The sequence below is a fragment of the Synechococcus sp. UW179B genome (genome assembly GCF_900474245.1).
GTDB lineage: Bacteria > Cyanobacteriota > Cyanobacteriia > PCC-6307 > Cyanobiaceae > Synechococcus_C.
Genome location: NZ_UCNZ01000024.1, coordinates 1 through 57,671, shown reverse-complemented (window position 1 = coordinate 57,671; position 57,671 = coordinate 1). Strand labels below are relative to the sequence as shown.

Annotated in this window: 48 protein-coding genes and 1 pseudogene (1 of these 49 running past the window's edge); 16 read left to right on the top strand and 33 right to left on the bottom strand. The window is 53.9% G+C overall.

Annotated features, from left to right (window positions below; translation table 11 throughout):
• A protein-coding gene (locus DXY38_RS10925) for an NAD(P)(+) transhydrogenase (Re/Si-specific) subunit beta (RefSeq protein WP_006852212.1) crosses the window boundary here: on the top strand, positions 1 to 1,225 show its 3' portion. The gene continues 200 nt to the left of window position 1, outside the view; 1,225 of the gene's 1,425 nt are visible here — the last part of the coding sequence; its start codon lies beyond the left edge, outside the window; its stop codon occupies positions 1,223 to 1,225.
• A gap of 7 nt (positions 1,226 to 1,232) precedes the next feature.
• Positions 1,233 to 2,321 carry a YheT family hydrolase gene (locus DXY38_RS10920; RefSeq protein WP_115071667.1) on the top strand — a complete coding sequence of 363 codons (1,089 nt, stop codon included), beginning with the start codon at positions 1,233 to 1,235 and terminating at the stop codon, positions 2,319 to 2,321.
• On the opposite strand, the gene DXY38_RS10915 is transcribed toward DXY38_RS10920, so the two are convergent.
• Together DXY38_RS10915 and DXY38_RS10910 are read right to left on the bottom strand one after the other, a co-directional pair.
• Positions 2,314 to 2,649, bottom strand: coding sequence for a ferredoxin (locus tag DXY38_RS10915; RefSeq protein WP_115071666.1), 336 nt, complete (start codon positions 2,647 to 2,649; stop codon positions 2,314 to 2,316). The two genes, DXY38_RS10920 and DXY38_RS10915, sit on opposite strands and share 8 nt — an antisense overlap.
• A complete protein-coding gene (locus tag DXY38_RS10910) occupies positions 2,646 to 3,899 on the bottom strand; it encodes a 1-deoxy-D-xylulose-5-phosphate reductoisomerase (protein WP_115071665.1) in 1,254 nt (417 codons plus the stop codon). The genes DXY38_RS10915 and DXY38_RS10910 overlap by 4 nt, the downstream gene beginning before the upstream one ends.
• Positions 3,900 to 3,983: 84 nt before the next feature.
• On the opposite strand from DXY38_RS10910, the gene DXY38_RS10905 reads away from it, so the two are divergent.
• Positions 3,984 to 5,321, top strand: a complete 1,338-nt coding sequence (locus tag DXY38_RS10905; protein WP_115071714.1) for a sodium-dependent transporter — start codon at positions 3,984 to 3,986, stop codon at positions 5,319 to 5,321.
• Between the two features lie 60 nt (positions 5,322 to 5,381).
• On the opposite strand, the gene DXY38_RS10900 is transcribed toward DXY38_RS10905, so the two are convergent.
• Positions 5,382 to 5,801, bottom strand: a complete 420-nt coding sequence (locus DXY38_RS10900; RefSeq protein WP_006852217.1) for a DUF2721 domain-containing protein — start codon at positions 5,799 to 5,801, stop codon at positions 5,382 to 5,384.
• A gap of 66 nt (positions 5,802 to 5,867) precedes the next feature.
• On the opposite strand from DXY38_RS10900, the gene DXY38_RS10895 reads away from it, so the two are divergent.
• Positions 5,868 to 6,107 carry a hypothetical protein gene (locus DXY38_RS10895; RefSeq protein ID WP_115071713.1) on the top strand — a complete coding sequence of 80 codons (240 nt, stop codon included), beginning with the start codon at positions 5,868 to 5,870 and terminating at the stop codon, positions 6,105 to 6,107.
• On the opposite strand, the gene cysS is transcribed toward DXY38_RS10895, so the two are convergent.
• Positions 6,104 to 7,600: a cysteine--tRNA ligase gene (gene cysS, locus DXY38_RS10890; RefSeq protein ID WP_115071664.1), complete on the bottom strand. Its 1,497-nt coding sequence runs from the start codon at positions 7,598 to 7,600 to the stop codon at positions 6,104 to 6,106. The genes DXY38_RS10895 and cysS overlap by 4 nt on opposite strands.
• A 620-nt stretch (positions 7,601 to 8,220) precedes the next feature.
• Here cysS and DXY38_RS10880 point away from each other — a divergent pair.
• Entirely contained in the window at positions 8,221 to 9,465 is a 1,245-nt protein-coding gene (locus DXY38_RS10880; RefSeq protein ID WP_115071662.1) for an MFS transporter, read from the top strand.
• A 24-nt stretch (positions 9,466 to 9,489) separates the two neighbouring features.
• On the opposite strand, the gene polA is transcribed toward DXY38_RS10880, so the two are convergent.
• A complete protein-coding gene (gene polA, locus DXY38_RS10875) occupies positions 9,490 to 12,462 on the bottom strand; it encodes a DNA polymerase I (RefSeq protein ID WP_115071661.1) in 2,973 nt (990 codons plus the stop codon).
• Between the two features lie 24 nt (positions 12,463 to 12,486).
• Positions 12,487 to 13,662, bottom strand: a complete 1,176-nt coding sequence (locus DXY38_RS10870) for an efflux RND transporter periplasmic adaptor subunit (RefSeq protein WP_115071660.1) — start codon at positions 13,660 to 13,662, stop codon at positions 12,487 to 12,489.
• Between the two features lie 168 nt (positions 13,663 to 13,830).
• Here DXY38_RS10870 and ychF point away from each other — a divergent pair, with 168 nt between their 5' ends.
• A complete protein-coding gene (ychF, locus tag DXY38_RS10865) occupies positions 13,831 to 14,922 on the top strand; it encodes a redox-regulated ATPase YchF (RefSeq protein ID WP_115071659.1) in 1,092 nt (363 codons plus the stop codon).
• A gap of 354 nt (positions 14,923 to 15,276) precedes the next feature.
• On the opposite strand, the gene DXY38_RS10860 is transcribed toward ychF, so the two are convergent.
• From DXY38_RS10860 to DXY38_RS10850, 3 genes are read right to left on the bottom strand one after another with little or no spacing between them, the layout of a single operon-like run.
• A complete protein-coding gene (locus tag DXY38_RS10860) occupies positions 15,277 to 15,642 on the bottom strand; it encodes a hypothetical protein (RefSeq protein ID WP_115071712.1) in 366 nt (121 codons plus the stop codon).
• 7 nt (positions 15,643 to 15,649) lie between these two features.
• Positions 15,650 to 16,330, bottom strand: a complete 681-nt coding sequence (locus DXY38_RS10855) for a Coq4 family protein (protein ID WP_170952929.1) — start codon at positions 16,328 to 16,330, stop codon at positions 15,650 to 15,652.
• A complete protein-coding gene (locus DXY38_RS10850) occupies positions 16,296 to 17,567 on the bottom strand; it encodes an MFS transporter (protein WP_115071711.1) in 1,272 nt (423 codons plus the stop codon). Before DXY38_RS10850 ends, DXY38_RS10855 begins: the two co-directional genes overlap by 35 nt.
• A gap of 11 nt (positions 17,568 to 17,578) precedes the next feature.
• Between DXY38_RS10850 and DXY38_RS10845 the strand changes: the two genes are divergently transcribed.
• Complete coding sequence (locus tag DXY38_RS10845; protein WP_115071658.1) at positions 17,579 to 19,225, top strand: alpha/beta hydrolase; 1,647 nt, start codon at positions 17,579 to 17,581, stop codon at positions 19,223 to 19,225.
• On the opposite strand, the gene DXY38_RS10840 is transcribed toward DXY38_RS10845, so the two are convergent.
• The 7 genes from DXY38_RS10840 to DXY38_RS10810 all read right to left on the bottom strand — a co-directional run bounded on the left by DXY38_RS10840 (position 19,219) and on the right by DXY38_RS10810 (position 25,152).
• Complete coding sequence (locus DXY38_RS10840; RefSeq protein WP_006852233.1) at positions 19,219 to 20,238, bottom strand: ABC transporter permease; 1,020 nt, start codon at positions 20,236 to 20,238, stop codon at positions 19,219 to 19,221. The genes DXY38_RS10845 and DXY38_RS10840 overlap by 7 nt on opposite strands.
• Positions 20,238 to 21,821, bottom strand: coding sequence for an ABC transporter substrate-binding protein (locus DXY38_RS10835; RefSeq protein ID WP_115071709.1), 1,584 nt, complete (start codon positions 21,819 to 21,821; stop codon positions 20,238 to 20,240). The genes DXY38_RS10840 and DXY38_RS10835 overlap by 1 nt, the downstream gene beginning before the upstream one ends.
• A gap of 54 nt (positions 21,822 to 21,875) precedes the next feature.
• Entirely contained in the window at positions 21,876 to 22,121 is a 246-nt protein-coding gene (locus DXY38_RS10830; RefSeq protein ID WP_115071657.1) for a hypothetical protein, read from the bottom strand.
• 113 nt (positions 22,122 to 22,234) lie between these two features.
• The gene (locus DXY38_RS10825) at positions 22,235 to 23,551 is read right to left on the bottom strand and encodes a homoserine dehydrogenase (protein ID WP_115071656.1); all 1,317 of its coding nucleotides are present in this window, start codon (positions 23,549 to 23,551) and stop codon (positions 22,235 to 22,237) included.
• 36 nt (positions 23,552 to 23,587) lie between these two features.
• Positions 23,588 to 24,049 carry a SufE family protein gene (locus tag DXY38_RS10820; RefSeq protein ID WP_115071655.1) on the bottom strand — a complete coding sequence of 154 codons (462 nt, stop codon included), beginning with the start codon at positions 24,047 to 24,049 and terminating at the stop codon, positions 23,588 to 23,590.
• An 8-nt stretch (positions 24,050 to 24,057) separates the two neighbouring features.
• Complete coding sequence (locus DXY38_RS10815; RefSeq protein WP_170952928.1) at positions 24,058 to 24,534, bottom strand: hypothetical protein; 477 nt, start codon at positions 24,532 to 24,534, stop codon at positions 24,058 to 24,060.
• Positions 24,535 to 24,555: 21 nt separating this feature from the next.
• On the bottom strand, positions 24,556 to 25,152 hold the full coding sequence (locus tag DXY38_RS10810) for a 5-formyltetrahydrofolate cyclo-ligase (protein ID WP_115071707.1): 597 nt from the start codon (positions 25,150 to 25,152) through the stop codon (positions 24,556 to 24,558).
• Between the two features lie 378 nt (positions 25,153 to 25,530).
• Between DXY38_RS10810 and DXY38_RS10805 the strand changes: the two genes are divergently transcribed.
• Positions 25,531 to 25,719: a hypothetical protein gene (locus DXY38_RS10805; RefSeq protein WP_244279103.1), complete on the top strand. Its 189-nt coding sequence runs from the start codon at positions 25,531 to 25,533 to the stop codon at positions 25,717 to 25,719.
• A gap of 296 nt (positions 25,720 to 26,015) precedes the next feature.
• Here DXY38_RS10805 and DXY38_RS10800 read toward each other — a convergent pair whose 3' ends face one another.
• The 3 genes from DXY38_RS10800 to DXY38_RS10785 form a co-directional block, all read right to left on the bottom strand.
• Positions 26,016 to 26,756: a carbonic anhydrase gene (locus DXY38_RS10800; protein ID WP_115071653.1), complete on the bottom strand. Its 741-nt coding sequence runs from the start codon at positions 26,754 to 26,756 to the stop codon at positions 26,016 to 26,018.
• A gap of 381 nt (positions 26,757 to 27,137) precedes the next feature.
• On the bottom strand, positions 27,138 to 27,362 hold the full coding sequence (locus DXY38_RS10790) for a hypothetical protein (RefSeq protein ID WP_115071651.1): 225 nt from the start codon (positions 27,360 to 27,362) through the stop codon (positions 27,138 to 27,140).
• 106 nt (positions 27,363 to 27,468) lie between these two features.
• Positions 27,469 to 27,837 carry an AbrB family transcriptional regulator gene (locus DXY38_RS10785; RefSeq protein WP_115071706.1) on the bottom strand — a complete coding sequence of 123 codons (369 nt, stop codon included), beginning with the start codon at positions 27,835 to 27,837 and terminating at the stop codon, positions 27,469 to 27,471.
• 919 nt (positions 27,838 to 28,756) lie between these two features.
• Between DXY38_RS10785 and DXY38_RS10775 the strand changes: the two genes are divergently transcribed.
• Together DXY38_RS10775 and DXY38_RS10770 are read left to right on the top strand one after the other, a co-directional pair.
• Complete coding sequence (locus DXY38_RS10775; RefSeq protein WP_115071649.1) at positions 28,757 to 28,975, top strand: hypothetical protein; 219 nt, start codon at positions 28,757 to 28,759, stop codon at positions 28,973 to 28,975.
• Between the two features lie 109 nt (positions 28,976 to 29,084).
• Positions 29,085 to 29,351, top strand: a complete 267-nt coding sequence (locus DXY38_RS10770; RefSeq protein ID WP_170952927.1) for a hypothetical protein — start codon at positions 29,085 to 29,087, stop codon at positions 29,349 to 29,351.
• A gap of 81 nt (positions 29,352 to 29,432) precedes the next feature.
• Here DXY38_RS10770 and DXY38_RS14020 read toward each other — a convergent pair whose 3' ends face one another.
• A complete protein-coding gene (locus DXY38_RS14020) occupies positions 29,433 to 29,744 on the bottom strand; it encodes a hypothetical protein (RefSeq protein WP_244279102.1) in 312 nt (103 codons plus the stop codon).
• 119 nt (positions 29,745 to 29,863) lie between these two features.
• Positions 29,864 to 31,567: a YdiU family protein gene (locus DXY38_RS10760; protein ID WP_115071648.1), complete on the bottom strand. Its 1,704-nt coding sequence runs from the start codon at positions 31,565 to 31,567 to the stop codon at positions 29,864 to 29,866.
• Between the two features lie 286 nt (positions 31,568 to 31,853).
• Here DXY38_RS10760 and DXY38_RS10755 point away from each other — a divergent pair, with 286 nt between their 5' ends.
• The gene (locus tag DXY38_RS10755; protein WP_244279101.1) at positions 31,854 to 32,258 is read left to right on the top strand and encodes a hypothetical protein; all 405 of its coding nucleotides are present in this window, start codon (positions 31,854 to 31,856) and stop codon (positions 32,256 to 32,258) included.
• Positions 32,259 to 32,276: 18 nt separating this feature from the next.
• Here the strand turns inward: DXY38_RS10755 and DXY38_RS10750 are convergent, their stop codons facing one another.
• The 7 genes from DXY38_RS10750 to DXY38_RS10720 all read right to left on the bottom strand — a co-directional run bounded on the left by DXY38_RS10750 (position 32,277) and on the right by DXY38_RS10720 (position 38,771).
• Positions 32,277 to 32,627, bottom strand: coding sequence for a hypothetical protein (locus DXY38_RS10750; protein WP_006852248.1), 351 nt, complete (start codon positions 32,625 to 32,627; stop codon positions 32,277 to 32,279).
• A gap of 881 nt (positions 32,628 to 33,508) precedes the next feature.
• Complete coding sequence (gene ruvC, locus DXY38_RS10745; protein WP_115071647.1) at positions 33,509 to 33,991, bottom strand: crossover junction endodeoxyribonuclease RuvC; 483 nt, start codon at positions 33,989 to 33,991, stop codon at positions 33,509 to 33,511.
• 6 nt (positions 33,992 to 33,997) lie between these two features.
• Entirely contained in the window at positions 33,998 to 35,086 is a 1,089-nt protein-coding gene (bchI, locus tag DXY38_RS10740) for a magnesium chelatase ATPase subunit I (RefSeq protein ID WP_006852251.1), read from the bottom strand.
• On the bottom strand, positions 35,083 to 36,471 hold the full coding sequence (locus DXY38_RS10735; protein ID WP_115071646.1) for a DUF3370 domain-containing protein: 1,389 nt from the start codon (positions 36,469 to 36,471) through the stop codon (positions 35,083 to 35,085). Before DXY38_RS10735 ends, bchI begins: the two co-directional genes overlap by 4 nt.
• Before the next feature lie 14 nt (positions 36,472 to 36,485).
• Complete coding sequence (locus DXY38_RS10730) at positions 36,486 to 37,607, bottom strand: serine hydrolase (RefSeq protein WP_115071645.1); 1,122 nt, start codon at positions 37,605 to 37,607, stop codon at positions 36,486 to 36,488.
• A gap of 25 nt (positions 37,608 to 37,632) precedes the next feature.
• Positions 37,633 to 38,361, bottom strand: a complete 729-nt coding sequence (locus DXY38_RS10725) for an RNA methyltransferase (protein WP_115071644.1) — start codon at positions 38,359 to 38,361, stop codon at positions 37,633 to 37,635.
• Entirely contained in the window at positions 38,358 to 38,771 is a 414-nt protein-coding gene (locus tag DXY38_RS10720) for a c-type cytochrome (RefSeq protein ID WP_371411008.1), read from the bottom strand. The genes DXY38_RS10725 and DXY38_RS10720 overlap by 4 nt, the downstream gene beginning before the upstream one ends.
• A 32-nt stretch (positions 38,772 to 38,803) precedes the next feature.
• Between DXY38_RS10720 and petG the strand changes: the two genes are divergently transcribed.
• The gene (petG, locus tag DXY38_RS14015; protein ID WP_071778027.1) at positions 38,804 to 38,917 is read left to right on the top strand and encodes a cytochrome b6-f complex subunit V; all 114 of its coding nucleotides are present in this window, start codon (positions 38,804 to 38,806) and stop codon (positions 38,915 to 38,917) included.
• Between the two features lie 10 nt (positions 38,918 to 38,927).
• Here the strand turns inward: petG and rsmD are convergent.
• The 5 genes and pseudogenes from rsmD to DXY38_RS10690 form a co-directional block, all read right to left on the bottom strand.
• Positions 38,928 to 39,497: pseudogene (rsmD, locus tag DXY38_RS10710) on the bottom strand (16S rRNA (guanine(966)-N(2))-methyltransferase RsmD); the annotation flags it as partial.
• A complete protein-coding gene (hisH, locus tag DXY38_RS10705) occupies positions 39,464 to 40,114 on the bottom strand; it encodes an imidazole glycerol phosphate synthase subunit HisH (RefSeq protein ID WP_115071700.1) in 651 nt (216 codons plus the stop codon). The gene hisH and the pseudogene rsmD, both read right to left, overlap by 34 nt.
• Before the next feature lie 48 nt (positions 40,115 to 40,162).
• Entirely contained in the window at positions 40,163 to 40,486 is a 324-nt protein-coding gene (trxA, locus tag DXY38_RS10700) for a thioredoxin (protein WP_011618905.1), read from the bottom strand.
• A 196-nt stretch (positions 40,487 to 40,682) separates the two neighbouring features.
• Entirely contained in the window at positions 40,683 to 41,846 is a 1,164-nt protein-coding gene (locus tag DXY38_RS10695; protein WP_006852260.1) for a GuaB3 family IMP dehydrogenase-related protein, read from the bottom strand.
• 60 nt (positions 41,847 to 41,906) lie between these two features.
• Positions 41,907 to 42,560 carry a CAAD domain-containing protein gene (locus tag DXY38_RS10690; RefSeq protein WP_115071643.1) on the bottom strand — a complete coding sequence of 218 codons (654 nt, stop codon included), beginning with the start codon at positions 42,558 to 42,560 and terminating at the stop codon, positions 41,907 to 41,909.
• 131 nt (positions 42,561 to 42,691) lie between these two features.
• Between DXY38_RS10690 and gyrA the strand changes: the two genes are divergently transcribed.
• The 4 genes from gyrA to DXY38_RS10670 form a co-directional block, all read left to right on the top strand.
• Positions 42,692 to 45,301: a DNA gyrase subunit A gene (gyrA, locus tag DXY38_RS10685; protein WP_115071642.1), complete on the top strand. Its 2,610-nt coding sequence runs from the start codon at positions 42,692 to 42,694 to the stop codon at positions 45,299 to 45,301.
• Positions 45,302 to 45,303: 2 nt separating this feature from the next.
• Positions 45,304 to 46,527, top strand: a complete 1,224-nt coding sequence (gene crtL, locus DXY38_RS10680; protein WP_115071641.1) for a lycopene beta cyclase — start codon at positions 45,304 to 45,306, stop codon at positions 46,525 to 46,527.
• Between the two features lie 238 nt (positions 46,528 to 46,765).
• On the top strand, positions 46,766 to 50,260 hold the full coding sequence (locus tag DXY38_RS10675; RefSeq protein ID WP_170952926.1) for an autotransporter outer membrane beta-barrel domain-containing protein: 3,495 nt from the start codon (positions 46,766 to 46,768) through the stop codon (positions 50,258 to 50,260).
• 417 nt (positions 50,261 to 50,677) lie between these two features.
• The coding region (locus DXY38_RS10670; RefSeq protein WP_170952925.1) for an autotransporter-associated beta strand repeat-containing protein at positions 50,678 to 57,671 on the top strand (6,994 nt) is incomplete at its 3' end.

Here is a 57,671-nt window from a genome sequence, read left to right as displayed (position 1 = left end):
CATCGGAGGCACCATCGTTGGTGGCCTTTTGGGCGCGATTACCGCTCAAAGGGTGCCGATGACATCGATGCCCGAGATCGTTGCCTTGTTCAACGGTTGTGGGGGAATGTCGTCCCTGCTGGTGGCCCTTGGTGTTGCCCTGTTCCCTGTGATGGGGGCGGAAGGGGAATCTCGAATCGTTGAAGAGATTTCGATCGTGATCTCGGTGTTTGTGGGTTCGATCACCTTCACCGGTTCGATCGTGGCGATGGCCAAGCTCCAGGGCTGGTTGTCCACACCTCCATGGATGCAGAGCAAGGCGCGCCACGTGGTGAACATTGCTTTGGCGGTGGTGTCCTTGATCGCTGCGATCGAGATGATCCGCAACGGTGGAAGCGGACTGTGGCTGCTGGTTGTGGCCTCGGCGTTGCTCGGCATCGGCGTCACCCTGCCGATCGGCGGAGCCGATATGCCCGTAGTGATCTCCCTTCTGAACAGCTATTCGGGCGTGGCTGCTGCCGCTGCTGGTTTTGTGGTGGGCAGTCAGCTGCTGATTGTGGCGGGCGCGATGGTGGGCGCCGCCGGTTTGATCCTTACCCAGGTGATGTGCAACGGCATGAATCGCTCCCTGGTGTCGGTGCTGTTTGGTGGAGCTCTCGGCGCTTCCTCCACAGCCTCTGGTGGTGGTGGCGAATACACCAACATCACCAGTTGCAGCGCTGAAGAGTGTGCCCTCACCCTGGAAGCGGCAGAACGGGTGATCATCGTTCCCGGCTATGGCCTGGCTGTGGCTCAAGCCCAGCACACCTTGCGAGAGGTGACGCGCTCCCTTGAGGCCGCTGGGATTGAGGTGGCCTACGCCATTCACCCTGTGGCGGGACGGATGCCCGGTCACATGAATGTGCTTCTGGCGGAAGCCGATGTGCCCTACGAGCAGCTCAAGGAGATGGATGTGATCAACCCTGAGTTCCCAGCGACTGACGTCGTGCTTGTTCTGGGTGCCAACGATGTGGTGAATCCCCAGGCCAAGACCGATCCCAATTCACCGCTCTATGGCATGCCAGTGCTGGATGTTCAGCAGGCCCGCACCGTGTTTGTGGTGAAGCGCGGCATGAGCGCTGGTTATTCCGGCATCAAAAATGACCTGTTTGAACTCGGCAACACCTCCATGGTGTTTGGCGATGCCAAAAAGGTGCTTGGAGATCTGCTGGGAGAACTCAAGGAATTAGGCGTCGGTAAGAAATGATTCGCCTGTGAGCTGGCCTGATCCAACCCCAGACCCCCAGCTGCTGAAGCAACTGGGGGTGGCTCCATTTCAGCAGCGGCTTCCCTGGTGGGGTGGCGATCTACAGACGTTGAGGGATACGCTCCGCCCCGTGGATTTGCCGACCGATCAGGGGCAACCCCTCGAGATCCAAGTGCCTGCCCTGAAAAGTGGTGCCGCTGGCTCGGGAGCCTTGCTGGCCTTCTTGGATTGTCCAGCCGCTCCGAAAGCCTTGGTGGTTGTCCTGCATGGACTGGGGGGGTCCAGTCGTCGCGAGGGTTTGCGCAGGCTTGGGGTTGCCCTGTTTGAGGCGGGCTATGCGGTGCTGCGCCTCAATATGCGTGGCGCCGATCCTGGGCGCCATCTGGCCGGTGGCACCTATGCGGCTCAGTGCAACAGCGACCTTCTGCCTGTGTTGCATAGGGCGCGACAGCTCTGCAGCACGCTCTCCAAAGAAGGAACCTCGCTGCCCTTGTTTGGCGCCGGGCTTTCCCTGGGGGGAACCATGCTTCTAAATGCATGCCTCTCAACGCAAGCCGAACGAGTGACTGCCGGACTCGATCCAACGCGCCAGCCCCTGGATGGATTGTTCTGTGCCAGCAGTCCTTTGGATCTGGCTGCCTGCAGCGCCTCGATTGAACGTCCCCGCAATCGGGTGTACCAACGCTGGTTGCTGCAGCGCTTGGTGCGTCAGACGCTGGCCGATCCCTTTGGCGTGAGCGATTTGGATCTTGAGCGCATGAGTGGTGCTGAGCAACCGCGCACCATTCGTGCTTTTGATCGCACCGTCACCGCTCCGCGTTGGGGATTTGCGGACGTGGATGCCTATTACCGGGAGGCGTCTCCGCTCCAGCATTTGATCCAATCACCCCAGCAGTTGCCCCCCACCCTGTTGCTTCAGGCTCTTGATGACCCATGGGTTCCCGCTCACTCGGCCCTCGAGCTAAGGGATGCTGTCTCCGCTAACCAGCCAATTCAGTTGATTTTCACGCGCGAAGGCGGCCACAACGGTTTTCACGGGCGCACGGGCTGTTGGGCGGATGCCCTGGCTGCATCGTGGTTGAAAACTCTCAACTGAAGGGCGTGGTCTTCAGGATCCACTCCTCGATCGGTTGTCCTTGGATGATGTGTTGCTGAAGAATTCTGCTGATGCGTTCTGGCGTGACACCGCCATACCAGGTGCCATCGGGCCAGACCAACAAGATGGGGCCCTGATCGCAGATTCGTAAGCAATCCGCTTTGCTGCGCAGCACGATTCCTTGGACTCGACTGGGATTTTCGAGGTCCAATTCACGCACCTGTTGCTTGAGAGCGTCCCAGCTTGCGGCACCGATCTCTGGATCACAGCACTTGGCTTTTGTAGGTGTGGCGCAGAGCAACAAGTGATGGCTAATCCGCTGGTTCATGCGGCCAGCGATGCGCTGGTCATGCGCGTGGTGCCTCGGTTCACCTGCTCGCGCACGGCCTGGCGCGCCCATTGATCCACCGCCAAGACATCATCCAGAGAAGGGCTGGAGGCGAGATCCGCTTTGTGTTGTTCGCAGGCTCCCTCAATCATTTTGGGGATGTCGAGAAAGTGAATCTTCTCTTCGAGGAACTGGGCCACGGCCTCTTCATTGGCTGCGTTGAGCACAGCAGGCATGGTGCCGCCAGCACGCCCTGCGGCGTAGGCCAGGTCCATGCAGGGATATTTGGCTGGATCCGGTGCGCGGAAACTCAATTGCCCCACTTCGGTGAGATCGAGCCGTCGCCATGGGGTTTCCAGTCTGGAAGGCCAACTCATGCAATAAAGGATCGGCAGCTTCATGTCGGGCCAGCCGAGCTGGGCCAACACCGAGGAATCGGCAAGCTCCACCATGGAATGGATGATGCTTTGAGGATGAATCACGATCTCGATGTGGTCGTAATCCAGCCCAAACAAATAGTGAGCCTCAATCACCTCCAACCCCTTGTTCATCAAGGAGGCTGAATCCACGGTGATTTTTTTGCCCATGCTCCAGTTGGGATGGGAGGTGGCATCGGCCACCGTTGCTTTTTCAAGCTCAGAGGCTGACCAATCGCGAAAGGCTCCACCCGAGGCGGTGAGTTGAATGCGGCGTAGGCCAGGCGTTGGAACCCCGGTGGAGAGACGGGCGGTGTCGCTCCAAGGTGTTCCCTGCAGGCACTGGAAGATGGCGGAGTGTTCCGAGTCGGCAGGAAGCAGCCGGCTGCCGCTTTTCTTCAACTCAGGTAAGACCACCGGCCCAGCGGCAATCAGCGTTTCCTTGTTGGCAACGGCCAGATCTTTGCCCGCTCGGATGGCCGCCAGGGTGGGCAGCAAGCCGGCACAGCCGACGATGCCGGTGACGACGAGATCAGCCGAATCCCAGGACGCTGCTATATCCAGTCCTTCGGGGCCACCCACCAAGTGCGGCAAGGGCTCCGGGCGTGTCTCTGCAGGCAGGGCCATCAGCCTGTCCTTGAGCTCAGCAAGCAGCGCTGGATCCGCTAGGGCCACCACATCAGGGCGATGCCTCTGGATTTGGGACACGAGCAGGCTGAGGTTGCGTCCAGCGCTGAGCGCCACCACCCGGAATTGCTCGGGGAAATCTTCGACGATCTCCAGCGTCTGGGTGCCGATTGAGCCAGTGGAGCCCAGAACGCTGATGGCTTTCACAGGGATCCAGGCAATTAATCACAGTTTCCCACCTCAGTGCCTGCGCCTGGCAAACTTCGCACCATTACGGATGGACTCGGGCTAATGGCGCTGAAGGAGCACTGGCGGTCCGGATTGGGATTTGTGTTCGCCGCGGCGGGGAGCGCTGTGGGTTTAGGCAACCTTTGGGGCTTTGCTTATCGCGCCTCCCAGGGAGGTGGGGGCGCCTTCCTGCTGCTGTACGTGCTGATTGTGTTGTTGGTGTGCCTGCCCGTGCTGATCGCGGAGATGGTGCTGGGGAGAAGTACGGCCCAAAGTCCCTTGCTCGCTCCTGTGGCGGCGGCGGGAGACGCTTGGCGGCCAATGGGGTGGCTGTTCTTGATCGCCTCTTGCGGGATTTTGGCGTTTTACGCGGTGCTGATGGGGTGGACGGGCCACACCCTCGTCCATGCCCTATGGGTGGGGTTGCCAGCCGATATGGAGACAGCGAAATCGCTGTTTGCTTCGGTGAGCAAGGGGAATAGCGCCCTGCTTGGCCAAGGGGGCAGTCTTGCTTTAACTGCTGCGGTGGTGGCTGCTGGCGTGCAGGGCGGAATCGAGCGTTTATCGCGTTGGGCCCTGCCTTTGTTGTTTGTGTTGTTGGTGGGCTTGGCCCTGTGGGCCACCACCCTGTCTGGAGCTGTGGGCGGATACCAAACCTTTCTGTTGCGTTGGGATTCAACGCAGCTGTTCAACCCCACCACGATTCGCAATGCCTTTACCCAGGCCTTTTTCTCGATCGGTACGGGTATCGGTTGCATCCTTGCCTATTCGGCCTATCTGAAAAGCAGTGCCCGTCTGCCGAGGGAAGCGATCGCGGTGGTGGGTTTGGATACGGCCGTGGGTCTGTTGGCTGGATTGATCACCTTTCCTGTGGTGATCAGCTTTGGTCTGCAGGAAACGGTGAGTGAGTCCACGGTTGGGGCTTTGTTTTTGGCGATTCCCACTGGGCTTGCTTCCCTTGGGTCGGCAGGGCGCCTGGTGGCCGTGCTCTTCTTCTCACTGGCCTACCTCGCGGCGATTACCTCCTCGGTGTCCTTGCTGGAGGTCCCTGTGGCGTCCTTGATGGACCGCTTGGGCTGGTCCCGCAGGCGATCGGCATGGTTGATGGCCTTGCTGATCTTTATTGCCGGCCTGCCAGCGGCGATGTCGATTCCGGTGTTGGAAGCGATGGATTCAATCTTTGGGGGAGTGTTGTTGATCTTGGGAGGACTGTTGTTAGCGCTGCTGATGGGCTGGGTGGTTCCGAAACGGTTTCGGGATGATCTTCAGACATCAAAAACATCAGGGGGCTTCATCCGCTTGATGTTGTTTTTCCTGCGCTGGGTATCTCCTGTTGTGATCACGGCTGGTTTAGTCATCAGCGTTGTTGATTTATGGCGTCAATGGTTTCCAGCGGCTTGATGTCAGTTGGCAGAAGGCAGTTGGCAGAAGGCAGGTAGAAGAAAGCATGCTGCTCAGGTTTTAAAACTTTCTCTGTACGAATTCGCTTGCCAAGCGAACCTCCAGGAGGAATGAAACTGAGGCCAACATCAACATCCCCATCGTGGTGATGAAAAGAGGTGCAACGATTGCGGTGAGGTTCACTTGCGTGATCACACTCATAAACATCGCTGAAACCACGATGGAAAGGAGGAGGGTGGCGCAGGTGAGTAGCCAGATCGCGCGAAGAATATGTTGCATTCGCCGCTTGCAATGCTTGCGATCAATATCATCTGCTCTGGCATCTGATTCGCTCAGTCGGCGTGAGTGATCAGCAACGCGGGCGAGCCTGGTGGACAGCACATTGAGCAGGGCCCCGATTCCAGCGAGCAAAAACACCGGCGACACCGAGAGCTGAATGGCCTTGGACAGGCTTTCAGGATGCAAGTTTGTGAATTCCAAGGGCGGGTGAGTCCGTTAGGTGGTGTCAGCAATCCGGTAGACAGGAGCCTCTGTGGACGCAGTTCGATGTTGTGGCTCAAACGTTGGAACTTTATTGAGCGGGCTCGTCTAGAGCGGGAGCTTTGGGATGCATTCGAGGCCAAGGAGGATATCGAGGCCATGGTGAATGGGCTCAAGGCCCGTATCGAAGCTGCCGATCCCAGCGACCCTGAGCTTGGCGATCAAAACTTCCGTCTGGAGGTCTGGATCACCACGATGGAAAGGATCCGCAAAATTGAAGCCATGATGGCTGGAAAGGAGCGCTAGATCGTTTTCCAATCGGTGAGTCCACCTGGCTTGTCGATCAGCTCAATGCCTTGGTCGCTGAGGGCCTGGCGGATGCGATCGGCTTCTTGATAGTTCTTGGCCTGTTTCGCTGCTTTGCGATCGGCAATGGCCAGTTCAATCGCCTGCGCATCCACTTGGCCGTGTTCAGAGGGTGGTGACTGATCGGTTTCGCTGCGGAAACCAAGCACGGCGGCCAGTTCGCGCAACACCATCCAGCGCGCGTGCAGTTCGTTGAGCTCGGCGGCTGGCTGGTCAGGCTGGTCGCCGCGATCGAGGCGGTTGGTTAAGCCCCTCAGCGGACGAGCGAGATCAAACAGCACGGCCAAGGCGCCGGAGCTGTTGAGGTCATCGTCCATGGCGGCGATGAACCGTTGCTTGAAGGCTTCAAAGGGTCCATCGGCGCTCAGTTCAGCGCGAACCGCTTCACCGCTCAGGAGCAACTGATCGCTCCATCCCAAAGCGGCAGCATGGGTTTCGCCCAACTTGAGGGCGGAATTCAACCCCTTCCATCCAGTGGTTGCTGCCTCCAGCGCTTCCGGGGTGAAGTCCAGAGGCTTGCGGTAGTGGGCCTGCAAAACAAACAGACGCAGGGCCATCGCCGAGAGGCCGCTGTCTAAAAGTGCGCGAATGGTGGTGAAGTTGCCCAGGGATTTGCTCATCTTTTCTCCCCCCACATTCACCATGCCGTTGTGCAGCCAAACCCGAGCGAGTTCGGATCCCGTGGCCGCTTCCGACTGGGCGATTTCATTTTCGTGATGGGGGAACACCAAATCGGCTCCGCCGAGATGGATATCGATGGTGTCGCCCAGTTCTTCACGCACCATCGCCGAACATTCGATGTGCCAGCCAGGGCGTCCCTCGCCCCAAGGGGATGGAAAGCTGGGTTCATCCGCTTTGGCCCGTTTCCAAAGGGCGAAATCAAAGGGGTGTCGCTTTCGTGCTTCTTCCGCATCGGCGACGCGACCCGCAGCATTCTCTTGCTGCTCACTGAGGTCTCGGCCGCTGAGCTTCCCATATCCCGCGTGCTTCATCACGGCGAAATAGACATCGCCATCGGCTGAGTAGGCCGCCCCTTTGGCTTCAAGCTCTGCGATTAAGCCACGGATGCTGTCCAGACAACGGGTGGCACGGGGCATGCGGTCGGGGCGCAAGATCCCAAGAGCATCCATGTCTTGATGGAAGGCTTCGATGTTGCGCTCGCTCACCTCATCCATCGATGAGGATTCTTCAGCAGCGCGCTTGAGGATTTTGTCGTCAATGTCGGTGAAGTTTTGAACGAACGTCACCGCGTAGCCGCGCCAGATCAAATAGCGACGTAAGACATCCCAGTTGATGTAGCTGCGGGCATGCCCGAGATGGCAGAGGTCATAGACCGTGACCCCACAGCAATAAATGCTGACCTCTCCTGGCTTCAGTGGGAGAAAGGGTTCCGTGCGGCGGGTGATGGTGTTGGTAAACCGCAGGGAAGACATCAGGCTCAAAAAGGGGGATCAAATCACGGTTCATGCCTGACTGCGCAGTTCAAAAACCTTTGATGGATGGTAGATCCGAGCTGGTATTGCCCCTTTTTTTGCGCTGGACGGAAAAACCAAGCGTGGTTTGCGCTCAACTCTTCAACACTCCAATGCATTGCTATTGAAACCATAGAAAAATTAGTTTTAGAGGCTGCGTTGTGAAAACCGATATCTCGACATTGATTGGCAGATGAGATGTATGCCTGTTGGTCACAGGCCCAGCCATACGATCGATACGACGTTGTTGTTGGCGACCGAGGATAGGCAGGGGATGCTGATGGTGGATCTAAGTCTTAAATCCAAGGTTTAAGTCTAATACTTGAATCCAAGGTTTAAAATAATGCTGAAATGAGTTCATATTGCGCGCGCTCGTTGTATCTCTGTGGAAAGAATGTTGGTTTGATCAAGCCAATGTCGCTAAGCCTGAAGGATCCATGCTTGTCGCGGGCTGCTTGCTTGTTGCTCTTGCAGCCCTGGATTGTGGCAACGGTTTGTGTCGGTGACTTGCCTTGGCGTTGCGATGAATTATCTGGTTGCCATCTTTTATTGGAAAATTAATTTGTTAGAGAGGATATTTGATGTCACTAGCGATTTTCGCTTTGATGTTTACTTGTTTTGTTGATGTGATGGGTCAAGGCCTTGCCTTCCCCATTTTTGCTGCTTTGTTGATGCAGCCCAATGCTGGCTTCCTTCCAACTGGTGTTTCGCAGTCACAGGGTGCTCTTCTCTATGGAATAGCGATTGGAACATTCTTTCTGACCTGGTTTTTTGGATCGATTTATGTTTCAAGGCTGTCAGACAGCATTGGTCGTAAGACGGGAATCCTGATTTGTTTGATTGGTGCCATTGCCGGTTATGCCATTGCAGCGGTGGCTCTGATTTCACATAATTACACTCTTTTGGTGGTCTCTCGGGGGGTGACTGGCTTCACTGCTGGAGCTCAACCGATTGCTGCTGCAGCGATGATTGATCTTGCTAAAAGTGATCGAGAAAGTGCACGTAATTTAGGACTAACAACGGTTGGTATGAGCTTTGGTCTTGTGGTGGGCCCCATTATTGGAGGACTTTTCTCCGATAAGGATCTTCTTGGTGGCCTGGCATCCTCACATTTGCCATTTCTGATTGGTGGCTTGTTGTGTTTTGTGGGGTTGATGCTTGTTTTCTTTGGTTTTGAAGATGTCAAGACGGAGACCAGTCCGATGGATGCCAATCCAGTGGTGGTGTTCAAGTTATTAGCGGATGCCCTTAATCGAGAGTCTGTTCGACGCGTTTCAACGGCGTTCTTTCCCTATATGTTGTGCGTCTTAGGCCTCTATGTGTTTGTGTCGGCCAACCTATCTACACGGTTTGGCTATGGAGCGACAGGCTCCAGTATTGGAATGTTCTTGATGGGGATTGGCTTGATTGGGTCCAGCAGTCTCCTCGTGGAACCTTTGAATGCACGGTTTTCAAAACGGACGATTATGGCGAGTTGCACAGTTTTGTTTTGTGGTTGTGTGACGGCATTCTTGTTCGTTCCCTCTGGGCCTCTGGCCTTGGCAATCATGCTGCCTTCAGGGGTCTTGCATGGTATTGGCTATCCAACAATGTTGACAGGCTTCTCTGAGTCTGTTTCCAAAGAAGAGCAGGGCTGGGTGATGGGTTTTGCCACATCACTCTTTACCCTCGCTGCCGCAATTGTTTCCTTCTTTGGCGGTCAATTGATTGCTTCGAGTGGACCACAAGCACCGTTTCAATTTGCAATTGTCTGCGGTGGAGTGGCCATCATTGCCTTGGCGGCGAATTGGAAAAATGCCCCTCACTTAAATAAGGTGATGTCATAACGGTTGGCCAAGGTTGATCGTCAATTATTTGCATTCCATCCAGTTTGCTCCGCTGCCTGTTTCCACCTCCAAAGGAACAGATAGATGGATGGCATTTTTCATGGTTTCCACCACGAGCTCCTGAACAACGGCAAGTCCCTCGGGTTCCGTTTCGAGCACCAGTTCATCATGCACTTGTAGAAGAAGCCTGGCTGGCAGGTTTTTGCTTTCAAGTTCTGCTTGAAGCTGCACCATCGCCAATTTGATGATGTCGGCACTCGAGCCCTGGATCGGAGCATTGGCCGCGGCGCGCAGTTGCTGTGCTTCCATCCCGCCGCGACGCGCCACCTCCAAATTGATCTCGAGGGGATCCATTCCCTTGAGGCGGCCGAGCCCATTGCGATCGAAGTGAAAAGGTCTCCTGCGCCCCAAAAGGGTTTCCACGTAGCCCTGACTGAGGGCGAGACGTTCCTGCAATTCAAGGTATGCAAACACCTTGGGATAGCGCTCTTTGTATTTGCTCAAAAAGTCTTTGGCTTCGCTTTGGCTGACACCTGTTTCGCGTGCAAAGCGTTGGGCGCCCATGCCGTAAATCACGCCGAAATTGATGGTTTTGCCTAAACGTCGTTCATCGGCCGACACCTCGTCTTTGTCGAGGAGCAAGCGAGCGGTGAGAGCGTGGACATCGTCTCCGTCGCGGTAAGCCTGGAGCAGCACTTCTTCTCCGGATAGGTGCGTGAGAATGCGCAGTTCGATTTGCGAATAGTCGGCACTGAGCAGTTGCCAGCCCTCTTGGGGCAAAAAGGCCTTGCGGATTCGCCTCGAAAATTCAGTGCGTACAGGGATGTTTTGCAGATTGGGGTTGCTGCTGCTGAGCCGACCTGTCGCCGTGACCGCTTGGTTGAAGTCGGTATGGACCCGTCCGGTTTCTGCTTCCACCAGTTGGGGCAGCGCATCCACATAGGTGCTCTTTAATTTGCTCAGCACCCGGTGTTCAAGCACCAGGGGCACCACGGGGTGATCTTGTTCGAGTTTTTCAAGCACGGTGGCATCGGTGCTGTACCCGGTTTTGGTGCGCCGCGATTTTTTGCGGTCCAGCCCGAGGGTGTTGAACAGCAAGTCGCCGAGTTGCTTGGGGGATGCCAGGTTGAAGTCAAGCCCTGCAGCCTCTTTTGCGCTTGCCTCAAGTCGTTCCAGGTTGGCTCCGATTTCGGAGGAGAGCGCTTTGAGATAGGGCACATCAATGCGAATCCCCGTGGCCTCCATCACGGCCAAGACCGGCTCAAGGGGCAACTCCACCTTGCTAAGCAATTCGGGAAGCTGAGGGCCTAATGCCTCCAGTTGTTGCTTGAGGTCGATGGCAAGTTTGCGGGTGAGATGCACATCCATGCCGCAGTACTGAGCGGCTTGTTCGAGGGGCACTTCGGAGAAATTGCTGGCCTTGCCGTCCTTGGCTTTTCCCACCAGATCGCTGAACAGGGTGGGATGAATGCCGTAATCCCGCTGGGCCATCACATCCAGGCCATGTTTTGCTGCCGCATCCCTGAGGTAATCAGCCAGCAGGGTGTCCATGACAACGCCTGCCAGCGGTAAGCCGTGTCGCAACAGAATCAGCCGGTCGTATTTGGCGTTCTGAAGGGCTTTGGGGTGCTCACCACTGGCAAGCCAAGGCGCAAACGCTTGCAGCACCGTTTCCAGTGGAAGTTGCTCTGGGATGGGATCGCCTTGATGACTCACCGGGATGTAGGCCAGATCACCAGGGTTCGCTCCCCAGCAAACGCCAATGCCCACGAGCTGAGCTCGGAAGGGATTGAGATCGGTGGTTTCGGTGTCGAGGGCCACGGGGGCCAGTGGATCGCGGCAGTTCTTTAACTGCGTGAGCAGGGACTTGAGTTGATCCTGGGTCTGAATGACGTCTGGCTGTAAGACCGGTTGGGTTTGGCTGGAATCAGCGGCGGATGTTGCTTCGGCCCCTTCTGTTGTTGTGGCCTTGGCCTTGATGGTGCGTGGCTCCTCCGCGGAGGCGAGCAGGTGGGCATTGGCAGCTAATCCACCACTGGAAAAGGTGGCGACAAAGTTGGGGACCTGGCGGATCAGGCTGTTCAGCTCTAACTCTTCAAGACGCTGACTGAGGCCATCACCGTCCACGCTGCCCAGCTCCAGTTTGGGCTCCTCCGGGAGGGGAATGTCCACCAGGATTTCCGCCAGGTGCCTCGACAGGTAGGCATTGTCTTTGTCGTTGGCAAGCTTGCCTTTCAGCGCCCCTTTGATCGCGCCTCGGCTCGCTTTGGGGCCCTCCTCTTCCACCTCGGCCAGGGTCCGATACACGCCATCAAGATCGTTGTTGTCTTTCAGCAGGCTGATCGCTGTTTTCGGACCCACGCCCTTCACGCCAGGGATGTTGTCGGAGCTATCTCCGGTGAGAGCCTTGAGATCCACCACCTTGGTGGGAGCCACGCCGAGCTTGGCTTGGACGCCAGCTTCATCGATCAAGGTGGGGCCACTGCTCTTGGCGTAGGGACCGCCACCCATATAAAGGACAGCGATGTTGCGACTGTCGTCCACCAGTTGGAAGAGGTCGCGATCGCCGCTGAGAATGCGCACACTCCATCCCTCTGCGGCTGCGCGGTTGGCCAATGTGCCGAGCACATCGTCGGCTTCAAAGCCTGGCGCCAGACAGAGGGGCAGCTGGAGCTGCGTCTTCAGAATGTCTTGGAGCTGCTCAAGGTCTTGGAAGAAGTGATCCGGGGCGACGTCGCGATGGGCCTTGTAGTTGGGGTCGGCCTTATGGCGGAAGGTGGGTTCGGCCGTATCGAAGGCGATCGTCACACTGTTGGGTTTCAGCCCTTTGCAGTTGTCGAGTAAGGCCTTGAGAAACCCATAGGTCACGCTCGTTGGCGTTCCGTCTTTGGTGGCCAGTCCGCCCTCCCCGCCCTTGCTGAAGGCGTAAAAACTGCGGAACGCCAGTGAGTGTCCGTCCACCAGCAGGAGCAGGGGTTGATCGGAGTTGGAGCTCATGGGTTTCGGCGGGGGTGGGCTGGATTAGTCGCGCTGTTTTGCCCAGGGCGGCAAGTCGATGAACACCCGGGTTCCCGGTTTCACTCCGGAGAGAATCGCACTCTGGCTGCCACCGCTGGAGCCCAGTTCGATGGTCTGGAAGGTGGGTTGATCGTTTTTGCCCACCAGCAACACGCCCGGTTTGCCGTCTTCGGTCACGATCGCCACGGTTGGTACCAGGGTGCTCGCTGCGGTGCGACCGGTTTGAAAATTCACGTCCGCGGTCATGCCGATGCGCAGGAAGGGAGGCGGATCGAGAAGGGTGAGTTCCACCTCAAACGAAATCACGTTGTTGGTTTTCTCGGCACGCGGGGCGATGTCGCGCACTTCAGCGGCAAAGCTTTGATCGGGGTAGGCCTCAACCCGCACGTTGGCAACCTGGCCGATTTTGATCCTGCCGATATCACTTTCCGGCACTTTTGCGGTGACCTCTAGGCCCTGGGAGAGCTCAACGATCGATGAGCTGGTTGCTCCCGCTGAGGAGGATGCTGCTGTGGTGGGTGTCACGAAGGAGCCGGGTTCGGCATAGCGCTCAGTGATCACTCCGCTGAAAGGGGCCCTGATCAAGAGTTCGCCACCCTCCACATCCCGTTGTTGGACTCTTTCTTGGGCTGCTTCAAAGTTGGCTTTGCTGATCAGATAACTGGCTTGAAAGTCATCGCGATCGGCTTCGCTAATCGCACCATTGTTAAACAGCTTGCGACGGCGCAGATAGTCGGCGGTTTTGGCTTCGTAGTCGGCTTTGGCTTGACGTTCCAAGGCCTTGAGCTCATCCATTCGGTCTTGAAAGTCTCCGCTATCCATGCGGGCAACCACCTGCCCTTTCTCCACGCGGTCTCCTTCGTCAACGAGCAAGGCTTCGAGCAAACCCTGACGTCTTGGACTCACGTTGACCCGGCGAATCGCCTCTAACTCTCCGCTCGCAGTGATCACACCGGGAAGCGATCCACGGGTGGCTTCAACGGTGTAGTCGGAGAGGTCACGGCCTCCGCTGCGATTGTTGTTCAGCGTCCAAATCAAACTTCCGCCGCCCAGAAGTGCTGCGGCCACGCCAGCGATCAGCAAGCGTTTGCGTCGTCGTCGATTGCTGCTGAGGCGGGTAAGAGAGGTCAAGTCATGGTCCTTGGCGAGTACTGGGGTTTGCCGTTGTTGGCTGACCATGACACCGCCTGTATCAGAACTTCACACACAGTCTCGCTTGTGTCCTGATGAAACGACGCGTGAACTGGAAATTTGCACGGATCAGTCACGTATTAGAAGCGTAGGCGTGTGCTTATTGAGGTTTGTGGCTGTAGAGGCTGTTGAGGGCCGGTGGATAGATTTGCCCACATGCTTAAAGCTGGAATCGTCGGGTTGCCCAATGTCGGCAAATCCACCTTGTTCAATGCCCTCGTGGCCAACGCGCAGGCGCAAGCTGCGAACTTTCCGTTTTGCACGATTGAGCCGAATGTGGGCACGGTGGCGGTCCCTGATGATCGCCTCCAGAAGCTTTCTGACCTCAGTCAGAGCAAAGAGATCATCCCTACACGAATGGAGTTCGTGGACATCGCCGGTTTGGTGAAGGGCGCCAGTCAGGGCGAAGGCTTGGGAAATAAGTTTCTGTCAAATATTCGTGAGGTCGACGCGATTGTTCATGTGGTGCGTTGCTTTGAAGACGACGACGTCATTCACGTGTCTGGATCGGTGGGACCTGCTCGCGATGCAGAGGTGATCAATCTTGAGCTTGGCTTGGCCGATCTCTCTCAGATCGAGAAGCGGCGTGAGCGGTTGAAGAAGCAAATGCGTACGAGCAAAGAAGCGCAGGTAGAAGACGAGGCTCTTGCACGCATTCAAGAGGTGCTCGAAGCCGGAGGCGCCGCACGCAGCATTGAGCTAACGGATGAAGAAGCTTTGATGATCAAGCCGCTTGGACTGCTCACTGCCAAGCCAATCATTTATGCCACCAATGTGAGCGAAGACGACCTGGCTGCGGGCAATGGCTACTGCGACGAAGTCGCAGCCCTTGCAGAGAAAGAAGGTGCTGAGTCTGTGCGCATTTCAGCGCAGGTGGAGGCCGAGCTGGTGGAGTTGGGCGAAGAAGAATGTGCTGATTATCTGGAAGGCCTTGGCGTGAGTGAAGGAGGCTTGCGCAGTCTCATTCGTGCCACCTATCGCTTGTTGGGATTACGCACCTACTTCACAACTGGTGAAAAGGAAACGCGGGCTTGGACATTCCGAGCTGGTATGACGGCACCGCAAACAGCAGGGGTGATTCACACTGATTTTGAGCGTGGATTCATCCGTGCACAAACCATCGGTTGGGAGAAGTTGCTGGAGGCAGGCTCACTTCCTGAAGCTCGAAATAAGGGCTGGTTGCGTAGTGAAGGGAAGGACTATTTGGTGGCTGAGGGTGATGTGATGGAATTTTTGTTTAATGTTTAATTGATCGTTGTATAGTCGACTTGGGAGAAATAGTTAATCAGTAGGAGAGGTATAAGCAAAAAGTCGCTGAGAGTGATTTTGCTCGCGTGTTTAAATTCTAAAATTGAAAATTGCCAAGTTTTGTTTTTAGCGTCGTAAGGAGAAAGTTTCTAGTTCACGGACTTAATCTTCTTGATGAGGTTTCCTCTGACAAGTCTCTCCGACTTTGCTCTTTTGTTTGAAAGGACGCCATTTTAGATCCCAGATTTTCGACCTACCTGCTGACCAAGACTCTGTAAGAAAAGAGGGAGGTGACGTTTCTGTCTTTAAATTGGCAATTAATTTTTCTGATTAAAAAGTTCTTCTGAGTGTTTCTCAAAGAGCTTCAATGGCTTCCATCGCTGGAACAAATTGATCGCTGTCTTGATTAAAGTCTGTGCATTCTTTGTTCATGGCTTCACTTACCAGCTTGATGGTTTGTGTTGCTTGGGGAGACTTTAACCAGTCCTTTTGCGACTCCCAATGATTGTTTTTAAGCGCAGCTTCCACGATCAAATCAGCACGCTTTTGGCTGTAGTCGGCGTGGATCACCTTGCAGGCTGCGTAAGCCGATTGACCCACGAGACCTCGACGCATGCTTTGCACAGACGTTTCGGTTGTCTGGGCGTGTGCCCCACTCCAAAGGATTGATTGACTCAGCATCCAACCAAGGCTGATCCAGAGCAAATGTCTGCGGGGCATCATCGGCTTACGCGTAGTTCGCGTTGAAAGTCTCGCCTGTAGCCATCGGGATGGCGAGGTCCTCTCTCCATTCGCTCAATGGTTTCTCCCAGCCTTCCTCCCAACGCTGCAACACGAGGGGCTTGGCCTGCAGGCCGACGCGCTGTCCGTGTGCAATGGCTCGACTGATGGCTTCGTGTTCTGCTGGTTGAAAACGGAAGGCCTTAAAACTGGCCAATAGATTGAGAAGCACGTAGGCGGGGAAGCCAATCTGAGTGGCGGTGATCGCCAACACAGCTGATTCCCCTTGCGCTTGGGTGTTGAGCCCGGCGATCACGTGATGAATGTCATGGGTGGTGGCGATGCGTTGGGTGAGCCAGAGCGCTTCTGTGCTGGTGTCTCGGGGTCGGAAAAAGTCGGCGTCGTAATTCAAGCGGCGAATCATTCCCGCATAGGCACGCCCCAGTGTTCCTTCCGGAAGCAACTCCAGCGTCTCAATGTTTGGTTGAAAGGCTGGGAAGCGTTGCTCCATCATTTCGGTACCGCCCGGCAACGCCTTAAAGCGTGCGATGGAAACCTGCATCGCTTCACTGTCGAGGAAGTTGTCGATGAGGTCTCCTACCCCATGGAGCCCTCCCTCGGTGGATGCAATCTCGCGCAGGATGCGCAAATTTTTAATGGAGCGCAGCAGTTCTCTGGTTCGTGTCATCTAACGCTTCTTCAATGGGGCTTCCGCTCAAATTTGGCTTGTAGCGGGGTCGGACGGCCTTCAACAGTGGGACCACTAACAAGCAGGTGCCGGCCATCAACAACCAAAGCACCAAGCCATGACCCTGTTGGTCTAAGAGGGCACCCGCTAGGAGAGGTGCTGCGATGGCACTGATCGCAAAGCACTGCGAGAACAAGGCCATGGCTAAACCGCGATGTTGCAGGGGTGTCTCTTCCACCATGGCTTCTGCGGCCGTTGGTAAAAAAGCAGCCTCCCCAAAGGCGATCGGAACCATCGCAAGGGCAATCAGGCTGCTGCCTCCGGCCCAAAGCGATGATCCAGCCAGTAAAAGGCAGCCTGTGATGAAGCCAAGCAAGCCCATTCCTAAGCCAAAACGCAGACTGCGCTTTGCCACCCAGTTGCCGATGGGCCACTGAAGCACCATCAACAGAAGAAGCTGCCAAGCGATTAAGCCGCCGCTGGAGGCTTCGCTGAGTGGTGCGCGGGCAAGCCCTCCACGCACCATGTCGAGGGGAAGAGCGCTCTGCATCAATGAAACGATTCCTGTGGCAATCACGCTCACAATCAGCACTGGAATCAGGGGCAGAAGCCAGCGCCAATCAGCTTCTTGGGCCGATTTGGCTTCCGCTTCAGCATTCAATTCATGGTTGTTGCTTGCTGCGGTGCTGGGATGCAGCAGCGCAGCCCTTCCGTCCGGTAGGGGCGTGAGCAACAACACCACCAGCATGCTCAGCACGGCCGCAGCTTCCACCGCGTAAACCATCCGGATCATCTCCATGGCGGTCAACACCGCACCCAATAAGGCGCCAGCGGCAACGCCTAAGGCGTCAGCGCTGCGAGCGAGAGCGTATCCACGGCTGGACGTGAAACCGCTGCAGCTCAAGGGAACGGCCAATTCAATCGCTGGGAAGTAGAGGCCGGCCGCCACCCCGATCAGCAACTGTCCAACGAGGTAGCCGTTGAAGCCTGTGGCCTGAAACAGCACCAAGTCCGCCATCAAGGCGAGCAGGGCAGCGGCTCGGACTGGCCATGAGCAGGTCAGACCGCGGTCCAGCAAGACGCCACTCAACAGCCTTGCCACCGTGCCGATCAAGGCAGAGGCCGCCAATCCTTGGCTCACTTGCACTGCCGTAAAGCTCGCCTGGTGAAACACGATCGGTGTCAGATAGATGACACCACCTGCTCCAAACGAAGCGAGCAGGCGAATAAACGCCACTTCTTGCAAAGGTGCGGGAAACTGGTTCCACCAGTGAACTGGTCTTGGCCTTGCGAAGACGCTCAACAGGACTGCGATTAGCTGCAGGTTGTGTGTGCAGTCTGCTGTTTTTTGGCGTATCACCGCGTCCGTTGTGGGCTGCTTCTCAGCTGGAAGTGCAGATCGATGGCACGGTGATTCCGTTCTCCATTGGCGATTTAGCAAAATGGGCCCGCTCAGATGGACGCCACCGTTCCGAGCTCAGCACTTGGTTTTCGCTGTTAGAGCCCGAGAGTCGCGCAGGGGTTTTGGAGCTGCTGCAGGCTCCTGTGATCCTTGATCGCAGCATGGCTCGCCAGCTGTTGAACAGCTGGGCCGGCCGGCAATTGTTGGATCAAGTGTCTGATTTAGTGCGGGTGGACGATGACACCGAGGGGGTGATCGTTCGTCAAACGATCAACGAACTTTTAACCCGACAGCAGCAGGTCTCCAGCCTGGATTTGCTGGAGGCCTTGCCTGCCGAAAGCGTTCGTCTTGATCTTGATCTCTTGCTCGAGCTGGCATCCAGTTGGCGGATACAACTTGAGCGCCAACAAAACCTGGTGCGCAGCCTGGATCGCTTCCCCGTGACGGCCTCAGCCTCTGATCGTGCTGGGGTCTCCAGCCAAGATTTTGATCCGTTGTTGGAACCGCGCTTGATGTCCTTGGCGGTCAGCCATCGCGAGGAGCCATTGGAATTTCAGCTTTGGTTGCCTGTGGAGGGGGCCCCAAAGCGTGAGCAGTGGCTGGTGCTGATGCCTGGATTAGGCGGCAGCCCAGATCATTTTCGTTGGCTTGGCCGCGGCCTCAGTCGTCGCGGCTGGGCCGTCTTGGTGCCAGCTCACCCTGGCAGCGATGACGAAGCGGTCCAGGCGCTCTTAGAGGGGCGTCTTCCCCCTCCAGGGGCGGAAGTGCTTCCCGCTCGGCTTCAGGATCTTGATGCTTTGCTCAAGGCCCGCGATCAGGGGGTGTTTCAGGTTCCCGGTGAACGTTTGGTCCTCGCTGGCCACTCCCTGGGTGCCTTTAGTGCTCTGCTGTCAACAGGTGCCAGGCCGGCTCCAGGTCTTGCGCGTCGTTGCTCGTCAGCGTTGGGTGATTTGCCGCTCAGCAACTTGTCGCGCCTTTTGCAGTGTCAGTTGGTGGATGTGTCTTTGCCACAGCAGGTGGCACCCCCTGCGTTGTCGGCTGTGATCGGCTTCAACAGTTTTGGCAGCTTGCTCTGGCCTGCGGACTCCCTTTCCAAAACCGTCAACGTGCCTGTGTTGTTCACTGGTGGCACCCTCGATCTGATCACGCCACCGATCAGCGAACAGTTGGGCTTGTTGTTGGCGATGCCGGCCGACCCCTCGAGCCGGGTGGTGCTTGTGGAGGGTGCTAGTCATTTCTCCCCCGTGCGCGTTGAGGGGCAGAGGCAAGGCGGACAGGGCGAGGATCTCTTTCAGCTGGGAGAAGATCTGGTGGGTGTTCAGCCGCTCCAAGTGCAGGCGCTTTTGGAGCAAGAAGTTGTCCAATTCTTGGTGGAGCAAGAACAGCGCAAGGGTGCGCAGCGCTTTAAGGCCAAGACCCTGCATTTGAAGCTTGGAGAGCTTCACCTGCATCGGCTCGATCGCGAAGCGGCGTCAGCCCTGGTGCATCAGTAACGGATACGCGGATCGAGCACCGCTACCAAGAGATCAACCGCCACGCTCACCATCACGACGAGGGCGGCGATGGCTACAACGATGCCTTGGACCACCGGGTAGTCGCGTTGGTTGATGCTTTCTTGAAGGCGCATCGCAATCCCGGGCCAGGAGAAGGTCACTTCAATCAGCAGAGCTCCACCAATGAGCGATGCCACCGTGATGCCTGCAATGGTGAGCACGGGCAACAGCGCATTGGGAAGGGCATGGCGGAGCACGACTTGGGTTTCGCTTAGCCCACGGCTCCGCGCTGATTCCACATAATCGGATTTCAGGGTTCGATTCAGATTGAGGCGTAGCGCGTTCGTGAACACGCCGCTGAGGAGGAGGCCCAAGGTGCATGCGGGCAACACGAGGTGTCGAATCGTGCCTTGGAGGGCAGACCAATTGCCGCTGACCAGGCTGTCAAAGATCAGAAAACCGCTGCCCTCTGGGGGGATCAAGCTGGGAGGAAATCTGCCGCCTACGGGAAGCCAGCCGAGCATGACCGCAAACACAAGTTGGATCAGCATCGCTGCCCAAAAAGGTGGTAACGCGTAGGTGCCAATTCCGTAGAAGCGGCCTGCAAGGTCAAATTTCCCCTCGGGGCGGGCAATTCCGCTAAACCCCACGCCCAAGCCCAGAACGGCCGAGATGATCAAGGCGGTGATGCCCAATTCCAGGCTTGCGGGAAGCGTTTTGCTGATAATCGAGCGCACCGACTCGTTGTTCACCAGGGCAACGCCTAAATCGCCATGCACCAGTCCGCCGAGAAAATTGGAATATTGATGCCACAGCGATTGATCCAGTCCGAGGCTGGCGCGTAGGGCGGCCTTTGCGGCCTCTGGAGCCCTGCTGCCAAGCACCGCATCCACCGGGTCTCCAGGGGCGACGCGTAAGAGCAGAAACACCAGGCTGGCAATCAGCCAAAGCATGAGTGGAGCAAGCGCGAGTCGCGTTGCGCAATAGCGAAAAAGCTCCCTTCCCCGTGCCATCAGCGTCGCTCTCCCAGTTGGGCCAGATTCACGAGTCCGCTGCCATTAAAGGTGGGAGGGTTTAAACGAAGCTGAGACCAGGCTTTGGGAGCCACAAACCAGACCGGGATATAGGGCGTCCCCTCTGCGGCCATGGCATCCACGCTGGCCAGTTCCTCGAGCCGCGGACGGCCCTGCAGCATGTCGCTAAGGCGCAGGGCTTTTTGCAGCTTTGGTGCCGTCCAGAACGTGCCGCCATCCACGGCTTCCCCAGCCTCACAGATGTTGCCTTTCCCGCTGCTGCAACTCAGCAATGGGGAGAGATAGGCCTCAGGGTCTGGATAGGAGCCACTCCAATCAAGGATCACCGCCTCGAACGATCCTTCGCTGAGCTGTTTGTAGACGGTGGTCGACTCCACTCCGTTGAGGGTCATGTGCACGCAATCGGGGAGATCGCGATTCAGCTGAGCTTGCCAGGTGAGGGCCATTAAGCGATCGGAGGGCACGTTGGTGCGGAACGTGAAAGGCACTTGCAGACGACGACCTGTGCAGTAGCCAGCTTGTTGAAACAACGTGCGCGCTGTGGCCAGGTTGTAGGTGGGCCAGGGTTCGGTTCTGCCTCCCCGCAAACTGGGTGGAATCAGTGAGCGCAATGGCTCTCTCTGGGTGTAGCTGACTCGGGTGCTGATCAGCCGGCGATCCAAGCTATGAGCGAGTGCCCGACGCACGATTTGACGTTGCATCGGCGGGCTGTTGCTGCGCAGGGCCACGAACGTGATGTTCATGGCGGGGCCTTTGCTCTCGCGCAGAAGCTGCTTTTCAGCCCGTTGGCTTAAGGCTCGTTTTTGATCTTCATCAATGGAGTTCGACAGCAACACATCCACCTCTCCGCTGACGAGGGCTCCAAACAGTGCTGTGGAATTGCTGAGGTTGATGAGGTCCAGTCCCACATTGTTCGGCGGTTTGCCCCAGTAATGGCGGAACGGGAGTAGACGCTGTTGGGTGTTGCGAAAGCTGTTGAGAATGTATGGGCCCGTCCCGACAAAACGATCATTCAAGAATCGATCGGCATGGTCGGCGTAGGCCTTGGGAGAGACGGGAGTGAGATACGGGGATGTGAGCAGGCTTTCGATCGAGCTGGAGGGCTCCTTGAGGCGCAGGCGGATCTCGAAGGGGGTGGGGGTTTCAATCGCTGCAATGCGATTACTCAGCAAATAACGCTGTGAGCCGATGCGTAGGAAGCGATTCAGGCTGAAAGCCATCGCCTTTGCATCAAAGCGACTGCCGTCGTGGAACAGCACATCCCGGCGCAAAGGGATCGTCAGGCTGAGCCCGTCCTCACTGACTACAGGCATGGATGCGGCCAATTGGGGCTGAAGCTCCCCGCTTGTGCCTCGGATGTAGAGCGTGTCGCCGAGAGCACTGAGCACCTGAAGCACTCCTGTGGTGCTTGCCAGAGCGGGATCGAGCGAGCCAATGCGCCCGGCGCTGGCAACCGTTAGTCGGTCGCTTTGGCGTTTGGGCTGACAAGCGCTTTGGCTCAAAGCAAGGGCCAATCCGATCAACACGCTGGCCTGAAGGCTGAAGCGACGGCGATCAGTCACGCAGCGGTTCGTCAATGCAATGGCTATTCAACGCCCTCTAGGCATGATTTGTCGTCAATCGCTCTCGGAGATCGCGCTGGAAATCTGTTCAAGGGCCACTTCGAATACAGGAGATCCATCGGGCTCAAGCGGCCATTGACGGATCCAGCAACGGTCGTGGTCGTCGTCAATCCCGATCACCTGAAAGGGGCCTTCCCCAGAGCGGAGTTTGATGCAGTCCCCTTGATGCAGCGTCATGGCGGAACGAGATTTCTGCTGATCGCAGTGTGATCCGTAAGCCAGGGTCAGTTCGTTCGACATGAACGTTCGAGAGCACAGATCTGCAATTGCAGATTTGCTCTGTGATACTTCTTACAACTCTGCCCTATGCCGGGGCCGTGCTGTCGTCCGAAGTTGCGGATGTGTGGGCCTGCTCAAAGACAGCCGAGATGGGCATCCAGGCTCAGAACCTCGGGGAGAGCATCAATCGCTTGGAGTGCGGCACTCATTTGCCCGTTGCCAACAACCTGGGTGATCACAACGATTTCAGCTCCGGCGTCACTGGCTTCGAGCTGAACGATCGATTGAATCGAGACGTTGTGGTCGCCGAAGCAGCTGCCGATTTGGCCGATCACACCAGGGGCGTTTTCTGTTTTGAAACGCACATAATTGCGTTGGCTGGTCCGCTCCGTGTTCACCAGATGGCATCGCCTCCAGCTAGAGGCTGCGAGCAGGGGATCCAGATTGCCTTGGGCCGGATTGAGTTGGCGGATGCCCGCAATGTTGAGGATGTCGGCGACCACAGCTGAGGCGGTGGGCCCTGAGCCAGCGCCAGGTCCGTAGAACATCACCCTTCCGATCGGATCTCCCTCCACCAAAATCGCGTTATTCACGCCATTCACCCCCGCCAGGGGATGGTCTTTGGGGACCAGGGTGGGTTGCACGCTCACCGATAGGGGCATGGATGTGGGATTGCTCGGCTCAGGATCCATGCGTTCGGCGACCGCGAGCAGTTTCACGCCATAGCCCAATTGCGTGGCGTAATCCACATCCCTGCTTTGCAGGGTGCTGATGCCTGCCGTGGGGATGCTGTTGCGATCGATTGGCCCCCCGAAGGCGAGCCCAGAAAGAATGGCAATCTTGTCGGCGGCATCGAGCCCTTCAACGTCTGCGGCTGGGTCTGCCTCGGCATAACCCAGCTCCTGGGCCTCGCGCAGGACCGCGTTGTAATCCGCACCCTCATCAGCCATGCGGCTCAGGATGTAATTGGTGGTGCCGTTGATGATTCCACTCACGCGCTGAATGCGGTTGCTGCCGAGCGATTGCTTGAGCGGCTCGATGATCGGGATCCCGCCGCCAACAGCAGCCTCAATCAGTACATAAACACCCGCGGCCGCAGCGGCGGCTGCAATTTCTTCGCCATGCCTGGCGATTACAGATTTGTTGGCGGTGACAACCGACTTGCCGGCTGAGATCGCGCGCATAATCAGCGTGCGCGCAGGTTCGATGCCTCCCATCACCTCCACCACCACGTCCACGCCAGGGTCGTCGATGACGGCTTCTGGAGAGGTGGTGAGAAGGCTTGCGTCCAGGGCAATCGGCCGTGGGCGGTTCTGGTCTCTCACCGCAACCCGAACCAGGTCCAGATCAGCAATCAGGGGATGTCTTCCCTCTGGTGTCTGGAGAATGCTTGCCACTCCGGCACCCACAGTGCCGAGACCGAGAAGGCCGATTCCGATCCGGGTGGACATTGAACAGGTTCCGTTTGCGTCGCTAATAAAGAGACTCTATGAATCCATCGCCTCATCGGCGTTCTTAAGGGCCTGGGCCTGGGCCTGCATCGCCCGCAAAATATTCAAAAAGCCGTTAGCCCTCGAAGGGGTCAGGCTTGCTTGTAGGCCCGTGGCGGCAATGAAGGCGGGGTCTACGGCGAGGACTTGATCCGGGGTTAAATCACTCATCCCTTTGATGAGCAGGGCGAGCAACCCCTTGGTGATCAAGGCGTCGGACTCTCCTTGCCAGTGCACATGGTTGTCCTGGAGAGCGGCATGAATGAACACCTGAGACACGCAACCTTGAACCTTGCGGTCTTCGGTTTGCAGGTCTGCCGGCATCGAAGGAAGCTTTTTGGCGAGCCAGAGCACGTATTCGTAACGTTTGCGTGGGTCTGGCGTGCCGCTAAGCCGATTCGCTAGGCGGTCAAGCTCTTCGCTTCCGTATTGACTTGAAGAGCAGCAGGGTTCTGCCATGGACGGCTTCAGCGATTCAGGCTGGGTTGGCGCACCTTAACCATCAGGCCTACAAGGCCGAGCAGGGCTGGTGCCCCCAGCCAGGCCCAAAGCCCTAGGGCAGGGGTTTGGGTTGGCGTTTCCACCACCTCGTCCAGCAAGACGCTGCCCTGGCGGATCGGTAATGCCAAATAGTCGCGATGTCCGGGGCCACCATCCACCTGCAAATCCAGGACGCCTTCAACCAGGTTTGGGAGCGTTAAGACCAGTTGTCCATTGGCTCCGATCTGGCCGAGTTCATCTCCAGGTGTTCCATCAGCGTTGAGCAGGCGTACGGCAGCCCCTTCAACAGGCTCACCTGTGGAGAAGCTGCTACTCAGCTCCAATTGGCCATCGAGGTAGCGCAGGGAGCTTTCGATCCCGTGGGCCTGCACCTGCTGACCTGCCACGAGTCCCAGACCCAAAGCGGTGCATGTGACCAGCAGGCGTCGTGAAAACACGGTCATGGCAGCAGGATGACGAGATCGTCATCTTGCAGAACATTCGCTCCGCTGGCTAGCCCTGCGCAAGCTGCAGCCTTGCTCGGTGATCCAACCATCCAAGGGCTGATCCCAGGGGTCTGTGGGTAGCAAGGTGGGATGGACGCACGCTTCCGGCAGGACGGCGAACGTTGGCAGCGTTGACCATCCCGGTTGACGAAGCAAACGGTCATAACAACCGCCCCCATAGCCAAGGCGCATGCCGTTGCGATCGACCGCCAAAGCTGGAATCAGCAAGAGAGCAAGCTCGGCCGGTGGCAACGCTGGTGATGTGAGTGGAGCAGGAATGGAAAAGGCATCAGCGCGAAGCTCTTTTGGCGATGGAGCGTTTCGCCAAGGGTGATAAGTCACGCTGTAATCCCCTGCTGTTGCAGGCAGGGCTAGCGCTGCGGGCTGAAGTTCGGCCAGAGGGCGTAAATCAGGTTCCCCTGAAAGGGGCCAAGTGATTCCGATGGCTCCTTGGCACTGAGCGGGGTCTTGGGCGTTTAAGTGGGCAAGCACGCTTTGAACCAGTGAGGCATTCAGCCCTGGCATTAGCGCATGGCGCACGCGGCGGTAGGTCGACCTCAGGGCCTGTTTATCCATGGGTTTGCTTCGCTGAATGCGATGCACTTGTGCAACCACTGTGCAGTCACAGTGCAGTCACTGTGCAACCACATTGTGAGAACGATGGGGTTGAGCCGTTTGCTGGGCTCGAGAGGGTCCTGCCTGATGTACCTTCGCGTTCATAAAAACCAGGACGGATGAAAAAGTTAAAAATTTGGCTGAGCCAGCTCAATGCCTATGCCAACAAGCATCTTCAGACCTGGGAGATAGAGAGAAAGCGCTAAAGAACGGCGGCTTTGATGCCTTGATCGTTGAATCCCAGGGTGATCTTTCCTGCTGCGCCTTCGTCTTGTCTAAAACGTGGATAACCCCCTGAGTTGACTAATGAGAGCGGTTCTCTTTTTTGCTTCCTTGCTGATGGCCTTCCCTGTTGCAGCTGAGGAGAAGGGCCGTTCAACTGCGCAGGGCGTTAATCAACAGATGGCGACGGCTCAAGCGATGCGAGGTGTTCCCAAGGGGGCAACAGTTGTGGATACCACCTGCAAAGAATTTGCTGTTGGTGCCTTTACCTATCGGTTCCAATGCACAGTCCATTGGGCTCAATAATCGGCGCCGCTTGCACGTCCCTTCTTGATTCCAGCCTGGGCTGTTTGGCACTTCCAAGAGATGCCAACCCTCTCAGCATGTTGTTACATTCCTCATCGCTGATCACGCCCTTGTACGTGGGCTTCGTCTCGCTGATGTCTCTCTAAAGCAATCAAGCTGCACGAGCGATTTTAAGGATCTAGTAAAGAGTTTTGAACGTGGGAAAGCCAGGCCAACCCATTGAAGCGGCTGTCTTGACCCCGTTCATGTACCCGATCTCACAACAACAACGATGCAAGCGTGGAGCGCAATGCAACTCAGAGGAAGGAGACTTTGCCGGAGGCAATATCGAAATACCCGGCCTCGATTTGAAGCTGTCCCGCTTGAACGGCGTTGGCCAAAACATCGCTGCGAGTCGTGAGCTGTTGAGCGGTTGCTTGGGCGTTTGTCTTGATGGCGCTCATTAAGGTGTCGCCTGGAACCAGGTTGGCTTGAATCGGTTTGATGAGCTGATCGAACAGTGGCGTGAGTGAATGATTCGCGCGAGCGGCTCGAACAGCGCCACAATTGCTGTGGCCTAATACCAAGATCAAGGGCGTTTTTAAGACTGCAACGCCAAACTCGAGCGAGGCGATTCCCTCGTCAAAAGGTGTGTTTCCTGCGCTGCGGACGACAAACAAATCACCAGCCGCCGCATCGAAAATCCATTCCGGAGCAACTCTGGAGTCGGCACAGCTGATGATCGAAGCCCAAGGGGATTGAGACTCTTCCAGAACGCTCGCCGGAAGGAAGCAATGGTCTAACCAGAGGTTGGACATCACTCGGGCACGTTCATTCGAATCCGTTGCCTTGTTTTTTGCTTGCCAAGCGTCCGCAAACCGGGCATTTCCATCGATCAGGGCCGTGAGTGGATCCTTTGGGCGGCAAGATCGGGCCGATTCCTTCGATGATGGAGCGGCTGCTTCGGCCTTGGCAGGGTGGATGAATGGCAGTGCTGCCGCGAGACCAAATGCGTTCAGGCCGCTGCGAAACAGAAACGAGCGTCGATTGAGTGTCACGAAACCTGCTTGTCGTGAAAACTGATGTCGTTCACACCTGCTCTAGGGAGAGCAAGTAGCGATTGGCCTTGAAGATCGAGGTGGAAAGAGCGGATCAAGCGGTGCTGATCAAGTGCCAAAAACGATGGTACGCAAACGTGAGGCAGGGCTCTCAATCCAATCACAAGTTTTGAAGTGCTGCAGTCGCACTCATTCCAAGCTGTGAACCCGTTTGTAAGCGATAGGACGTTCATGCGATCGACCAACGCCACAGATCAGTCTGTGCGATCCCTTCTTCAATCTCTTTATGATCAGAACAGATTTGGGTCGTTGTTCCATCCGTTCACTGGCTGTTGTCTAATCGATTCCGATCACGAGCTCTCTCACAGATGTAGGGGACTTTTAGATCGATTCCGCGGCCAGATACAGCGAGCCAGCAAATCCATCGCGTCGTTTTCGATCACCCCACAGACATTTCAGATCCCCCCGTGTTTCCTTGTGATAGAGATCTTCTGCTAGCTGCACAAGATTTCCGCCGGTCTGCAAATAGTCATCGGCGCTTTCGTATCCATTGTTTTGAAGCCACTGCACGGTGAGGTGGATAGCAGTTTCTTCGACCCTGGTCATTGTGCCTTCACGTCATCTTGACGTTCTACTCGGCTGATCACGTCAGTGCTTGGCAATAAAAAACCCCGCCGAGGGCGGGGCTTAACTCAAGGATTGGGAAAACGAATCACTCGTCGCCTTCTTCCTCACCACCCACAGGGATGAGGCGAATAGCTTTTTTGCCAAGCTTGATGGTGAATTCATCACCAACTTGGAGATCGAGCATGGCTGTATAAGCCTTGCCGATCAGCAGATTGCCGTTGCCTTGAACTGTTGCGATGTAAGAAAGCTTGCGTCCGCCTTTACCAACACCAGCATTTCCGCCACCAAGGTCAATGCCCTTGGCATTGAGGAGAGCCTCATAAAAGGCGGTGAAATTGACCCGATCACTGCCGTCTTTCTTTTTGGAGACGTAGCCACAAGCTGTGGCGAGATCAGTCTTGGATACATCGCCCAGGTCTTTGACCTTGGTGAGCAGTTCGGATCCGGTAAGCATTTGAAACTTGCGTTTCACTATTACTAACAAACTCCATGCCTACTAGTCAACTATTTGCTCATATCAGTTGTTTTCCCTCTTGCCTCCTTCTCTGGCAGGAAAGGATTCCGATTCGATAGTTCTTCATACTGAGGGATGCTTTGACCAACTTTTTCTAGTTGCTGCAGGGCTTTTGCGCTGATGCGGATAATGTTGCTTTACCAGAACAGAGTCAGGAGGTGCTCTTCATTTTGTTTCTGGGCTCATTTGCTTCCTGATCCAGCGGCATGCCTTATATCCTGATCCTGTGGAGCTGATGTCTTCGTTCCTGACGCTGAAGATCCATCGGATAAACGAGCTCGATGAATGGTTTTGCTTTGAGTTGGACTAGCAAGAAGGTTGTCAATGTGTGGGCTGCCTCGGTTGTGCTCAGTTGACCTCCTGTTGTTACCGACTGCTCCGCAGCCGTTTGCTTTCCAGCTCTCAATCCATTTTGAGGTTGTAGCTCTCCAGTCCAGTGCACGTCTATGGATTGGGTAGGCCCCCAGAATCCATGGCTAAGGGCTTGTGTATCTGAGTAGTAAAGACAGGGCAGCACTAAGTCAGCCTCTTCTGCCTCCAAGGTCAATCTTGATGGGCTGAGGTTTGTGCGACTGCTTCATCCATTTCCTCAACAGCGAGATGAGATCGTGCTTCTCGGCTCTGAGGCTGTGTGGAGGTTGCTTGAGGAATTAATGGCTTTCGATTTTTACTCAGCGAGTGGATTTTCAGATTTTGTCGCTTTCGAGCGCCCGCTGTTTGAGTAAGCATCAGCTGAGTGCGCCGACTGTGCCGCTTCATCACATCCAATGCCATGAAGTCTGCGCAGCGTTTTAGCTGTTTCTGGACAATGATCAGCAATGTGCTGACCTCTATGTGATAGAGGTCTCAAATCAAGTCCATGCTGGATGGTGAGCGCCTGAAGATGCTGTTGGCGGGAGCCAACGTTGCTTCGATCGTCTTCGCGGGATGGCGATCGGGTGATCCAGCCTTTCGACCCATGCTTGTTTTTCTATCAAGCCCTGTTTTTGCAGGGGGTTTCGGCGTGAAAGTCTTGACGGTATCCGCGCAAGGCGACGAATCTTGCTTCATCGAGCTCCTGGAGGAGAACGATCGGTGATTCTGGGACGATGATCGACAACACACTGTTGTTTCAGGTCAATGGCTTCTTTCTATCGATGGCTTCTTTCTTCAGGTTTGATTAGAACCTGAGTTCCGCTGGTCAGTGAATGCCTGCACCAAAATCCACGACGCAACCCAACGCTCGCTGTTGGGTTTGGTTCAAGGGTGATCCTTTGAAGACGGAGGGCTGTTGGAAGGGGGGCTGGTACGGAGCTCCTTCCGTGATTGGAGGTGTCAGGATTGAACATCACGATTACGTGCCGTGCAGGGTGCCGGAGTGGAGGGTGGTCTTCTCGGAGCCCACTGATCTATTGGCACCGCCCTCTGTTCCAGACGAAGCGGAGTGGAAGCTGTACCCCACTGAGCCGCAGTGATCGTGCTTCAAAAATCAGGTCGGATGGATCTGAAGTCCTCTGCTGGATCATCGACCTCACTATTTTTGATCGATACGTGATTCAGCCTGACGACTCTTGCATGGATTCTTGGGCCAGTAATTGCAGGCTTTCTAGGTTTTTCAGTGTTTGTTGGGCCTGCGCCAGCATGGGACGTCCCTGGGGAGCGCAATCTGCGATTAAGGATGCAGCTAATGAAGCTTCTGATTTTATCAATTTTATACAGTGATGAATTCGAGATCTTGGTTCTGCGGCCATGGATTCGCTTTTCTTGCTCAAAGTCGGAGCGATCTCATTAAGAAGGTGATTGAGCGCTTCCTGTATTGATTCGATGCTTGCATCTGGTGACGTTGATCTTTGATCAGGTGGATTCATTTCAGAGGTTGACCCATCAATGATTGTAATTTAATGGCTGGACATTCAGATCTACCGGCTTGGTCTCGAGCTCCTATGGGCAGTTCTTAAGCCTGCAAATCGATCTAGCCAGCTGAATCTCATGATGAGCAGCTGTAATGGGATATACCTCCCGCATTGAAGTACTGATCAGGCTTCAGACGATAGTATTTTTCTTCGATTGCTTGTGATTGCTCCTCATAGGGATGGCTAAAGACCTCTTGTAATTCTTGGATAAGAGCGTAGTCACCCTGCTTCGCTTGTTGATAGGCAGGTGCAACGAGCCATTCTCGCCAGGTGTATTTCGGATTCATACGCTTCATCTTTTCCGCGATCTTGGCTGGATCCCCACTGCTCCCGATCAGCCCGTTCCAGCTCTGAAGCCAGGTTTGCCAATGTTGCTCTAGTTGTGGGGGAATGGGTGCATAAAAGCTTTTCTTTAAATCAGACAAATCGTTTGGAAGTTTGGATAGCTCTCGGAAGAAAATTGTGAAATCTACGTTTGTCTGTACCATGAGTTGGAATAACTCCTGAACCAGAGCTTCGTTGTAGTTGTTTAGCCCAAGTTTGTCTGTCCACATCTGCTGAATGGTGGCGTTGATTTTCTGTTTAAACCCATCACAGATCTTGTCTAAGTGCTCTATAGCTGCCGCATCATCTTTGATAAGGAGCCTTATGGCCTTCCAAAACATATGAAAATTGGCTTCTGCAGCTACAGGCTGGTTAAAGAATGAGAAGTGTTCACCACCCCCAATCCAAGGTTGGTAGCGCGGATCAAAGACCTCACAAAATCCAAACGGTCCATAGTCCAATGTAAAGCCACCAGCTGCACAGTTATCACTATTGAAATTTCCTTGGCAATATCCAATCCGTAACCAATGCGCAACCAAGGTCGTGAGCCGATCTCTGTAGAGCTCGGCCAGCTTGACGACTTGAGAGGGAAAATCCAACGACTGGTCTATTTCAGATTTGTATTCTCGATCGATTAAATGCAACACGATCATTTGTAGCTCTTTTAAAACGCTTGGATCGTTGCTGTTTCGAGCACGTCGTGCAAATAATTCCAATTGACCAATGCGTAGAAACGAAGGTGCAACGCGCGTGGAGATTGCAACTGGATCTTCTACTAAAATATCTGGATCAGAAGAGTTGGAGTTTTCCGAATACCAAGGTCGTCTCACTACTTCTGTCTGAGAAACATAGAGAGTGAGGGAACGTGATGTTGGTACTCCAAGGGCATGCATCAATTCCTGTGCCAGAAACTCTCTTACGCTGGAGCGGAGCACCGCACGTCCATCAGCACCGCGACAGTAAGGAGTGGGACCAGCACCTTTTAATTGCATCTCCCAGCGTTTCCCCTTAAGGATTCCCTCAAACACAGAAATTGCACGACCATCCCCATAGCCATTGCCATTTCTAAATGGGCATTGTTGGTTATATTCAGTTCCATAAATTGATAATGCATAGCCCGTGGCCCAACCAAATGGGCGCATCGGGTCTCGATTCACAGAGAGATCACCTGAGAAGAGTTTTTTAAATTCCTCATTAAAGGCTAGGTCTTGATCCAAGCCAAGTTCGGAGAACAATGTTTTGCTATGGCTTATATAGCTGGGCTTTCCTAGGGGCTTTGGAGTAACAGGCACAAAATGACCTGAGCGGACCTGCCGAGGTCGATGGTCATCCCCATCTTTGGTTGATTCAGGGTCAGCATGAAGGGTCTCTAGGAGTGAATAATTTGCATGTTGAATAAAATCTTCAAAGCTTTCTAAAGATTGTTCAGTATCTGGTGTAGATGGATGCTGCATTCTTGTTACGGCTCTCTTGATCTTTTAGCCATCATACCGAGGTGCATCTCCAGTGCTCATGTCGTGCCCTTGCGATGCTGCTCCTCTAGGTATTGATGATCCATTTAAGGATCAAAATATGGTGTGAAAGTATCCGTTGAATCTTTTTATTAAAGGATGCTCTGATATGGCTCCAATCCTTCATTGATCTCTTGGGTGCAATGCCCCATTTTTGTTCGATGGTTTTGCTGTTTTTCCTGCTCTATTTCTTTTACTTGTAGATGGTGCATTGATTTAGCCGCGATCAGTGACTATAATTCAAGAGATCAAAGGCCTGCCGCTTCTTCTTTGGGCTTTTAAGCTCCTGCCGTTGACGATGGACTTAATCCAATCCAATGCTATTACCAACCTTCATCGACTTGCATCAGTAGAAGATGTGCTTCAATTTGTACGTTTGTGTGTTGATAAAAATCTAATTATTGATTTTGTCTTGAAAGAAGAGCTTGATGCTTTTATTAAGCCAAGCAATACCTCAGGTTCCTGGGTTCGTCAGCAAATTGATGGTGTAAGGGTGAAAGCAGTTGATAAAAATGGCTATACGATCTATGCCATCTGGATGAGGGAATCCTTGATGAAAGATTATGTAGCTTATTTGGAGTCGATTAAAAAAACACTTTCTGATGCTTCGGCGTTTTCATTTCCAGTGATCTGAGAATTCGTTGCTGAATGTTTAGCAGATTGAGAATTCTCCAATATGTTCTCTTTTTACTCCAATGTAGTCTCCTAAAACGGCGTCTTCATTGAACTCACCTGTGAGGCATTCGATAACCTGTGTATGGATGAAGGCAGGTTCTTCTGCTTTGCCTTCTTGGTAGGCAAACCGGTCTGGGTAGAGCGTTCGGTACTCATTGGGGATTGTGATAAACCAGCTGCTGTCGCTACCTGCGTAGTAAATCTCGCCGCCTATTCGGTAAAACTCGCCATATTTTTTTGCTTCTTCTGGAATTTTTTTGTAGATCTTTGCTTGTTCGTCTGCGGTGAGCCCAAGCCAGTTCAGGCTCTCTTCCATCTTCTCGTTCATTAGAAGCTGAGCAACCGATCCTCTATTGATAGCAGTTTTCTACGTGAACACTGTCGCTAGCCGCTGGTTCCATCGACTGAGCTGCCAATGAAGCCATGTTTTTGATGGGCTTTAGCCGCAGGCACCAACGCATTCAAAGCTTCCTCCTCCGGAGGAAGCCACAGCCATGAAGATGATCACGATCGTGGCTGCAATCAGAACCACTGGCCAGATTTCCGTATCAGGTCCCATGAGCAGCGATATTCAAGGGTTACTAATCACCATCCATTGGCATGGTGGTGACCCATTTTATGTGATCCGCTGTTTTTCAATGTTTCTCTGTGGCAGTGCCTAGCCAATGCCCCCAGGCTTGATTCCTTTGGGTGAAACCTGCTGGGTCATGTTTGGTTTGTGTTGATGGGAGATGCATGTTTTGCGTGAGTCCCTTGAGCCGTTGATCTTTCGCTTTGCTAAAGATTTCGGCTCGCAGTCAGGTCTTCCCGTTTGTCACAATTTGTAAATGATTACCTTCGCTGTTGCTGGAACCCTCGTTCTCCTTAACGTGGCTCTCATTTCTACAATCCTTTCTGTTGATCAATTGCTTGGATAACTAGACTTTGATTTGAGAAGTTTTAGAAGCTTTAACGATAATTGACCTGTTACGGGTAAGTAATTAATGATATCTTTTCAAGCTCTTAGTGTTAAGGGTGCTTTTGTGGTTTCAGTATTGCGCTGTCTTTGATTAACTTGTCCAGCTTCCAAAAAGTTCGTTATCTGTTTTTTTTGCCCGTGGTTATTTTGTCCATGGACGAGCAGATCCTTCTGTTGTTGTGCTCGTTGCCCATTCCAGTGTTTTCTCTTGAAGACCGCATGTTTCCGCCTTGAATGAGTTGATTGAGTGATCAACGTTGAAACCATCCGGTGAGTGCAACGGCTAAGGCATCGGCCGCATCATCGGGACGTGGTGGCGTGTCGAGATCGAGTTCACGCATCACGGCCTCCAGAACTTCGTCTTTGTCTGCGTGGCCATGCCCTGTGAGTGCTTGTTTGATTTGCATCGGCGGGAATTCCACGATCGGAAGCCCAAAGCGTGTGAGCGTCATGATCAACACCCCGCGGGCTTGCACAACGGCGATGGTGTTGCTGGAGCGGTAGAAGAAAAACTTCTCCACGCTGGCCAGTTGCGGTTGATGGATGCGAATGATTTGGCGGAGGTCACGGGCAATTTCCACCATGCGCTCCCCCTCGCTGCGGCCTGGATCGGTGCGAATGATGCCGCAATCGACCATTCGTTGCGTTCCTTCCTCTTTCCCCTTGCGTGGCTCAACGTCGATCACGCCATAGCCGACGCGAGCAAGGCCTGGATCGATGCCGAGGATCCGCAAGCTGAATCAGCTGGCCAAGGCCAGTTCGAACTCGGAGCGATCGCTCGATTCATTGCGTTCAAACACCTTGCAGAACACCTTGACCACCCGATCGCCGGAGTCAATTTGCTCCAAAGGATCTTTGCGCAGTCGATGGCGCAGGCAGCAGGAAACCACGCGGGCAACATCGTCTTCGCTGACCTCCGTGCGCCCCTCAAAGGCTGCTAAGGCGCGGGCTGCCCGGTTGGTCACGATGTCGCCTCGCAATCCATCCACGTCCAATTCTCCGCAAACCGATGAAATGCTCAGGCGCAAATCATCGTCAATACTCACCTGCTCAAGCCGTTGCTGCGCTTCCACCACCCTGGCTTGTAAGGCCTCTTGGCCAGCCGTCACGCTCATGCTGAAGGCGTCGGGGTCGCTGTCGAAGGCCGTGCGCTGGTCCACCACTTGCACCCTTAATTGAGGATCGCGAACGGTGCGCACCTCCACACTCATTCCAAAGCGATCGAGCAGCTGGGGGCGCAGCTCCCCTTCTTCTGGGTTACCCGATCCAATCAACACGAAGCGCGCAGGGTGACGCACGGAGACACCCTCTCGTTCCACGGTGTTCCAGCCAGAGGCTGCGGAGTCGAGCAGAACATCCACCAGATGATCGTCGAGCAGGTTGACTTCGTCGACGTAAAGAAGACCGCGGTTTGCTTTAGCGAGCAACCCAGGCTCAAAAGCGCGAACGCCTTCGCTCAGGGCTTTTTCGATGTCGATCGTGCCGCAAAGGCGATCTTCTGTGGCGCCCAGGGGAAGGTCCACCATCGGCACCTGGCGTTGCTCCGTGCCGAGGGCTTCGCCGTGTTCCAAGCGCTGCCTGACGTCACTGCTCTGCAGGTCAGGATCACTCGGTGAGCTGTTGTAGGGGTCACCAGCAACCACTTCAATGCCGGGCAGCAGGTCTGCAAGGGCACGGATGGTGGTGGATTTGCCCGTGCCGCGGTCTCCCATGATCATCACGCCGCCGATGCGCGGGTCGATCACGTTGAGCAGCAGCGCCAACTTCATCTCTTCCTGGCCGATCACGGCGGTGAAGGGAAAGACTCTGCGCTTGCGCGGTGAACTCACGGGTGAACGTCGGTTGATGAATGGGATTGTTTCACAGGCAGCACGGTGAGCACCTGCGGTGGTGTGGCGTCTGCCGGATAGACCAGACGAACGCGCAGCCTGCGGCTTTCTCCTGGCGCTAACGACACCGTCCCCAGCTTGGGCCCTTCTTGTCCCCGTCGCAACACGAGGTGAAAGCGCCGTCGCCCCATCGCCCTGCCGTTGGCCCCATCCAGGCCCGTCACCTCAATGGGGCCGCGAAACATCACGGGCCCACTGTTGCCAGATTGGAACTGCAATTGGCCCTGGCTGCTGCCTCGTTTGTCGGGAGATTCCAGGGCGATCGCCACGGTCCGTCTGCTGCGATCTGGGTTATGCAACGGAAGGCTGAGGTCGTATTCCACGCCGTAATTGCCGTGGGCGGCCCAGGCCGTTCCTTTGTCAAATGTTTTGAGTTCAGCCGTTTGCACTTGAGCGGTGCCGAGGTCACCCCTCTCCAGGCTGCTGATCGGCCAAGAGATCGGCGCTTCCTTGATGTTCAGGGTGTTCGAGCCTGGATCACTCAAGGTGCCGGTCCAGGTGCTGCCGATCTGAACACCGCTCACCCTCGAGTAGATCATTCGCCCCTTGCTGCCTCGTGGCGTGGGCTGATGCTCCTTGGGGCTAAGGGTTCCGGAGCTGAGCAATGCTCTCCAGCGTTCCTCACTCGGAGGCGAGTCGTTTTGGCCATAGGCCGCCACGGTGGCGAGATACACCGGAGCGGAACTCTTCAGCCGGAGCTGCAGGTTGCGGCCATTCAGCAATGGGTCGAGTCCTGCCACGGGAATGGGAAGAACCAGCAAGGAACTGGCGTGTCCGGGGGCAATCTTGATTTGCTTTGGAAGTTCGGGCGCCTGATCGCCTCGGAGCAAGTCTCCAGCCACGCGGCTGCCTGGACCAGAGGCGATGGGAGTGGTGGTTTCCGCCATCAGGGAGGGCAGAGGCAGGAAGGGAGCTGCTGTTTGCCCTGGCTTGGTTCCCTGGGAGAGCGAGGTGCTGCCGCTGATCACGTCGATCGTGACGGGTTCCGTTCCTAACGGCTGTGCAAGCACGGCCAGCCAGAGGGTGGAAGACAGTTCTTCTGGTTTGCCGGCGTAAACGTGGTGGCTGAACAGATCAAACCGTCCGTCCAAGGCAACATTCAGACCTTGGTTGGTTGGGAAGGTGGATAGCAGCACCCCTTCACCGGTGATCAGTTCGGGGTTGTTGTCATTGAGAAACAGCAGCTCATCCAATTGGCCGGGGAGTGGACGCAGCTGCTGCTGACGGACCAATGAATCAGGAGCCTGGGTGTCCGCACGGGATGGCAGGCCAGGGATCGTGATGAGGCAGAAGGCCGCGAGGGCCAGCAGCGAAGAATGACGCATGGTGAGAACTGGAATCAGCGTTGACGTGGAGGCGCTGGCTTGGGTTTGAGCACCGGTGCCATGGCGGCTGCCATGTTGCGGATCAGCTCCGTGGAGCGAGGATCATTGAAGGGACCTTTCACCACGAAGGCGGCAACGGCACGGCGGCCGTCGGGGAGTTCAATGAGCCCGGCATCGGCGTAAGCGATGCCGATGTCGCCGGTTTTGTTGAGGACGCGATAGCCCTTGATCATCAGGCTGTCATCGGGTTTGCCCTGGGATCCACCCAGGCCCTTCAGGAGTCCACCGGGGAGTAAACGGTTGGTGACGGAGGTGCCCATCACCTCTCGGAATAAATCGCGGCCGCGAATCGAGAGCGCTTCTCCGGTGTCCACGAGGGCGATCGCCCTGGCCAGATCACGGGCGCTGGTGGTGTTGGTGCCCTTGAGGTCGGGAAGCCAGTCGTTCACCTTGGTGGCGCTGAGCCCGAGGCTGTTGAAGCGGGCGTTGAGATCCACTTGACCCCCCACCCGTTCAATCAGCAGATTCGTTGCGGTGTTGTCGCTGACCCGAATCATCTCAGTGGCGACCTCATGGGTGGGGAAGCGTGTCCCGAGAGGCTTGCTGGCCATCCAGCCGGCGCCGCCCCCCACCACCGTTTTGCTGAGGGTGAGCGGTTCATTCCAGCTCAGCCTTCCAGCATCGATTTCCTCAAGGGCGACCAGCAAGATCGGTGTTTTGATGGCGCTCGCCGCCGGTAATGCCGTGTCTGGATTGAGCTGGGCGTAGCGGCCATCGTCGAGCGCCAACATGAAGGCACTCACCTGGAGGTCAGGATCCTGGGCGGCAAGCGCTTCCCAGCGTTTGCTCAAGGCCGTGAGCTCCTGTTGGGTCTCGAAGCGCCCAAGCGTGTCGGTGCTGCTCGGGGGGTTGATTACAGCGGACTCGGGATCCGTTTGCTCTTTTTGGGCTGGTGTGACCTTTGGTGTGAGCCAGCCGGGAAGGGTGAGATCTCCGCGTTCGACCGCAGGCCCTGCAAGCTTCAGGGCAGACCCCGTGATCACGCCCAGGCCCACACCCATCAGCACCAGGCGCAGCAGCAACCTCAGGGGACGTCCCCAACCAGGGGGCTGTTGACTGGAACGACTGGAGGCCAAGGGGGGGTTGCGGGAGAGCCTGAGGTTACGGGCGGTTGCGCCTCGCTGCCCAACGCAATTGACGCACCATGCCGCGCAAGAGAGCCACTTCATCGCTGCGGATCAGGGCCCGTTGCACGAGTCCTTTCACCTTGGCCATCCGTGCCCTTGCTGTGTGCTCCAGCAAGAAGCCCACCTCAAGCAGAAGGTCTTCGGCATCGCGCAGGCAGCCATCGAGCTCAGGTGCGCTCGCAGGGATCTCGCTCACGGGTAGAGCTGGGGTGGCAGCCAAGCGCCGTTCTCGCTCTAGCTCATGCAGCACCACAGCCACGGCATGGGAGAGGTTGAGAGACGGGTAAGCGTCTCCGGTGTGCAACGTCAAAACCCGATGGCTGATCAGGAGTTCTTCATTGGTGAGACCGCGATCTTCCCGTCCAAACACAAGGGCCGAACGCAGGCCTTTGCGTCTGCCCGTTTGAATCCATGGCGCGATCTCCTCGGGTGATTGCAAGGGGATCTCGCCGTGATCGATGCGCCCGCAACTGGCCACCACCTGTTGACAATCGGCGACAGCCTCGAGCAGTGAAGGAAAAATGGCGGCCTGTTGGAGCACGGCATCGCCATGGACGGCCATGCGCACAGCCTCCGGATCACCTGGATCACACCGGGGTGCCACCAGCCTGAGATCTTGAATGTCGTAATTGGCACACAATCGGGCCACGCTGCCGACGTTGAGAGGCCCCGCTGGTTCGACCAGCACCACGGCCAAAGTCAAGACAATGTTTTGAGATAAGCGAGCAGATCAGCCATGTTTTGAGGCTCGATCTCAAAGCGGGGCATGGGTGGCGTTTCACCACTCACCACCTGGTGAATGATCTGCATGTCCTTACGTCGGTCGCTTACTCCTTTCAAGCTCGGTCCAACCAGGCCCTGGCCTGCAATGCCGTGGCAGCCAGCGCAATTGATGCGGAACATCTGACCGCCGTGCTGCTCTGAGCCTTCTAGGCCAAGCGTTGCTTTGGTGTAGGGATCTTTTCGTGTGTTGCCAAGCATCCACACCAACAAAACAATGCAAGCCATTGCCGCGAAAACGGTAAGGGCCGCGATGAGCCCTCGACTCCGTTCGGGAATTGCTGCAGCAGTTGATGACGGTGCCGTCACAGAAGAGACCAGGCCATGGAACAATTGTGCTCAATCTTTTCATTGGGCGCGACGACATGATCGAACCCCTTCTTTGCGGCATCGTTTTGGGTTTGATTCCGATCACCCTGATGGGGTTGTTTGTTGCCGCTTGGAATCAGTACCGCCGGGGTAGTGCTCTGGGGGGCTGAGCAGCAAGAGAGCGCTCGTTCCATACCGTCGTTGATCCACCAGCGTCCAGGGCGACGGTGGGATCAATTTTTTGTGGCGTGCATGTTCGCAAATCACTATTCCCTGGCTGCTGACCCAGTTGCCCTCGAGGAGTGCAAGCAAGGTGGGTTCATACAGCTCTGATCCATAGGGAGGATCGAAATAAACAACATCGAAGCTGGGTAGGGAGCTTGGACGGCCTGTGTTGAGCCAGCTCACAAGATCTCGACGGATGACTTCAATGGCGGGAGAGGGTGATCGTCCTCCAGCGATCAGCAAGAGATTGTCTCGGCAGATGGCCGCTGTTTTGGGATCCTTCTCCACGGCCCACACCCTGCTCACGCCGCGTTCGATCGCTTCGCACCCCATAACGCCGCTGCCGCTGCAAAGGTCGAGCCAGGAAGCGTCCTGCAGCTCTGAGGCGAGCATGTTCATCACCGCCTCGCGGACACGGGCTGTGGTGGGCCTCGTAGCGGTCCCTAGAGGACTGCGGAGGCGACGACCTCCGCTCAGGCGAAGCAGGCCGCTCACGGCATCAAGGGAGCGCCCTGTTGCAGCCATTCCAGCCATCGCGACAGCAAACGCTGGCCCGTCACGGCCGATTTCTCAGGGTGAAATTGGCAGGCACCCAGCCGATTGCGCCACACCACGGCGGTGGCAAGCCCTGAGCCGAAGGCCACGCTTGCAGCACGATCCCGCGTCTCCTGGGGCTCAGCGGCGAACGAATGAACGAAATACATCCATTCAGCGCTGGAAGGATCCGGCAGCAGGGGGGAGGGGCGATCAATCTGCAGCTTGCCCCAGCCCATGTGAGGGATGCGTTCTCCCTGGTTGTTCGGGAGCTGCTTCACCCGTCCAGGGAGCAAGCCCAACCCCTGGCGTTGGCCTTCTTCGCTGGACTCAAACAACAGCTGCAACCCCAGGCAAATCCCTAGGAGTGGACGATCGGCTTTGTTCCAGGCGAGCAGTTCAGGGATCAGTCCAGTGGCTTCCAAGCGATCCATGGCCGGATCAAACGCTCCGACGCCCGGAAGAATAAGGGCCTGACAGCCTTCTAAATCTCCAGGATGTTGCACAGCCTTGAGGGAGCTCCCCAAGCGCTTAAAGCAAGTTTGAACAGAAAAAAGATTCCCCATGCCGTAATCGATCAGTCCAATGGTCTGAACTGAACGAGACATGGGGATCAGGGGCAAGGCGAATAGCGAAGACCGGCTCGGAGCCCGTAATCAGAGATGCTTCGAAATCGTGCCGGAGAGCGTGGCCTTAGGAACTGCGCCCACGACGGTGTCGACTTTCTGCCCACCCTTGAACACCATCAACGTGGGGATGCTGCGAATCCCGTACTGGCTGGCGACGTTTGGATTTTCGTCGGTGTTGAGCTTGAAGACCTTGATTTTGCCTTCGAATTCCTTGGAAATCTCGTCAACAATGGGAGCCACCATGCGGCACGGGCCACACCAGGGAGCCCAGAAGTCAACTAAGACAGGAACGTCACTTTGAAGGACATCCTGTTCGAAGGATGCGTCGGTTACAGCGGTAGCGCTGGACATTCCATTTGTCGTCGTTATGGCGTGAATTTAGCAACCACTTCCGAAGATTTCTCGGTTTCTTCGGGGGGTCTACAGAACTGTGACGGTTTCGAGTCCAGACTCGAGCGCCGTTGGCGAAGACAGAAAGCCCGAACGCGTCGGGCCGGGGGGTGTGAGGAGTGTGTGGGCCGAAGCCCGCACGCCTTGAGATTAAGGCTTATTTGCCCATCCCTAGTTGCTGGGCTTTCTGATAAACCTTGCCTTCCGTGAGCAGGGATGGAGCCACCACCACTTCAACCTGCTGCATCTCCTTGATGGTGCGTGCCCCGAGGGTTCCCATCGAGGTCTTGAGGCAACCGAGCAAGTTGTGGGTGCCATCGTCCAGTTTCGCTGGACCTCGAAGGATGCGTTCGAGGCTGCCCGTGCTGCCAACGTTGATTCGTGTGCCCCGCGGTAGCACCGGGCTTGGGGTGGCCATTCCCCAGTGGAATCCCCGGCCTGGTGCTTCTTCTGAGCGGGCAATCGGGGATCCAATCATCACGGCATCGGCACCACAGGCGATGCACTTACAGATGTCGCCACCGGTGACGATGCCTCCATCGGCCACGATCGGGACGTAGCGTCCGCTTTCCTTTTCGTAGTCAGCGCGAGCGGCGGCGCAATCGGCAACAGCGGTGGCCTGGGGAATGCCAACGCCCAGGACGCCACGGGAGGTGCAGGCAGCACCAGGACCAATCCCCACCATCACACCAGCAGCACCAGCGCGCATCAGTTGCAGAGCAACCTCATAGGTCACGCAGTTGCCGATCACCACGGGCACACCCATGTCGCGGCAGAGCGTTTCCAAATTGAGGGTGTCTTGGCCTTCAGGGCCGATGTGGTCGGTGGAGACCACGGTGGCTTGCACAAAAAACAGATCAGCTCCCGCCTCTGCGATCGCCTTGCCAAAGCGCAATGCCGCCACTGGGGTGCCGCTCACAGCAGCAATTCCGCCCTGGGCTTTGATCGCTTCAATGCGCTTGCGAATCAGGCTTTCCTGAACCGGTTTGCTGTAGATCTCCTGCATCAACGGCACAAACTCGTCCTTGCCGACGGATGTGATGCGATCCAGAGCCTCGGTGGGATCTTCGTAGCGGGTCTGAATGCCTTCCAGATTCAAGACGCCAAGAGCGCCGAGCTGGGAAAGCCGAACCGCCATTCCCACGTCCACCACGCCGTCCATGGCGCTGGCAATGATCGGGATTTCACGTTCGATTCCGCCTAGGGACCAGCTGGTGTTGGTGACCTCCGGATCAACCGTGCGACCCCCAGGCACCAGGGCGATCTCATCGATGCCATAGGCCCGGCGAACAACTTTGGAGCGTCCGAGCTGAATGTCCACCGCTAGTCGTATTAAGGATCAGCACAAACTACCAACCGGTCATGCACTGCGTGGCAGTGATCAGGGGCGAATCGAGCCCGTGAAGGCGGCCCAAATGCCGCTCACGTTTGCAAGGAGAGCCTTTCGTTCTTCACTGCGAATCAGCCTTGTGGCAGAGAACCAGATCACCCAGCCAAGACCCACCAACTCAAACAATCTGGGAGCGAGAGGGATGCTGCCGATGGCCGCCAGAATTCCGCTGTAGATCCTGATCAGCAGGGTCAAGCCAATCAGACCAACAATCAGAAATAGGGGCCTGCGGGAGCGTTGCCAGAGGTCAACAAGGTTGTTGTCTTCCCACCACTGACGCACTTTGGAGCTGAGTAGATCCCACTCCCCTCCGCTGCTGGATGGGTCGTCGTTATCGGATGAGGCTGCCACCTGGATGCGCTCAGCGATCGCTTCGGAGGCTGGAGGCGTTGGCTTGGATGGGACGGCCGCTTCCTGAGCGATCTCAGGCTCCTTGGCAATCACCGGATCGGGGGCTTGCGGTTCAGCTGGAACAGAGGCTGTTGATTCAGCAGCTGCAGGGTTGGCTGGTGCTGGAGGGGTTGTGTCTGGAACAGTTGGTTCTGGAACGGCTGCTGTTGATCCTGATTCGATCGGGTCGGTGCTTTTAATCTCCATCGAAGGACTGGAGTCAGAGGACGCCGGATTGATCGGATCGGTTTCCATAGCTTCAGCAGCACGTTGCGAGTTGCGCAAGCTTAAGGGCGTTATCACGTGCCGTTTTGAAGACGCAGCAAAAGCTGACGTTTTGCTCTCTCCTTCCCGCGATAAGATGAGGGAAGGCAAATAGGTCTTGTATGGCGGATCCAGTGGGACCCGGCAGCGGCGGTCCCGGCGAATCCGACGAACGGATCATCCAGACAGATTTGCGCAACGAAATGTCGCGCTCCTATCTGGAGTACGCGATGAGCGTGATCGTTGGGCGTGCACTGCCCGACGCTCGTGATGGGCTCAAGCCTGTGCACCGGCGAATTTTGTACGCCATGTACGAGCTCGGGCTGACCAGTGATCGGCCTTACCGGAAGTGCGCCCGTGTTGTGGGAGAGGTGCTGGGCAAGTACCACCCCCACGGTGATACGGCGGTCTACGACGCCCTGGTGCGGATGGCCCAGGACTTTTCGATGTCCATGCCGCTGATCGATGGGCATGGCAATTTCGGCTCGGTCGACAACGACCCACCGGCCGCCATGCGTTACACCGAATCGCGGTTGCAGGCGCTGACCACAGACAGTCTCCTCGAAGATATCGAGGCTGAAACGGTTGACTTCGCCGACAACTTCGATGGCTCGCAGCAAGAACCCACCGTTCTGCCATCACGCATTCCCCAGCTCCTCCTAAACGGTTCAGCTGGGATCGCGGTGGGCATGGCCACCAACATTCCTCCTCACAACCTTGGGGAGCTGATTACGGGTGTGCTGGCCTTGATCAGTAACCCTGAGATCACCGATCAGGAGCTGATGACCCTGATCCCAGGTCCAGACTTCCCAACAGGCGGGCAAATTTTGGGTCGCAGCGGCATTCGTGAGACCTACCTCACTGGCCGCGGCTCGGTGACGATGCGAGGGGTTGCTGGGATCGAAACGATCGAGGCTCCCGGGCGCCCAGATCGTGATGCGGTGATCATCACGGCCCTGCCTTACCAAACCAACAAGGCGGCGATGATTGAACGCATCGCCGAGATGGTGAACGACAAGAAGCTGGAAGGCATTTCCGATATCCGCGATGAAAGCGATCGCGATGGCATGCGCGTTGTGGTGGAGCTGCGCCGCGATGCTTATCCGCAGGTGGTGCTCAACAACCTCTATAAACTCACCCCGCTCCAGAGCAATTTCAGCGCCCACATGCTGGCGTTGGTGAACAGCGAGCCGATCCTGCTCACCTTGCGCAAGATGCTCGAGGTGTTCCTCGAGTTCAGAGTTGAAACGATTGAACGGCGCACGCGCTATCTGCTGCGCAAGGCGGAAGAGCGCGATCACATCCTCTTGGGCTTGTTGCTGGCCCTGGATCAACTCGATCCGATCATTGCCCTGATTCGGGCGGCGCCCGATACGGCAACAGCGCGCACGCAGTTGCAGGAGCGTCATGGCCTCTCAGCTGTTCAGGCAGACGCGATTTTGCAGATGCAGCTTCGCCGCCTCACAGCCCTAGAGGCGGACAAAATCCGCCTTGAGCATGAGGATCTGGTCACCAAGATCGCCGATTACAAGGACATCCTTGGCCGTCGTGAGCGGGTGTTCGGGATTATTGAAGATGAGCTGGGGCAGCTGCGTGATCGCCATGCCGTTCCCCGCCGCACCGAGATTCTTGATCTTGCCGGTGGTCTGGAAGACATTGATCTAATCGCTAATGAGCGCTCCGTGGTGTTGCTCACCGAAACGGGGTATCTCAAGCGGATGCCGGTGAGTGAATTTGAAGCCACCAGCCGTGGCACCCGTGGCAAAGCCGGGACCCGTAGCCAAGGGGAAGAAGCGGTCAAGCTGTTTATTGGCTGCAACGACCACGACACCTTGCTGCTGTTTAGCGATCGCGGTGTTTCGTATGCGGTGCCTGCGTACCGGGTGCCTCAGTGCAGCCGTACCGCCAAGGGCACGCCGGTGGTGCAGCTGTTGCCGATCCCTCGCGAAGAGGCAATCACTTCGTTGTTGGCAGTGTCGGAATTCAACGACGACACCGATCTGTTGATGCTCACCACGGGTGGGTACATCAAGCGAACCCGGCTTTCGGCCTTCAGCAACATCCGCTCCAACGGTTTGATTGCGATTGGCCTGGAAGAGGGTGATGCGCTCACTTGGGTGAGGCTTGCAGTACCGGGAGACAGTGTGCTGATTGGGTCACGGGCGGGAATGACGATCCATTTCCGGCTCAATGACAACGAGCTGCGCCCGTTGGGCCGTACGGCTCGAGGTGTGCGCTCGATGAATCTGCGCGCGGGCGACAGCTTGGTGAGCATGGATGTGTTGCCGGTGGAGTTGGCGGATCAAATCGCTGCCAGTAGCGATGAGGGTGATGAAGGCAGTGATGGGGGTGAATCTGCGGTGGCAGCTGAAGGTCCTTGGGTGCTGGTGGCCTCGGCCTCTGGTCTCGGCAAACGGGTACCGGTGACGCAGTTCCGTTTGCAGAAGCGGGCTGGCATGGGCCTGCGGGCGATGAAGTTCCGCACCGATGCCGATCAACTTGTGGGCTTGCGGGTGCTGGGGGCTGGAGAAGAGCTGCTGCTGGTGAGTGAAAAAGGCGTGATTGTGCGCACGGGCGCTGATGCCATCCCCCAGCAATCCCGCGCTGCCACCGGTGTGCGTTTGCAGCGGCTCGATAAGGGCGACCGCTTAGCCGATGTGGTGCTGGTGCCGCCCGAGGCCGAAACGGATGACGACAACGAAGCCGAACCTGAAGCACCTGCTGAGGTCTGACCTTGGCTGATTGCGCGGATGTGCTGGTGATTGGGGGCGGTCCTGCCGCCCTTTGCATCGCCTCCGAACTGCATCAGCGCGGGGTGTTGGTGGAGGGCATTGCACCGAATCCGGTGGATGCCCCTTGGCCGAACACCTACGGGATTTGGGCGAAGGAACTCGAGCTCTTAGGCCTGGAGGATCTGCTTGAGCACCGTTGGAGCCGCACGATGAGTTTTTACGGTGCTGGTGGCTCAGATTTAGAAGATCAACCCACGCAGCACGGCATGGATTACGGGCTGTTTGATCGCCATAAGCTGCAGCAGTACTGGCTGAGCCATAGCCAGGGGATGACCTGGCACCAAGACAGCGTTGATCGCATCGAGCTGGAGGCTGATTGCACCCGGGTGGATTGCGCCTCGGGGAAGCGGCGCCTGGCCCGGGTGGTGATTGATGCTTCAGGTCACCGATCGCCCCATATCCGCCGGCCAGATCAAGGGCCAGTAGCTGGACAAGCCGCCTATGGCGTGGTGGGTCGTTTCAGCAAAGCTCCGGTGGAGCCAGGTCAATTCGTGCTGATGGATTTTCGTTGCGATCACCTCAGCTCTGAGCAACGCAAGCAACCCCCCACCTTTTTGTATGCGATGGATTTTGGGGATGGGGTGTTTTTCGTGGAGGAAACATCGTTGGCCTTAGCTCCGGCGGTGCCGGAAGCTGAGTTGAAGCAACGGCTGGAGCAACGTTTGGCCAAGGCGGGGAATGCAATCACCGAAGTGATTGACGTTGAACATTGTTTGTTTCCGATGAATTTGCCGTTGCCGGATTTCCATCAGCCGCTGTTGGCCTTTGGCGGTGCGGCGAGCATGGTGCACCCAGCCTCGGGCTACATGGTGGGAGCGCTGTTAAGACGCGGGCCGGGTTTAGCAGAAGCCTTGGCCGCGGCTTTAAAAGAACAACCAGCGATGGGATCTGCTGCTCTGGCACGTGTGGGTTGGCAAGCGCTCTGGCCGCTGGAGATGGTCTTGCGTCACCGCCTGTTTCAGTTTGGTTTAAGCCGTTTGATGGGCTTCGATGAACGGCTGTTGCGCCGTCACTTCACCAGCTTTTTTCAGTTAACTCAAGACGATTGGAATGGCTTTCTGACCAACACCTTGCCCTTGACGCAGCTGATGGGCGTGATGCTGCGCCTGTTTGCGATCTCACCGTGGGATGTGAGGCGGGGGTTAGTGCTCGGTGCGCCGAAGTAAAGGCTGAAAGCCTGCTTCAGTTAAATGACGATTGCTATTTCTAATACAGGATAAGAATGTCGTTTAATTTTTAGTTCCCCAATCTGGATGATTGATCTTGTTATCGATATGAATCGCTGGCAACAACAAGGACTCGGCTTGAGACTCGTAAGTCTTGAGATGTGCTCTTTGTTCGCACTTTTGGGACCATAAAAATAGCTATTTGTGTCTACAATCCAAATCCTTAACTTGGTTCATGATGGTTTCTATCAGTAGCGTCCTCGTTAAAGGATCTCTTTTTGCTCTAATCTTTGCCTCTTGTTGCCAGCAGGTTTCTGCTCAAACTGAAACTTCAAGTGATGTTGCACCTGTAGCCGAGAGTACGACAAGTCAGCCTTCTGCAGGCACTACTGAGTCGAGTGCTGGAACTACAGGCTCTACGACGGGTAGCGCTCAGCCGGAAACAGCTGTAGATACTGGCAATAATGTGGATACAGATACAGATATTGATATTGATTTTGGTTTTGCCGTAGATCCTGGTTTTGGTGATAAACCTAATCCAATTACGGGAAATGCGCCAGGCTTGGTGGATGATTTGAAGTCAACCATCAAGGATTTGAATGACAATAGGCCAACCGTTGGATGGAATGAGGTTGAAGATTTAGAGGATTACTGTGCTGATGATCCTGAGATATGTAAGGCTCCTGTATTGTTTTCAGCTTCCGATAATTTGGATTTTGTTGATAACAATTTGGATTTTGTTGATAACAATACGTTGGTTCCGGAATATTTGGAATCCTCGTATGGTAGCCTAGTTGATTTTCATGGATTCAACACTGGATTCTTGATTAAAAAGAAGTCAGTTATTGTCGTAAATGAAAATCTAATTTTTGGTGGTGCGGAGGCTAATAATAATCATTTCCCGGAAAACTTCTCGGATCTGATTGATCCACAGTTTTCAAGTGTTGGGTTTGGAGCTCTATTGATCACTGATAAGAATTCTTCTTTAGTAGTAAATGAATTTTTGCATTTCTCGACTCAATGCCTTAAATCTAAGGATAAATGCCCTGCGACTGGTGGCAATCAAGAACCCATTGATTCAAACGACTACATAGATATCGGTGGTAAACTGATTGTTGGTGGCGCGAAGGACGATAGAGGAATACGAACATTTGGAGGAAACGATGTTTTTATTGTCAGGCCCGATGCTGTTGTTGATGTCACTAAGGATATTAATTTGGGTGATGGAGATGATCAATTTATTGTTGGTGGAGAGGTTAAAGTTGGTAATGGGCTTCTTCTTGTAGGCGGTAACGATCGGATCCTGAATCACACTGATGGTGTTATCGATGTTAAGGGTACGGTCAATATGGGTGATGGGATTGACTTGATAATCAATAATGGAACCTTGGATGTTAAGGGTACGGTCGATATGGGTGATGGGAATGACTTGATAATCAATAATGGAACCTTGAAAGTCACTGGAAGTATTCAGATGGGCAGTGGTCCTGATTGGTTTGTTGTTAGTGGTATTGGATTGGATGTTGAGGGTATAGTCGATAGAAGCGACTATAGAGTCGATGGTGGTGAAGGGTTCGATAACTTGGTGTTTAGTGATCAAGAAATTTCTAATACTGCTCCACTCGGAGTTGATGTTTCTCAGCAAACTTCTAGTGATCGAATAGATATTAAGGCTGGTGAAGTCGCAGACCGCTATAAGAACTTTGAAGCTGCGATTCAATACAAAGGTAGTTATGAATATCAAGGAGATTTTTCGGGTCTTTTTGAAAAAGTCTCCATCCGTGATGGTGTGATGGTCGTGATGGATACGGATCCTGTTGTTTTTGATAATCTTGAGCTCGAGCCAGACGGAACAATCGTTGTCGGATTGTCTGAATCGGATCCACGAACGCGTAATATCCGCTTTGCTCCAATTACGGTTACCAGCAAGGCGCCCTCGGGAGGTTTCATCTACGAAGGAGGAAAGCTTGTTATCAGTGCTGATAAACAAGATGATCCTCAGGGTACCTATGTTGTAATTGATGGTAATGTTGTTAATGCAGATGCTCTCGCTGCAAATACATCGCTTGTTTATGATTGCGATTTAGACACTAATGCTGATTGCACTCAGGAGGCATTTAGCGGTGTTGGTGAAGAAAATGGTATAGATGCTGCATTAAATGATGTCTATTTGAGGAAGGGTTCGCTTCAGTTAGTTGTTAAGGAGGCAAGCTCGGAGGATAAATTCTGTGATCTTTATCCAACAGATTCCTCCTGCGTGGATTCATTACCTGGTGGCGGTACCCAACCCTTGCCTGGTTGTGAAGAAGATGAAGCACTCTGCGATGTCATTAGTGATGCTCCCGGTCAAGACGATCAAGCACTGCAGCAGGAAGAAGACGTCACTCTTGATGTGATTCAAGACGTTATTCTTGAGACGGTTGAAAAGGATGATCTCGAACTGCCGCTGATTGATTACGGTACTTTGGCGAAGTTAGTTGCATCAGGTTTGCTTCCTCGTAATGTGGATGCAGCAGGGCGCGGATTATTTAATTACAACAATCTGCTAGTGGATACGGTGTTTGACCGTCAGCCGATGCGTCAATTTACGCCAGTCGAAGTATCTGAGGTTGTAGAAGAAGAAGAGCTGGAGGTGATTCCGGTGGAGCCTGCAGTGCAGGAACCAGTGCGTGGGTTGTGGAGTAAAAACGTGTCTTTGGATGATACGGAGGCCGATCAATACCTGCATCAACAGGTGGCTCAAAATGATGCTTCTCAGCCGTCTGATCAAGCGGTCGTTGCGATTGAAGACCAACGCATTGAAATGGATGGCGAATTTTATGTTGAGAACCCGTCGTTGGCTGCTGAGTATGCGGAGCCTGAGGGAGTGCGAGCTTGGTTCCGTGGGTTTGGTGGAACAAGTGGAGCAACAAAAACATCAACGCTCTACAACAACTACAGCTTGAGTGGTGGTGGCGGAACTCTTGGCGTAGATGTGTCTCTGACGCCCACGATTTCAGTTGGCGCTTTTGCTAATTACGGCAATGTTTCAGTGAATCAGTACAGCGGTGATACCGGTGGTGGCGGTTGGAATTCTGATGGTTGGGGTGGTGGTGTACGCGCCGCCTGGTGGACGGAGAATTTCTACGTCCAGGGAATGTTTGCTGGAACCAGTTTCAGCGGAAGCCAATCGCGCAACATCGTCAGCATCACGGATGATTTAGGTGATGAGACTGCTCGTGGTGAGAAGTCAGCGACGAGCTATGCCACAGCGTTGCGGATCGGTGCTCCGTTTGAAGCCGGTGGAATGTTGCTTGAGCCTCAATTCACAGCAGCTTGGACACAAAATCAGGAAAACAGCTTCAGTGAAAATGGTGCCGACAAATTGAATCTGCGTTACGGCAGCCGCACTACGAATTATTTGCAAACTGAGTTGGGAATGAAGTTCTCTTGGCCGATTAATAGTGGTGAAACCGGCCTATGGGTGCCCAGTGTGCGCTTGGCTTGGCTTGGAGATTGGGATCAAAACAATGAATCTCAAAGCATTGGCTACAACTTCACAGACCAGCGCGTGGATGTGCCCTCCTATGAGCAGGATCAACACGGATTGCTTGTGGAAGGAGGTTTGGATTACACGCTGGCCAAGATGAATTCAGGTTCATGGAAGGTGTACGTGCGTGGTGGTGCTGAAGTGTGGGGAGGAGAGCGCGGAACGGATTGGCGCGCGAGCGGTGGCATGACCTGGCAGTTTTGATTGATGTTGTCACCCTTTCAGGTGTTATTCAGATATGGATGAGGTCAGACTCGAGCTTTGTTTTGAGGCTTTGCTAAGCCGTTGGAGCGCCAGGGTTGGCAAGCGCTTTGGTCGCTGGAGTTGGGGTTGCATCACCGCCTGTTTGTAATTTCACCGTGTGAGTTGCGGGGGGAGGGGGGGGTTGGTGCTGGGTGCACCTCAATAGTAAGAAGCGATCGCAATCAGCAAGCTTTGTTGATGCCTGAATCGTTGCATGGGTGGGGTTGTCGCTATTAAAAAACGGATTATCAAATCTTCTCGTCTTGAGACTCGTGATTCTCGTTGATCCCAATCGTGCGCTGATGGAAATGGCGCACGATTGGGATCATTTTCCATGGAAATAGCAAGTAAGTTGGTTGTTGGTGAATTTAAATTGAATTGTCAATTCACTCTTCTAGGAATTTTATCTTCCTATTGGTATTTGCACTGCTGTGTGGTGATTGGGCTGAGCCAGCTAAAGCAAGGGCCGCTGTTGGTGGACATAAGGCACTGAGCAAGCTACTGCCGGATAGTTCGAATGCTTCTACAACAGATATATTGCTGGCCCAGGCTGCTAAACCCAAAAACTTTCCTGACGATCAAAAAATACCTCCGCCAGGGCCAGATACAAAAGATATGGTTACTCTTTGGCAATTGCCAGAAGACTTTAAATCAGTAATTGTAGCTGATAGTGGTGATATTTATGGAATTTACTACTCGGCCTGGAATAGAGAAAGTGAATATGTTCAATTGCCAGGGGTTTTTGGGTCTGGATGGATAGATGGTAGCAAAAATAATAACTATCAACCGTGGAAGGATAATAGTGTTTTAGCAGAGGAGCTATCAGTAAAATATCTGGCTCAGAAGCAATCATTTATGGTTGAATGTGATTCGTCTAAGGATTATCAAACAGGTTGTGTTGATGAAGTTAATGGCAAGAAAGTTAAAAATCTCAATCTCTATGGCTTCTGGAACGGGGGAGGATTTGCCTATGGAGCGATCAAATCAGATCGATCTATTTCACGCCCATCAGGGGGAGAGACTCCTAAAATAGGATATTACTGGAATGGTGAGCTTTATAGTACTAATGGCGGTGATAATTATAAAATACAATTTTTTGCGGGTTGCAAGCTAAATACTATTAATTCATCTGTTTCTGTTTCTGTTTCTGTTTCTGGACTATCCTCGCCTGAAGATTGTAAGAATGGTACTGCTCCTGTTCTTGATGGAGGTAGTCTTAACTTTGATACAAAGCAGGAGTATTCAAGCTCGCTTTACGTCACTAGTAAAGGTGGAAAGATTGATAATAATGGCGAAAATCTTATTTTAGATGGGACGATCCAATCGATTGGAGATCCATCTGATTCGCCTAGCTCACTATTTTTTGAGGGTCCACGATCGACGTCTCTTCAGGGCAATAATTCATACCTCAACCCAACGACAGTCAAAGAGGGTGTTCTTGAAATCACCAATGTCGATGGTTTGGGCTCTGCTGATGCAGGAACCAGAGTTGAAGAGAGGGCCGTTCTGAGAATTACCGTCGATGGTCGGCCAACGCCTCAGGGTTCAACGAGTAATGATGCAAAGATCAATGAAAAAATCACTTTGGCTGGTGGTGAGCTTGATCTGAATGGCAATTATATTGATCTAAAAGGTGGTGTTGTCTTAGAGGCTAAAGATGTTAATTCAACTATTAGGGTTAAAGATGGTAGTACTGAGGTCTTCGCGAGAAGTATCATTTCTGGTAAAGGTGGCCTAATTAAGGATGGAAAAGGCTTTCTCCGTCTTGGAGGTCGCGGACCGCAAACCTATGAGGGAGTAACGATCATTGAGGCGGGTGAACTGCGTTTTGCCAATACCACATCCACCCCTAGTACAACAGAGGTCACGGTAAATCAAGGCGCAACACTGCGCTTGATGGGAGGCTCAGAAACTCCTGGAGGTCTCAATACCGTTCGCTCTATCAAAGGGGAAGGGAGAATCTCATTAAATACAGATGAGGCGCATCTCAGTGTCGATGTTCCGAGTGGTGAAAATCCTGAGTTTAAAGGTTCCATTCTTGGTGGGCCTAGAGGTGATTCTTTAGAAGGAACCTTCATCAAGGATGGCGCGGGAAGTTTAACGCTGTCAGGGAAGAATTCATATGGCTCTTTGATTGTTGAAGGAGGTCAGTTGGATATTAACGGCGAGAATATTTATTCTGATGTTATTAATCCATCTGAGGCTTCAGTATCACTCAGACTTGGACATGACCTATCCGTAAAAGGTGGTAGTGCTTTACGGGTTACCGGCCGTGACTTGGACCCCACTTTTGGCCCGAGGGTACCTGGTGAGGCAACCTCATCTGATGGCACGATTTCTAAGATTGCTTTGCACACTTTGCCTGTCATTGAGTTTGATGATTCAATCAATGAATTAACAGTCGAGAATGGCAGCCTATTGGTGGCGAGTTTTACCGGTGCATTACCGACCGACTATGACGCCTACAAAGATAATTGTAATGAGGGTTCAAATGAGAAAACTTGCTACTCCATTCGACCGCAAATTTCGTTTGGAAATGGCGCCGATTCAATGTTTAACAATGGTTTGGTTGTTGGTCCTGGTGAGGGAGGAACTGGGAATCATTTGCAGCTCCGTTTTGAAGGTGGTAATGACATTCTTAACAACGGCTTAAGTGAGGGGACGGACAGTAGGTCTGGAAGTTGGCTTGGATGTGTGACTGCCGGTGCTGATGAAAAGGGATTTAATGGGTATAAATTCGGAAATACCTGTGCTGTAGCAAATGATGCAACAGGTGAGAAATTGCCGGAGGCAAATATTAAAGATGCCAATAGAAGTTACACAGTGAATGTCTTTATGGGGGGTGGAAATGATAAATTCACCAACCATCAAGCAAGCTATCTCAGAGGTGGCTTTTATGGGGAATCAGGAGACGACACTTTAGAAAATCAGGGTGTAATTCGTGGCAATATTGTGATGGGTAAAGGAAGCGATACGGTTACCTTTCAAGGCGGTCGTGCAGAAAATGATGGCCAATCGAGGGGCCTTGGCGTTATCGATGATCGGCTTGTCTTAGGTAATTCAATCAAGGTTGAAAACGACAATTCTCCAGGAACTGACGTCAATAAGCTCAATTTGTTTGGCAATGCGGTGGTGTCTTACCGCAATTCTTTGGGTTGGGGTGTCGAAGAAACCTCAGGGAAATGCGGTGGTAAACCATCAACAACTGGCCGCAGTGATTATGGCTGTCGTTGGGATGATGGTGGATACAATTACTCAGCTATTGTTGGTAGTAAGGGTAAAGATAATATTTGGGTCAAGAAAAAGAGTGACGGCACCCAGCCTGTTCAGATTTGGGGATCCGTTGAATTAGGCGCTTCAAATGATGCGCTTCGGCTTCAAAATTTTGAGGGCTACGGTGCTGCCCTTCACCTAGTCGGTGATTTAGATCTGGGGACAGGTGATTCTCAAACCATTGTTATTGAAGAAAATGGTAATTTTTCTGTCAGAGCCATTCGTGGCGACAATATTGATTTTCAGATCTCGGGCCTAGCCACCTTGGGTGGTGATTCTGAACTGGGTGTGTTTGCAGCTGATCGTGATGTTGATTTAAAACAAGGCAATACCCTAAGTTCTTATACGGGCACAACCACTGTCAATGAAGGCGGCATGTTGCGTGCTGGCCAGGAATGGAGTTTGAGTTCTAAGTCCATCCACAAGGTGGATGGCACTTTGAAGCTTGGAGATAATACAGAACGAAATGGTAATGAACGACGAGAAGACCAAGAGATTGGTGAGCTGACAGGTGAAGGTTCTGTTAATTTGCAAAACCAATCCCATCTTTTTTATGGTGGCTTGAATGGGAATGTTGAATTCTCCGGTAAAAGTTCTGCGAATGGTTCACTCGTTAAAGTCGGTTCTGGAACAACGACCTTCTCAGGCGAATTTGCTCATACTGGATTCACCAAGGTGAACGATGGTACATTGTTGATTGGAAAAGATACGACAGGAGAAGATGGGAAATTAAGTAAGGATTCAACTGTTCTCCTTGGTGGATCTGGTGGCACTCTTGATTTAGGTGGAACCATTCAAGTCGTTGATAAGATTGAATTGTTTGAGGGAAAAAGTAGTACTCTTAAAAATGGATTTTTGAATACCGGAGTAGTTAATGTTCAAGGTACTGGTTTTATCGATGGTGTTAGAGCAGTTGTAGCAAACACAGAATCAGAATCAATACTTGACCGTAATGGCAATGTTATTGACCCCGGATCCGCACAACTTAAGGTTAACGGTTTTGATTATGATGGCTATTTGACTTTGACTGGAGATAATCACTTTGCAGATCTAGAATTAATAAAGGGAAAGGTTTTATTGGGCTCAGTGAATAAAGGTATTTCAGAGTCTGGTTCTCTTGTGCTTGATGGTGGAATCACAGGCAGCGCTTATAGCGATTCATTGGTACTTCAAGGTGCCTTGACCTTGGATGAAGAGCAAGCAATTGATTTAGGTGGAGGAGATGACCTCTTTCTCATTGGAGCTAAAGGCTCTTTGATTGCTGCCCCACTCGTAGATGCAGAAGCAGACCTAGTAGTAGAAGTGGATTCAGTAGAAACAGATAAAGAAGAAATCAAGAAATTAAAAATTACGATTGATGGTGGAGCCGGTGATCTTGATATTTTCTGGGATGCATCTGGAAATTATTATTCCCTTACTGAATCAGCTGATGGTCTATTTACTGAAAGTGAAGATTCACAATTAGCTGGCAACGTCAAAAACCTCGAACTTGTTGGTGTGGCTGGTCAAGGGATTGCTTATTTCGGTACAACACCATCTTTTGCAACTATTCAGCCAGACGCATCTCCTCCTCCTGGAGAGTATGGATTGATGCTGGGTAGCGTAGGAAAAGATAAAAGCCTTATTGGAGGAGTTGATCAGAAGCTCACAATTAATAGTGGCTATGACTCTGGGGCAACTGACTCATTAATAACAAAAGTCGGGGGTATTTCCCTAGGCAAGGGTGCAGCAACAATTGTAGTGCCAGGAGGAACATTAGAGGCTGGCATTATTTACGGTCGAGAAGCTAAAAGTACGATTGAATTAGGTTCTGCTTTTACTGGTGAGGTCAAGAGTGACGCTTTGAAGTCAGTTGCTAAAGGAAGATTCGACGTAGGTGTTCTCTATGGCTACGACACGATCAATCAGTTGGGCGGGCTGTGGTCTTACAACGGCCAGATGGATCAAACAAACTTGCTTGCTCAGGGTGTTGTTCGATTAGAAGCAGACGATAACGCAACGTTTAAAAGCATCACGGCTCGTGAGCGCTTTGATAAAGATAAATCTCTGTTAGGAATTAATGGCCGATCGGTTATTGCCGTGTCTGGTGCGTTAACGGTCGGTGAGGGTGGAATTCAGGAGCAGGGAACTGCTAGAGCTTCCCTGCTGGTTGCATCACGTGATGGTGCTAAAGCACGTGTATACCTTATAGGTGTAAGTAACTATTCAGGCCCCACCATTGTGGCGCGTGGCGGTTCTCTTCATGCTGATGATAATGCTTTGAGTTCAGTTTCGAAAACTCTGGTTGGAAATGAGGGATCGATTAATATCGACGGCTCACAAGACATTAACCGCCTGTTGATCCGTAAACGTGGTGAATTTATTGGCGGACTGGGTTCGACATTAACTACCAAAAGTATTGTGAATCAAGGTGATATCAGTCTTAACTCACTTGTGATCGAGGATGGCATGACCCGTTTCCTTGATCGTTACATTAACTTTAAGGACAGAAGAGGTGATTCTGTGCCTGTAGAATCACCACTACGTAAAATTGATGCTCAAGGGAGCCTGAAAAATATTGGTGGTTCGATCAGTCTCAAGGGTGATTTGAAGTTCATAAGCTCGGGTGATGCCGGTGGTCATGCCCTACTTAATCTCACTACTGGTGGTCTAAAGACTAAGGAAATCAGTTTGGCAGCGATTTCAGCAAATTCAATTCAATTTAGTGATAAAAATGATGTATTGATAAACTCTGGTTTTGTTCAAACGACTGGAGCCTCTGGGATTAATTTTGGTGGTGGTAACGATCTGGTGCTTACGAAAGGTGCCTTTAGCATTGCGAGCGGAAGTAAAATTGATGGTGGTGACAAATTAGACACCAGCAACTGGAAACCGGGTAATCGCTCCATTACTGGTTTAAATATTTTCAAAGCTTATGAAGATCCTGGCGTCGTTGAAAGTGATTTGGAAAACTGGGCTGCAATCAAATTGGGATCTGATCAAGACTGGCTGTTTCCCCAAGGCGGTGAATGTCGGGTGACAGGTGTTGGCAATATTTACAGCAAGGACACTGTTTGTGTCGGCTTAACGGGACAGAAACAAGATCAATTTGTGCAAATTGACTCTGGAGCAAGGCTTGATGCAGGTGTGATTGCTTTAGGTCGTGGGTCTTCCAATACGATTGAGGTGCGTAATGGCGAATTACATGCAATCTTGATTGAAGGTTCTCCTGGTCAAACAGAGAATGCAACGAATGATCGTTTGCTTCTCGGTGATGGCAGCGGTAGTAGTGGTGAGCTCATTGTGGGAGCAATTACTGGATTTGATTCCATGGAGCAACGCGGAGGTACTTGGAGTTATGCCGTGAATGGTGTTGATGATCCCCAAGTCAAAGAGCGTTTGATTAAAAGTGGGCGCCGTACAGCAGAAGAACTTGATGAGATGGGCTCCTTCCCTGCTTTTACGGGGTACGGAATTGCCAAGATTGCACCAGTAGAAATCACTGGTCGTAACAAGAAACAGAAGACGGTCCAACGTGCAGCATTTGCCCGCATTGAGGGAACAAATCCTGAACTTCCTTTGCAAGTTCAAAATATTGATTCTGAATTAGAAGTTACCGAAGGCATTTTTGGTAATGCTTCATTGAGTACTTCTGGTAATACATTGCTCAATGGGGAAAGTAGTTACACAGGCCCTACCACGATTCAAAGTGGAGGTGAATTAAAGGCAGGAAATTCTCTTGCATTGAGCCCTCTCTCTGAGATCACGATTGAACCTGGAGGTGTTCTTGATCTTGATGGTTACGATAATAAAATCTTTGGACTGTCTGGTGGAAGTCGGTCAGCTTCTGATCCTGGCATTGTGAAACTTAGTACAAATTGTCTTGAAGATGCAGCTAATTCCTGCACAAAGGATTTGCCAGGAGGGATTTTATCTGTTTCACGAGGAAACTTTGATGGTGTGATTGAAGATGTTCCTGATAGTTCAGGTGCGTTGATTAAGTATGGCTCCTTTCGTGACATCCTAACTTTAGGTGGATTAAATCAGTATTTTTCGCCTACATTAATTCGTGGCGGCGTCCTAAAAGCCAGCGCTGATCAAGCTTTGAGTCCAAATTCGC

Coding starts and splice junctions, on each gene's coding strand:
- cysS (WP_115071664.1), bottom strand. CDS start 7,600: ATGTCTTCCCTGCGGTTTACCAACACCATCACCCGCCGCACGGAACCC.
- DXY38_RS10870 (WP_115071660.1), bottom strand. CDS start 13,662: ATGGTCAGCCAACAACGGCAAACCCCAGTACTCGCCAAGGACCATGAC.
- DXY38_RS10750 (WP_006852248.1), bottom strand. CDS start 32,627: ATGAACGAGAAGATGGAAGAGAGCCTGAACTGGCTTGGGCTCACCGCA.
- DXY38_RS10760 (WP_115071648.1), bottom strand. CDS start 31,567: ATGCAGCATCCATCTACACCAGATACTGAACAATCTTTAGAAAGCTTT.
- DXY38_RS10825 (WP_115071656.1), bottom strand. CDS start 23,551: ATGTCCACCCGGATCGGAATCGGCCTTCTCGGTCTCGGCACTGTGGGT.
- DXY38_RS10815 (WP_170952928.1), bottom strand. CDS start 24,534: ATGACCGTGTTTTCACGACGCCTGCTGGTCACATGCACCGCTTTGGGT.
- DXY38_RS10675 (WP_170952926.1), top strand. CDS start 46,766: ATGGTTTCTATCAGTAGCGTCCTCGTTAAAGGATCTCTTTTTGCTCTA.
- DXY38_RS10895 (WP_115071713.1), top strand. CDS start 5,868: ATGTTGTGGCTCAAACGTTGGAACTTTATTGAGCGGGCTCGTCTAGAG.
- DXY38_RS10880 (WP_115071662.1), top strand. CDS start 8,221: ATGTCACTAGCGATTTTCGCTTTGATGTTTACTTGTTTTGTTGATGTG.
- DXY38_RS10860 (WP_115071712.1), bottom strand. CDS start 15,642: ATGCCCCGCAGACATTTGCTCTGGATCAGCCTTGGTTGGATGCTGAGT.
- hisH (WP_115071700.1), bottom strand. CDS start 40,114: ATGTCTCGTTCAGTTCAGACCATTGGACTGATCGATTACGGCATGGGG.
- DXY38_RS10790 (WP_115071651.1), bottom strand. CDS start 27,362: ATGACCAGGGTCGAAGAAACTGCTATCCACCTCACCGTGCAGTGGCTT.
- DXY38_RS10830 (WP_115071657.1), bottom strand. CDS start 22,121: ATGTCGAACGAACTGACCCTGGCTTACGGATCACACTGCGATCAGCAG.
- DXY38_RS10735 (WP_115071646.1), bottom strand. CDS start 36,471: ATGCGTCATTCTTCGCTGCTGGCCCTCGCGGCCTTCTGCCTCATCACG.
- ychF (WP_115071659.1), top strand. CDS start 13,831: ATGCTTAAAGCTGGAATCGTCGGGTTGCCCAATGTCGGCAAATCCACC.
- DXY38_RS10915 (WP_115071666.1), bottom strand. CDS start 2,649: ATGAACCAGCGGATTAGCCATCACTTGTTGCTCTGCGCCACACCTACA.
- trxA (WP_011618905.1), bottom strand. CDS start 40,486: ATGTCCAGCGCTACCGCTGTAACCGACGCATCCTTCGAACAGGATGTC.
- DXY38_RS10770 (WP_170952927.1), top strand. CDS start 29,085: ATGCCTGCACCAAAATCCACGACGCAACCCAACGCTCGCTGTTGGGTT.
- petG (WP_071778027.1), top strand. CDS start 38,804: ATGATCGAACCCCTTCTTTGCGGCATCGTTTTGGGTTTGATTCCGATC.
- DXY38_RS10690 (WP_115071643.1), bottom strand. CDS start 42,560: ATGGAAACCGATCCGATCAATCCGGCGTCCTCTGACTCCAGTCCTTCG.
- DXY38_RS10905 (WP_115071714.1), top strand. CDS start 3,984: ATGGCGCTGAAGGAGCACTGGCGGTCCGGATTGGGATTTGTGTTCGCC.
- DXY38_RS10810 (WP_115071707.1), bottom strand. CDS start 25,152: ATGGATAAACAGGCCCTGAGGTCGACCTACCGCCGCGTGCGCCATGCG.
- DXY38_RS10775 (WP_115071649.1), top strand. CDS start 28,757: ATGCTGGATGGTGAGCGCCTGAAGATGCTGTTGGCGGGAGCCAACGTT.
- gyrA (WP_115071642.1), top strand. CDS start 42,692: ATGGCGGATCCAGTGGGACCCGGCAGCGGCGGTCCCGGCGAATCCGAC.
- DXY38_RS10785 (WP_115071706.1), bottom strand. CDS start 27,837: ATGCTTACCGGATCCGAACTGCTCACCAAGGTCAAAGACCTGGGCGAT.
- DXY38_RS10855 (WP_170952929.1), bottom strand. CDS start 16,330: ATGACACGAACCAGAGAACTGCTGCGCTCCATTAAAAATTTGCGCATC.
- polA (WP_115071661.1), bottom strand. CDS start 12,462: ATGAGCTCCAACTCCGATCAACCCCTGCTCCTGCTGGTGGACGGACAC.
- DXY38_RS10840 (WP_006852233.1), bottom strand. CDS start 20,238: ATGGCACGGGGAAGGGAGCTTTTTCGCTATTGCGCAACGCGACTCGCG.
- DXY38_RS14020 (WP_244279102.1), bottom strand. CDS start 29,744: ATGAATCCACCTGATCAAAGATCAACGTCACCAGATGCAAGCATCGAA.
- DXY38_RS10820 (WP_115071655.1), bottom strand. CDS start 24,049: ATGGCAGAACCCTGCTGCTCTTCAAGTCAATACGGAAGCGAAGAGCTT.
- DXY38_RS10805 (WP_244279103.1), top strand. CDS start 25,531: ATGGCCTTCCCTGTTGCAGCTGAGGAGAAGGGCCGTTCAACTGCGCAG.